The following is a 57,671-nucleotide window of genomic DNA, read 5'->3' as shown; positions in this document are numbered from 1 at the left end:
CGACTACTGGGAGCCGCTCTGGGCCGGCGGGCGCCGGTACCGGAGGGGCAGCAGCGCCGAGGCCGAGCTTCTGGCGGATCACCTCGGACCGGGCCGCGGACGGCCGGCTCTCGACATCGGCACCGGAGACGGTGCCCTCGCCCGCCGGCTTCACCGACTCGGTTACCGCACCACCGGCATCGACTTCGCGCCCAGCGCCGTCGCCGCAGCCCGCCGCGACCGCGCCGATGACGGCCCGCCCTGGCAGCTGATGGACTTCGCCGCCGATGACCTCGGTGGCCTGCGCGACCCGGCCTACGCTGTCGTCGCATGCCGTCTGGTCTACCGGTGGCTCGACGACAAGCCGGCCTTCCTCGACCGCGTCCGACGGATCCTGGCCCCCGGCGGGGTCTTCTGGGTCGTCACCGAGATCGCCGGCCGCCGGGACAGCGGCGACCCCTCGCGTCACCTCGGGATCACGGCCGCAGAGGCCGAGACGCTCACCGCGCGATGGTCCGTCGTCCGGACCGCTGATCTCGACGTGCTGCGCTGCTACGCACTCCACCCCTGACCTCGACGACGGGAGCCACCATGCGCGACATCGAACACCAGACACGGCGTGCCTGGAACGCCTACGGAACCCACCATCTGCGGCGTGGTACACCGCTGCCGGAAGTGGACCGGATCACCTGGGGTCCCGCGGTGGACGGACCGGGCGACGAGATCCTCGGGGAGCTGAAGGGCCTGCGGGTCCTGGACCTCGGGTGCGGGCCGGGCCGGCACGCCGCGCACCTGGTGCGGGCCCACGGCGCGCAGGTCGACGGGGTCGATGCTTCCCGCAGCCAGATCGAACGGGCCCGCGCCCACTGCTCCGACGTGCCGGGGCTGCGGCTGATCCACGCGGACGCCGTGGAACACCTGAGCGCGGCAGCCCCGTACGACGTCATCCTCTCCCTCAGCACGATCCACTTCATCGACCCCCATCGCCTCCTGCCGGCGCTGGCGGCCGCCCTCAAACCCGGGGGCCGGCTGTACTTCACCGTGCTGCACACCGACTCCGACGGCCACGGGCCCGCTTCCGGCGTCACACCGCGCCCGGAAACCCTGCGCCTGGCCGGCGGTGGTGACCTCACCGTCCACATGTGGGTGCTCACCGCGGAGTTGTGGGAGGACCTGCTCGTGCAGTACGGGCTCCGCGTGCGGAGCATCACCGTCCTCGATGCGCCAAAGGAGCACAACCACGCCTCCTACCGGCTCTTCCAGGCCCACCGGCCGGCCCGGATCACCGCCCGTCCCCGTACGGCGAAACCACCGGTCGCCCGGGCGGCGGTGGGCGTCGGCGCCGTGCTGCTCGGGCCGCGCGGCCTGCTCCTGGGCCGGCACCGACTGGGCACGCGCGAGCTGCCCGGCGGCACCGTGGAGCCGGGCGAGTCGCTGCGGGAGACAGTCGTGCGCGAACTCGCCGAGGAGACCGGCCTGCACGCCGACCCCGCTGACGTCCGGCTCCTGGGGATGCTCCACGACCAGGTCGGGGAGGTGGTCCGCATCACCTTCGGAGCGCTCGTCACCCGCTGGCGCGGCGAGCCGGCCGACCAGCCCGGCGAGAGCGTCGGCGACTGGCGCTGGTGGCCTCTGGACGCCCTGCCCCCGGACCTGTTCGAGTGCAGCGCCCAGATCCTCACCGCCTGGCGCCCCGACCTGCCGATCGACCACCCACCCGCCCGCTTCGTCCCCGTCGCCGAGCCGCGCACACCCGCGCAGGGGTGATCGACGTGTCTCGCTCAGCTTCGCGGCGTGGGTTTGGAGCGTCTCGTGCAAGCGGCGCAGGAAGAGGAACTGCGCGCCGTCCGGGTGGCATCAGCGGCCAGGAGGCGTGCCCCCGAGGCTGACCACGGTCGGCCATCGGCATTCGCCCTCCCCACTGCTTCCGACTGTCCGTGATCACCCGAAGTTCTCCTCGCTCAACGGCGTCGCTGGTCGGGTCGCAGCTCGAAGTCGCCGTAGCTGTTGTCGACCGGGTTGACCGTGACGCCGGGTGCGACGATCTCGTCGATGGCGTCGAGCACGTCGGCGGGGAGCGTGATGTCGGCGGCGGGCAGGAACGCCTCCAGCTGCTCCATGGTGCGCGGGCCGATGATCGCCGAGGTGACGCCCGGGTGGTTGATGACGAAGGCGACCGCCAGCTCGATCAGCGTGAGACCGGCCTTCTCCGCCAGGACGGCGAGCTGCTCGACGGCGTCGAGCTTGCGCCGGTTGGCAGGGGTGCTCATGTCGAAGCGGGCCTGGGGACGCGCCGCCGAGGCAGGCCCCTCGAAAGCGTTCTTGCGGTAGCGGCCGGAGAGCCAGCCGCCGGCGAGCGGGCTGTAGGTGAGCGTGCCCATTCCGTGGCGGCGCACGGTGGGCAGCACGTCCTCCTCGATGCCGCGGACCAGGATCGAGTACGGCGGCTGCTCGGTCACGAACCGCTCCAGGTGCCGCTCCCGGGAGACCCACTGGGCCTCGACGATCTGCGAGCCGGAGTAGGAGGAGGAGCCGATGTAGCGGACCTTGCCCTGGCGGACCAGGTCGGTCAGGGCCCCGAGGGTCTCCGCGACGTCAGTGTCGGGGCTGGGGCGGTGCACCTGGTAGAGGTCGATGTGGTCGGTGCCCAGGCGCCGCAGGGAGTTCTCGACCGCGCGCATGATCCAGTGGCGGGGGGCGCCGCGCTGGTTGGGGTCGTCCTGGTCCATCGGCATGAAGAACTTGGTGGCCAGGAACACGTCCTCGCGCCGGCCCTGGAGCGCCTTGCCGACGATCTCCTCCGAGACGCCGGCGGAGTAGACGTCCGCGGTGTCGACGAAGTTGATGCCGGCGTCGAGGGCGCGGTGGATGATCCGGACGGAGTCGGTCTCGTCTTCGTTGCCCCAGGGGCCGAACATCATCGCGCCCAGGCACAGCGGGCTGACCTGGACGCCGGTGCGGCCGAGCGATCGGTACTGCATGAAGCGGTTCTCCTCGTTGGTGTGTCAGTCGGTTGCGTGGGGGACGACCGTGCCGGTGCTCGCCCAGCTGGCGAGCAGGCCGAGGGCTTCCCGCTCCCTCGAGTCCGGCTCGGGGGTGTAGAAGTTGAGGCGCAGGCCGGGGTCGAACGGCAGGTCCAGCGCTTCGTAGGGCAGGGCGAGATCTCCGACCAGCGGGTGGTGGAGGTGCTTCACGCCGGAGCGGTGGAACTTCACGTCGTGGCGTGCCCATCGGCGGGCGAAGTCCTCGCTCCTGGTCGTCAGCTCTCCGATCAGGTCGGTCAGCGCCTTGTCGTGCGGTGCCCGGCCCGTCTCGGTGCGCAGGAAGGCGACCGCGTCGTCGGCGCCCTTGTCCCAGTCGACCCAGAAGTCCTTGCTCGCCGGGTCCAGGAACATGAACCGGGCGCTGTTGACCGGCCCGCGCTGGGCGAACAGCGGCGAGTCGAAGAGGGGTGCGTACAGCGCGCGTCCCAACGCGTTGGCGGCCACGATGTCGAAGCGGGCGTTGCGGACGTAGGCCGGCACACCGGTCATCGAGTCCAGCAGCCGTAGGATCGTGGGCCGCACCCGGGAGGAGGTCACCGTGGGCCGTCGGCCCGACGGTGTGGAGGCGCGGGCCAGGTCGTAGAGGTGGGTGCGTTCGGCCACGTCGAGCTGCAGGGCGTGTGCGAGGGATTCGAGTACCGAGTCCGAGGCGCCGGAGAGGTTTCCGCGCTCGAGGCGGACGTAGTAGTCCACGCTCATGCCCGCGAGCAGGGCGACCTCCTCGCGGCGCAGACCGGCGACGCGGCGGTTCCCGCCGTAGACCGGCAGCCCGGCCTGCTCCGGGGTGATGCGTGCCCGGCGGGTGCTCAGGAATTCGCGGACCTCGGCGGCCAGAGCCTTCCTGTCACTGCCGGCCATGCTCAGGCTCCCCAGCTTCTGCGGTGGCGGCGAGGAGGGACATGCGGTGACTCCTTGTGATCGTCGTGAATCCTGTGCCCACCTCCTCACCGTAGATCCGTCGGCGAGCGCCGAGCGAGGTACTGCCATTACCTGGAAGAGCGGTGACTCCCACATGCGGGCTGGGGCGCGGTTTTCTGGACAGAGCCGAGGTCCGAGCGGACCACGGCCGGACCCCGAACCAGAGACCGATCCGAAGGAGCACCGTGCGCACAGCGCCTTTGTCAGGAACCGGCGACGTCCGCGCCGGGCGTACAGCCGGCCCGAGCCCCCAGGGAGCCACCGGAGCGCCTGGCGACCTGACGACTGACGCACCACGCCCGACGGCGCAGCCGCACACGGCGCCGGTCCGCGCGAGGCTGATCCTTGTGATCATCTGCGTCAGCTATTTCATGGTCATCCTGGACAACTCGATCGTGTTCACCGGGCTGCCGCAGATCCGGTCCGACATGGGATTCTCCGAGACCGGCCTGTCCTGGATCACCAACGCCTACGTCCTGGTCTTCGGCGGACTGCTGCTCTTGGGCGCCCGGGCCGGTGACTTGTTCGGGCACCGCAGGGTTTTCCTGTTCTCCCTGGTCGTCTTCTCGCTGGCCTCCTTCCTGGTCGGAGCCGCGCCAAGCCAGTGGTGCCTGATCGGGGCCCGGGCGTTGCAGGGTGTGGGGGCCGCGGTTCTGGCGCCCTCCGCCCTGTCGCTGCTCACGCGTAGCTTCACCGAGGGCCGGGCCCGGAACCGGGCGATGGCCGCCTACGGCGCCGTCGCTGGTCTTGGCGCCGCTTTCGGCCTGGTCGTCGGAGGTCTGGTCGCGGATCTGATCTCCTGGCGGGCCGGGTTCTTCCTGAACGTCCCGGTCGGTATCGCGATGGTGGTGCTGGCCGTGCGGTTCCTGCCGGAGACCGAGCGCCAGGACGGCCGCTTCGACATCGCCGGGGCGCTTCTGGCAACGGCGGGCTCCACTGCCGTGGTGTTCGGCATCGTCAACGCGGCCGACCTCGGCTGGACCGCCCCGGCCACCCTGATGCCGCTGATGGCGGGTGCAGGGTTGCTGGGGGCGTTCGTGGCGGTGGAGCGGCGAGCCGTACAGCCGATCGTGCCGCTACGGCTGTTCGCCAGCCGGGAACGCAGCGGCGCATACCTCACCCGGATGCTCTACATGGGCGCGATGATCGGGTTCTTCTTCTTCACCGCGCAGTACGTGCAGAGCGTCTACCACTGGACACCGTCGCAGGCCGGTCTGGCCTTCCTGCCGATGACACTGGTCAACTTCGTCCTCGCTGTCCAGGTGCCGCGGCTGCTGGAGCGGGTGAGCAGGCCGAAAGTGCTGCTCACCGGGGTCTGCCTGACCACGGCCGGAATGGTCTGGCTCAGCCGTCTCGACCTGCACACCCCCTACCTGACGGGAGTGGCCCTGCCCATGGTGCTCATCGGTGCCGGCCAGGGACTGGCCCTGGCCCCGATGACCTCCAGCGGTGTCGACGGCGTTGCGCCGGCGGACGCGGGTGCCGGCTCGGGCCTTGTCAACACGGTGCACCAGATCGGCAGCGCGCTCAGCCTGAGCATCCTCACCGCGGCGGCCGCCACCGTCTCCACCGACGACGAGGCCGCCGATATCGCGGCCCGCTCGGGCGCCGCCCTGACCGGCTCCGCCGTCCTGCTCGCCCTGGCGGTCCTGGCCGTCGGGATCCTCATCGTGCCCTCACGGGCCACCCGTAACGAAAGGTCCCTATGATGCAGACCCTCACCCTCAACAACGGCGTCGAGATGCCCGCCATCGGACTCGGCGTCTTCCAGACCCCGCCCGACGAGACCCGGGCCGCTGTCACCGCGGCGCTGGAACTCGGCTACCGGCACATCGACACCGCCGCCGCCTACGGCAACGAACGCGAGGTCGGCCAGGCCATCCGCGACTCCGCCGTGCCCCGCGAGGAGATCTTCGTCGAGACGAAGATCTGGATCAGCGACTACGGCTACGACGAGACCCTGCACGGCTTCGACAAGAGCGCCGCCAAGCTCGGTGTGGACCGCATCGACCTGCTCATCCTGCACCAGGCCCTGCCGTCGGACTTCGGCAAGACCATCGCCGCCTACCGGGCGCTGGAGAAGCTCCTCGCGGACGGCAAGGTCAGGGCCATCGGCGTCAGCAACTTCATGGTCGACCACCTGACCGCACTGCTCGACGCCACCGCCGTCGTGCCGGCCGTCAACCAGCTGGAAATCCACCCCTACTTCCAGCAGCGCGCCGTCCTGGACTTCGACAACGAGCACGGCATCCTCAACCAGGCGTGGTCCCCCATCGGCGGCATCACCTTCTACCCGGGTTACGGGGAGGACCGCAGGAGCGTCCTCGAGGACCCGGCCGTCACCGCGATCGCCGAGGCCCACGGCAAGACCCCCGCCCAGGTGCTGCTGCGCTGGGGCCTCCAGCAGGGCCGTTCGGTCATCCCCAAGTCGACCAAGCGCCACCGCATCGCCGAGAACATCGACGTCTTCGACTTCGCCCTCACCCCCGACGAACTGAAGACCCTCGACGCCCTGGAGACCGGCCGGCGCGGCGGCCCCGAGCCCGAGGACGTCACCCTCGCGGCATACGGACGCGCCGTCCCGGAAGCCTGACATCACCTCGTACCTGCACACCTGACATCACCTCGTACCTGCACAAAGGAATCACCATGACCACCACCGTCAACGCGTTCGGTGCCCAGGAAGCGGGCAAGCCGCTCACCCCCGTCACCATCGAGCGCCGCGACGTCGGCCCGCACGACGTCAAGATCGACATCCTGTACTGCGGCATCTGCCACTCCGACATCAACTTCGTCGACGGCTCGTTCGGCCCCCTGCCGGTCAGCCCCCTCGTGCCGGGCCACGAGATCGTCGGCCGGATCACCGAGGCGGGCTCCGCAGTCACACGTCACCGGGTCGGCGACCTGGTCGGCATCGGCTGCATGGTCAACTCCTGCCGCGAGTGCGAGAACTGCCGAGCAGGCCAGGAGCAGTACTGCCTCAAGGGCCACACCCTCGTCTTCGGCAGCCCGGACCCGGTCGAGCCCGGCGCGCACACCCAGGGCGGCTACTCGGAGGCGATCGTCGCGCCGGAGGACTTCGTCGTCCGGGTGCCCGAGAACCTCGACCCGGCCGCCGCCGCGCCCCTGCTGTGCGCCGGCATCACCGTCTACGCCCCGCTCAAGCGGTTCGGCACCCGGACCGGGACCAGGGTCGCCGTCGTCGGCCTCGGCGGTCTGGGCCACCTCGGCGTGAAGATGGCCAAGGCCATGGGCGCCGAGGTGACCGTGCTGTCCCAGTCGGAGAGCAAGCGGGAAGCCGCCGCGGCCCTCGGCGCCGACCACTACGCCGTGACCGGTGACGGCTCGGCGTTCACCGAACTGGCCAACACCTTCGACCTCGTTCTCAACACCGTCAGCGCACCGGTGTCCCTGCCCGACTACCTCGGCATGCTGCGCCTGCACGGCACGATGGTGAACGTCGGAGTGACGACGGAGCCGATGCCCGTGGACGTCTTCACGCTCTGCCAGAACGGGCGGTCCTACGTCGGGTCGCTGTTCGGTGGCATCGCCGAGACCCAGGAGATGCTGGACTTCGCCGCCGAGCACCAGGTCACGGCCGATATCGAGCTGATCGGCGCGCAGGACATCAACACCGCCTACCAGCGGATCCACGCCTCCGACGTCCGGTACCGGTTCGTGGTCGACGGCTCGACCTTCGCGGACCTGAAGGCATGACACACCCCTACCGGTGGAGGTCGACGACACCGGCCGGCTGCCCGGACCTCATCCACCAGGCGACCACAGGATGCCTCCACACCGTGTACGAAAGGTGAGAACCATGACCAGCTGGAACAACTCCGACCTGAGAAGGATCGGTGCGGCGGAAGAACTGGACCTGGAGTCCGAACGCGGCGACGGCACCCTCCGCGCCCCCGTGACCATGTGGGTCGTACGGGCCGGTGACCGGCTCTACGTCCGCTCGGTCAAGGGCGTCGACGGCCCCTGGTTCCGGGGCACCCGCTCCCGCCTCCGGGGCCGGGTGGAGGCCGGAGGCGTCCGGGCCGACGTCACCTTCCACGACGCCGACCCGGACGAGTACGCCGATGTGGACGCGGCCTACCGGGAGAAGTACGGCCGGTACACCGGCATCGTCGAACACGTCCTGACCGAGCGGGCCCGCGCCTCCACCTTGCGCCTCGAACCCCGCTGACCGCCCCCTCACTGCCGACAGCCACTCCAAGGAGCACCACCCGTGCGAGCCACCCTGATGTACGCCGCCGACGACGTCCGCGTCGAGGACGTGACCGACCCCAAGATCCAGCAGCCCACCGACGCGGTCGTGCGGATCGTGCTGTCCTGCGTGTGCGGCAGCGACCTGTGGCCCTACAAGTCATTGGAGCCCACGGATGCTCCCCGGCACATGGGCCACGAGTTCCTCGGCATCGTCGAGGACATCGGCACCGAGGTGCACACCCTCAAGCCCGGGGACGTGGTCGTCGCCCCGTTCGTCTGGGCCGACAACACCTGCGCCTACTGCCGCGAGGGTCTGCAGACCTCCTGCCCGCAGGGCGGACGGTGGGGCGTCAACGGCGTGGACGGCGGACAGGGACAAGCCGCCCGCGTCCCGTTCGCCGACGGAACGCTCGTGAAGCTGCCCGTCGCAGAGGACTCCGAGCTGCTGCCGGACCTCCTGACCCTGTCGGACGTGCTGAGCACCGGCTATCACGCGGCCCGCACCGCCGGCGTCGGTCGTGGCGACACCGTCACCGTCATCGGGGACGGCGCGGTCGGCCTGTCCGGCGTGATCTCCGCCAAGCTGCTGGGCGCCGAGCGGATCATTCTCATGGGCCGCCATCGGGCCCGCACCGACCTGGGACGTGCATTCGGCGCCACCGACGTGGTCCCCGAACGCGGCGAACAGGGTATCGCCCGCGTAAAGGAGCTGACCGGTGGCGAGGGCACCAGCAAGGTCCTGGAGTGTGTCGGGCTGAAGGACGCGATCGTGCAGAGTTTCGGTGTGGTCCGGGACGGCGGCACGATCAGCCGGGTCGGCGCGCCGCAGTTCACCGACGTGCCGTTCGGCTTCGGCGACTTCATGCGCAACATCACGCTGACCGGCGGTGTCGCCCCCGCCCGCGCCTACATCGAGGAGCTGATGCCGCACATCCTCGACGGCTCGATCCGGCCCGGCCGCGTCTTCGACAGCACCGTCGGCCTGGAGGACATCGCGGACGGCTACAGGGCGATGAACGACCGTGAGGCCCTGAAGGTGCTGGTGCGCCCGTGACCGCCCGCCCGCCCTTCCGCCTGCCTGCCGCGACCCCGACCCCGCCCAGGTCGCAAATGAGCGTCATGTACCCGCGCGTATACCGAAGTGGAGCACCATGCTGACCGTCAACGCCTACGGAGCAACCTCCGCCACCGAGCCACTCGTCCCTATGACCATCGAGCGACGTGAGGTCGGCCCCCACGACGTCCTCATCGAGATCAAGTACACGGGCATCTGCCACTCCGACATCCACCACGCCCACAGTGACTGGAAGCAGGAGACCTACCCGCTCGTCCCGGGCCACGAGATCGCCGGCATCGTCGCGCAGGTCGGCTCGAAGGTCACCCGGCATGCCGTCGGCGACCGGGTCGGGGTCGGCTGCATGGTGGACTCCTGCCGCGAGTGCGCCAACTGCCGCAAGGGCAAGGAGCAGTACTGCCTCCGGGGCAACACCCTCACCTACGCCGATGTCGACTCCGGAGGCACCCCCACCCAGGGCGGTTATGCCACCCACATCGTCGTCAACGAGGACTTCGTCCTCAGCATCCCCGACGGCATCTCACTCGACGCCGCCGCACCGCTGCTGTGTGCGGGCATCACCACCTACGCGCCCCTGCGCCGCTGGGGCGCCGGACCCGGCAAGAAAGTGGCCGTCGTCGGCCTCGGCGGACTGGGCCATGTGGCAGTCAAGCTGGCACATGCGATGGGCGCAGAGGTGACCGTGCTCTCCCAGTCACTCAGGAAGAAGGACGACGGTCTGCGTCTGGGAGCCGACCATTACCACGCCACCAGCGACCCCGCCACCTTCGAGCAGCTCGCCGACTCGTTCGACATCATCGTCAACACGGTGAGCGCCAGGATCGACCTCGATGCCTACCTTTCGCTCCTGGCTACCGGCGGTGTCCTGGCCAACGTCGGCGCCCCCTCCGAACCGGTTTCGCTCAACGTCTTCTCCCTGCTGGGCGGAGAGCGGACCCTCGCCGGCTCCCTGATCGGAGGCATCCGCGAGACGCAGGAGATGCTCGACTTCTGCGCCGAGCACCGCATCGGATCCGAGATCGAGGTGATCCCGGCCGAGAAGATCAACGAGGCGTACGAGCGCGTCCTGGCCTCCGCCGTCCGCTATCGGTTCGTGATCGACATCGCGACTCTGCGCTGAACTGCGCTGGAAGGCCCACGCGTCACCGAGCACGGACCGGAGGGACTGCAGGCCCTGGACGACCGCCGTCGGCCCGGGCGGGCGCCGTGACTGACGTGGGGTCTCGGGCGTCGAGCCTGCACGATTCCGGTGCGGACAGCCGGCACACCGTCATGGGCGTCTCCTCGACGGGGCCGGGTTCGCAATGACGGCGGAGATCGCGCAGATGCTCAAAGCCGGCGGCGGATCGATCGTGAACATCGCGTCGGTCGAAGCGCACACCGTCCTCAGCCACTCCCCGGTGTACACCGCGCCCAAGCACGCCCTGATCGGCCTCACCAAGGGCACCGCAGCGGACTACGCGCCTGTCGGGATGGGCGTCAACAGCGTCTCTCCCGGCGTGATCCGCACCCCCTTGACGACGGCACCGGGGCAGAAGGACGTGACCGACCGTCTCGAAGGCGAGATCCCCTCGGGCCGCCTGGGAGAGTCGGAGTAAGTCGCGAGGACCGGTCCGCCTTCCTCCTCTCCGACCTGTCCGCCTGCATTACCGGCACGGTCGTCGACGGCGCCTTCCTGCTGCGTGAGTGACCGAACAGCAAGCTGAGCTCCTCGCGCGACCGCGCCACCCGGCCCGGAGCTTTCCCCACCCCGCCTGCCCGTTGGCACCATGGGCAGGCGGGGTGTGGTCTTTCCGCGTGCTTCAGGCGTCGCCGCTGCCGCCGGCCGGCACGTGTTCCGGTGCGGTCCAACTGGCGAGAACGCGCAGGGCGTCGTCGGACGGGGAATGGCGCTCGGCGGTGTGGGTGATGATCGTCTGTCCTGTGTCGGCCGAGAGTTCCAGGGCTTCGAAGTGGAGCAGGAGATCCCCGACGAGCGGGTGATGGAAGCGTTTGATGCCGTTGGGGTGGAACCGCACATCGTGAGCGGCCCAGCGCACCCGGAAGTCCTCCGAGCGGGTGCTGAGTTCGCCGATCAGCTCCGTGAGTCCCCGGTCGTAGGGGTCACGCCCGGCTTCGGCCCGCAGCAGGGCGACGGTGTCCTCGGCCACGGAATTCCAGTCGAGATAGAAATCGGCGGAGCGCGGGTCGAGGAAGATGAACCGGGCGTGATTCGCGGGGCGCACCGGGTCGACGTACACCTCGGAGTAGAGGGCGTAGCCGAGGCGGTTGGCGGAGAGGATGTCGAGTCGGCCGTTGCGGACGAAGGCCGGTGTCTCCGTCATGGAGTCCAGGAGTTGCTGAACGGCGGGGCGTACCCGCTGGGGGGCGGGGCGTCGGCGGGCCGGGTGCGCGGTGCCGGCGGTGCGGGCGAGGTGGAAGAGGTGGGTGCGCTCGGCGTCGTCGAGCCGCAGTGCCCTGGCGAGGGCTTCCAGGACGCTTTCGGAGACTCCGCCTACGTTCCCGCGTTCCAGGCGGGTGTAGTACTCGACGCTTACGCCGGCCAGAGTGGCGACCTCAGCGCGGCGAAGCCCCGCGACGCGGCGTCTGCCGCCGTGGTGGGGCAGCCCGGCCTGCTCGGGGGTGATCTTCGCCCTCCGCGAGGTCAGGAACTGTTTGATCTCCTCGCGGATGTCGTCCTTGCCGTTCATACCTCCGAGGGTACGAGCGCGGTGGTGGGCGGTGGGGGTCCCTGCTGGTGCCCCTGTGCCGGTACCCCCATCAACGCGGTCTCCCACTCGTCCTCGACGCGGTGGTTGCCTGGCTTCGTCGGCCCGTCCCCCCCTACGGGCCTCTACACGATTGTGGAGACAACCTCTGATGACACACCCCGACGCGCTGGCCACGGCCGGCGCCGAAGCGACGGACACCGCACGGCCGGGCACCCCGGCCGCACGCGACGGCCACCGCGAGGAGCGAGCGGCTTCCACCGGGAACGAGACCCGTTTCCCGCTGTTCGCCGTGCTGGTCTTCGCCTTCACCGGTTTCCTCAGCCTGACCACCGAGCTGCTGCCGTCAGGGCTGCTGACGCTGATAGCCCCCGACCTCCACGTGAGCGTCGCCATGGCCGGAGCCGTCACCACCGCCTACGCGGTCGGTGTCGTCGTCACCGTCCTGCCGCTGACCCGACTGGCACTGAAGCTGCCCCGGCGCACCGCGCTGGTGCTGACGGTGCTGCTGTTCGTGCTCAGCAACCTGGTCGTCCTGGTCGCACCGAACCTCGCCGTGTCCCTGGTCGGCCGCTTCCTCGGCGGAGCCGCCCACGGCCTCGTGTGGGCGCTGCTGCCCGCGGTCGTGGAACGGTTTGCCGGGCCCCGGCACGCTCCCCGGGCCATGACCATCGTGTTCACCGGCAACAGCCTGGGACTGGCCGCGGGCGCCCCCCTCAGCTCGTTGCTGGGCACCTCCCTGGGCTGGCGCATCGCGTTCGCCGTCATGGCCGCCGCCGCACTGGTCACCGCTCTGCTCCTCATCCGGATCGTGCCGCACATCCGCGTCCAGGAGGGCCCGCACATGCCCCTGCTCAAGGCGGCACGGCTGCCCGGAGCAATGCGGGTGATCGTCGGATGGGCGCTGGTCATGCTCGGCCACTTCGGTGTCCTCACCTACATCGCCCCCTACCTGGAGCGTCTGGGCGTCGGCTCCGGCGTGGTGAGCCTGTCGCTGGCCGTACTCGGCTGCGCCGGCATCGTCGGTGTCATGCTCATCGGCCGCCTCGGCGCCCGGTCCCTGCTGGCAGGTATGACCACCGCTCCGGTGCTCATCCTCGTCGCCCTCGCGCTGCTCCTCGTCGCTCCGCCCACGCTGCCCGTCGTCTTCGTCGTGCTCGTCGTGTGGGGCATGGGCTTCTCCGGCACCGTACTGCTCTACCAGCAGGCGGTCCTCGTCACCGGTCACCGCGCTCCGGAGACGGTGACCAGCATCTCCGTGCTGGTCAGCCAGCTCGGTATCGCTCTGGGCGCCTCCGCCGGCGGCCTCACTGTCAGCAGCTTCGGCCTCGGCGCCCTGCCGGTCATCGGCCTGGTCTTCGTCGCGGCCGCACTTCTGCTGCTGCCCGGTCTGCGCCCGGCACTGCGCCGGTCCCGTGAGGAAGCATGACCCCGAACCCCCCGACCCGCGCACCGCGGCCGCCACCCCGGACCAGCCCCAGGCCGTGTGCGTGGCCTGCCGCGCCGGCCGGGTGGACGGCGACGGCTACTGCGAGCACTGCGGGCACGCCCAGCCGCGGGAACGCGACCACATGGAGCAGGAGTCGGGCCCGCTCGCCGCGGTCAGCGACCGGGGCCTGCGCCACCACCGCAACGAGGACGCCTTCGCCGTCGGCCGCGCCACGCTGCCCGACGGCTCGCCGGCGGCCGTGGCGATCGTCTGCGACGGCGTCTCCTCGGCGACCCGCCCCGACGAGGCCTCCCTCGCCGCCTCCCGCACGGCCACCGAGCTCCTGCTCGCCGCCCTGCCCCGGGGCACGCACCCGCAGCAGGCCATGCACGAGGCGATCGTCGCCGCCGCGCAGGCGGTGGACGCGCTGGCCGAGGAGCCGGCCTCGGCCCGCGAGCACGCCCCGCACCACAACGCCCCGGCCTGCACCCTGGTCGGCGCGGTGGTCACCCCCGGTCTGCTGGTCGTCGGCTGGGTCGGCGACAGCCGCGCCTACTGGGTGCCCGCCGACCGCTCCGCGCCCCCGGCCCGGCTGACCGAGGACGACTCCTGGGCGGCGCAGATGGTCGCCGCGGGCCTGATGAGCGAGGCACAGGCCTACGCCGACGAACGCGCCCACGCCATCACCGGCTGGCTCGGCGCGGACGCCTACGAACTGGAGCCGCACACGGCCTCGTTCGAGCCGGACCGGCCGGGCGTGGTCGTGGTGTGCACCGACGGGCTGTGGAACTACGCCGAGACGGCCGAGGAGATGGCCGAGGTGCTCCCCCCGGACGCCGCCGCACGGCCGCTGCACGCGGCCCGCGTGCTGGTCGGCCACGCCCTGGACGGCGGGGGCCACGACAACGTAACAGTGGCCCTCGTGCCGTTCCCCGCCGTGCCGCACGGGGCAGGATCCGCCTGAGGACGCACGCCGGGGCGCGGCACGGGACGGGATGCGGCGCCCGGGCGGGACCTCCTCACGGGGAAGCTCCGGCGGACCGGAGGGGACCGGTCCGTCCACAGTCGCCGGCCCCGCCCACGCGGGCCCGAAGGGGGATCTGGGACAGCATGGCCAACTTCTCGAAGTCCAGCGTGCCGCGGTTCTCGGTCGAGGTGTACCAGAACGAGTACCTGCCCGAGGGCGGCCGGGAGATCAACGCGATCGTCACGGTCACCGCGACCGGCGGCGGCACCGCCGGCGGCGCGGTGACGGCCCCGGACCAGTACGCCGCGCCCGGCCAGGGCCCGTCGGCGGCCGTGGTGATCATGGTGGACTGCTCCGGTTCGATGGACTACCCGCCGACCAAGATGCGGGGCGCCCGGGACGCCACCGCGGCCGCGGTGGACACCCTGCGCGACGGCGTGCACTTCGCCGTGGTCGCCGGCACGCACCAGGCCGGCGAGATCTACCCGGGCGGCGGCCGGCTCGCGGTCGCCGACGCCACCACCCGCGCCCAGGCCAAGGCGGCGCTGCGCAGGCTCGGCGCGGGCGGCGGCACGGCCATCGGCACCTGGCTGCGCCTGGCCGACCGGCTGCTGTCCTCGGCGGACGTCGCCATCCGGCACGGCATCCTGCTCACCGACGGCCGCAACGAGCACGAGTCGCCCGAGGACCTGCGGGCGACCCTTCAGGCGTGCGCCGGCCGGTTCACCTGTGACGCCCGCGGCGTGGGCACCGACTGGGACGTGAAAGAAGTCACAGGGATCGCCTCCGCGTTGCTCGGCACCGCCGACATCGTCGCCGACCCGGCGGGCTTGGCCGCCGACTTCACGCGGATGATGGAGACGGCGATGGGCAAGGGGGTCGCGGACGTCGCCCTGCGGGTGTGGACACCTGTCGGCACGACCCTCACGTTCCTCAAGCAAGTCGCTCCCACCGTCGAGGACTTGACCGACCGCCGCATCGAGGCCGGGCCGCGCGCCGGGGACTACCCGACCGGCTCGTGGGGCGACGAGTCCCGCGACTACCACCTGTGCGTGCGGGTCCCCGTGGCGCACGTCGGGCAGGAGATGCTCGCCGCCCGGGTCTCGCTGGTGGTGCCCCGAACCGGAGGGGCCGTACAGAACCTGGGCGCCCAGGGCCTCGTACGGGCCGTGTGGACCGACGACATGGCCGCCTCCACCGCCATCAACCCGCAGGTCGCCCACTACACCGGCCAGGCCGAACTGGCCCGGGTCATCCAACAGGGGCTCGATCTTCGCAAAGCGGGCGATATCGATGGAGCAACGGCCAAACTGGGCCGGGCGGTTCAGCTCGCCGGCGCCTCCGGAAACGCGGATACTGCGAAACTGCTTGCGAAGGTGGTGGACGTGGTCGACGCCGCGACAGGTACTGTGCGACTGAAGGCGAAGGTCGCGGAGGCCGACGAGATGACTCTCGAGACACGGTCCACCAAGACGGTTCGTGTAAAGAAGTAGTGCCGCAAGACAACACAAGACGACAGCGAAGACAGCGAGCCTGGCCCCTCGGGGTTGGAGAAATCCGGTCGAACGGGCCGGAAAGGAGAGGGGGAAGCGCCGACATGCCGACCTGCCCGAACGGACACCAGTCGGGTTCCGACGACTGGTGCGAGGTCTGCGGTCACCGCATGGCCGGTGCCGTGCCGCCACCTCCCCCGCCGCCCCCGGTGGGCGGCTACGGCTTCCCGCCGGCCCCGGGACCGGGTGGCCCCGGCGGACCGAACGGACCCGGTGGTCCCGGTGGCCCCGGCCGCGGGGGCTTCGGCGGCGGTCCGGGCGGCCCCGGCGCCGAGCCGCAGCTGTGCCCGCAGTGCCGCACGCCCCGCGAGGGCGGTGCGCCGTTCTGCGAGGAGTGCCGGTGGAACTTCCTCACGAACACGGCCACCTCGTACACCCCGGCCGCACCGCGCCCGCCGGCGCCCGGCCCGGGTGGTCACGGCGGACCGAACGGACCTGGTGGTCCCGGCGGACCGAACGGGCCTGGTGGTCCGGGTCCGCGCTTCCCGCAGCCGCCCGGCCCGCCCTCGGGGCCGTCCTTCGGCGGTGACTCCTTCGACTACCAGGGTTCGCGTCCGTCCCAGGTGAACCGGCCCGCCGAGCCGATCCCCCCGGGCCCGCCCTTCGGCGCCGAGCCCTCCGGCCGCACGGGCGCGCCCGGCGGCCCTGGAGGCCCTGCGGGCTTCGGTAGCGGTCCCGGTGGGCCGGGCAGTCCCGGTGGTGGACCCGGTGGGTTCGGCCCGGACCCGTCGCGGCCCGTGCCGCCGCCGCCCGGACCCGCTGGCCCGGGTGGTCCCGGCGCGCCGGGCGGTCAGGGTGGTCCCGGCGGTCCGGGGGGCGCTCCGCAGTCCTTCCAGCCGGCCGGTGCGCCGCCCGCGCCGCCGTTCCCGCAGGAGCGGAGCCGGCCGCAGCCCGGCGGCCCGTCCTTCGGCGGTGACGACTGGGTGCTCTCCCCGCCGTCCTCCACGGGCCCGTCCGGCCCCGGCGGTCCCGGTGGCCCGGGCGGTTCCGGTGGTCCGGGTGCCGGCGGTGGCTACGGCTACCCGCAGCCCGGCGCCACCCAGGCCCCGCCCGGTCCACCGTTCCCGCAGCAGACCCAGCAGCCGCAGCAGCCGCACCAGCCCCAGCAGCCCCAGCAGCCGGCGACCTGGACGGCGACGATCGGCCCGGACCGCGAGTACTTCATGGCGATGATGCAGCGCTCGGGGCCGGAGGCCGCGGGCCTGAACCTGCCCGCGTACTCGCCGGAGCAGCAGCGCACGCTCACCGGCAACCAGGTCACCATCGGCCGCCGCCGGCACTCCACCGGCGACACCCCCGACATCGACCTGTCGGTGCCGCCGGAGGACCCGGGCGTCTCGCACCAGCACGCCGTGCTGGTCCAGCAGCCGGACGGCAGCTGGGCGGTGGTCGACCAGAACTCGACCAACGGCACGACGGTCAACGGCTCGGACGAGCCGATCCAGCCGTTCGTGCCGGTGCCGCTGCAGGACGGCGACCGGGTGCACGTCGGCGCGTGGACGACCATCACCATCCGGCGGGGCTGAGCACCGTCCGGCGCGCTCGGGCCTCGGGCGCGCCACGCGGTCCGGTCCCGCGCCGGTCCCGGCGGGTCAGTCCGGCGGGGGCCAGGTGTGCGGCCCCTGCGGGCTGTCCAGCCACGCCCAGGCCTGCGCGCCGCGCACGGTGATGCCGTAGCGCTCGCGCGGCGGGCGGCCCTCGCGCCACCACAGCTCGTAGGCCGCCCGCCCGTCGAGCCGGCCGCCGCTGACGGCCGGCAGGAAGCGGAACAGCTCGTCCTCGCGGGCATGGGCCGGCACACCCGCCAGCCGTGGCGCCGGCGGGGCGGGCCGGCCCCCGCCGCGCAACGGCACGAAGTAGGCGGGGGTGTCCAGGAAGCGCCCCTCGGCGTGTGCGGCGTCCTCCACGGTGAGCACCACCAGGCCGGTGGCGATGGGCGTGAGGATCCGGCCGCCCGGGGCGCACTGGGCGAGCCAGGCGCGCGGGATCGAGGGCAGCGCGCAGGTGGCGATGATCCGGTCGTAGGGGGCGCGTTCGGGGACCCCGCGCGCGCCGTCGCCCGTCACCACCGCCGGGTGGTGTCCGGCGGCGGCCAGGTGCCGGCGCGCCGACTCGGTGATCTCCGGGTCCAGATCGACGGTGGTGACCAGGTCGTCGTCGCCGAGGCGGTGGGCGAGCAGGGCGGCGTTGTAACCGGTGCCCGCGCCGATCTCCAGCACCCGGTGGCCGTCCTCGATCTCCAGCGCGGCGAGCATCTTCGCCATCAGCGAGGGCTGGCTGCTGGAGGAGATCAGTTCGCCGTCGCGCAGCCGCGTGGCCAGCGGGACGTCGGCGTACGCGCCGCGCAGCCAGCGTTCGCGCGCCCCGGGGTCGGGGCTCTCGCCCCAGCGGCGTTCGTAGCCGCCCGCCACGGCGACGTAGTAGTACGGCACGAACAGGTGGCGCGGCACCGCCGCGAACGCCTCCCGCCACACCGGGTCGCGTTCCCAGGCGCCGCTCGCGTCGATCGTCCGCACGAGCGCCGCCCGCGCCCGCGCGGCGAGTGCGGCGAACTTCTCGGCGTCCGCACCGCCCGGGTCGCCCGCCGTGCCCCGCGCGGCCGTTCCGCTCTCCTCACGCATGCCGTCACGGATGCCGTCACGCATGCCGTCACGGATGCCGTCACGGATGCCGTCACGGATGTCGCTCGTACCGCTCGTGTCGCCTGTGTCACCGACAGCCTGCGCGCCCATGGCTCCACTGTGCTGCGCGAGGCGGCCCGAGGCGAGCACCGGGCGCCCCTGCCGTCCCGCGCCGTGCACGGCGGCGCGGGACGGGACGGCCGGGGGTGGTCCTAAGTCGGGAGTCCTCCGTCCGGGTGTCTGAGACCATGGAGCACGTGAATGAGATTCGGCGCGGCACGCTTCAGGAGCAGACCTTCTACGAGCAGGTCGGCGGGGAGGAGACCTTCCGCCGGCTCGTCCACCGTTTCTACGAGGGGGTCGCGGACGACCCCGAGCTGCGGGCGATGTACCCCGAGGAGGACCTCGGCCCGGCGGAGGAGCGGCTACGGCTGTTCCTGATGCAGTACTGGGGCGGCCCGACCACCTACAGCGAGCGGCGCGGCCACCCCCGGCTGCGGATGCGCCACGCGCCCTTCCGGGTCGACCGGGCCGCGCACGACGCGTGGCTCCGGCACATGCGGGCCGCCGTCGACGAGCTGGGCCTGTCCGAGGAGCACGAGCGGACGCTGTGGAACTACCTGACGTACGCCGCCGCCTCGATGGTCAACACACCTGACTGAGCGGGAACGTGCGGCCGAGCCGGATCACACGACCGATCCGGAACACGCGGCCGAGCCGGATCACACGACCGATCCGGAATGCGCGGCCGAGCGGTCACATGACCGAGCCGGAACACGCGCGCGCCAGCCGGACCCACGCCACTGAGCCGGGGCACATGCCCCTGCCGCACATCCTGGTGTCCCTGCTCAGAGGAGTCCCGCATTCCGGTCGGTCCGCGCCGGATTCCGGTCACGATCCGATCAAGCTCGGTCTCCGCCCGCTTACCCCGCTCCGTCCGCTCTGACAGCATCGCGGGGAGGTCTGGACAACTTCCGGGGGGAGCCGGGTGGCGGGGTTCACGGGATTGGTGCTGCTGCGTGCCCGCGCGCACCGGCTGCTCCTGGCCGCCGCGCTGCTCACGGTCCTGCTGACCACGGCCGTCCTGGCGACGCTCACCGCGTACTCGTCGGCGATCGGCGACGCGGCGCTGCGCCACTGGCTGCGCGACGAGCGCAACGCGGCCGGCACGACCCTGGTCGTCAAGGCCGACGTCCCGCCCGCCGCCCGCGCGGACGCCGACGCCGCCGTACGCCGGCAGGCCCGCACCGCGTTCGACGGGCTGCCGGTGACCGTGCGCGCCCTGACCCGGTCCGGCCCCTACGCCCTCCCCCGGGTTTGCGGGCGGGGCTCGTCCGTCTTGTAGATCGCCAGGATCTCGTTCGTCGCCGTGTTGCGGATGGCGTTGAACCACTTGCGGCAGCCGGCCGTGTGGCTCCAGCGTTCGGCGAACGGGCCCTTGGGGTTGTCGCGGAAGAACAGGTACCGCGCCCACTCCTCGTCGGTGAGGGCCGCGGGGTCCTCCGGGTAGGGCAGGTGGGCCTGGCCGCCGTAGTGGAACTCGGCCTCGTCGCGGGGCCCGCACCACGGGCAGGAAATGAGCAGCATGGTTCGGCTCCCTAGTGGGCCACCGCGGCAGCGCCGTGCTCGTCGACGAGCGCGCCGGTGGTGAAACGGTCGAGCGAGAAGGGGGCGTTCAGGTGGTGGGGCGTGTCGTGGGCGATGGTGTGGGCGTACACCCAGCCGACACCGGGGGTCGCCTTGAAACCGCCCGTGCCCCAGCCGCAGTTGAGGTAGAGGTTGTCGACCGGGGAGAGGCCGACGATGGGCGAGGCGTCGGGGCTGACATCGACGATGCCGCCCCAGGTGCGCAGCACGTGGGCGCGGGCGAACACCGGGAACAGCTCCAGGGCGGCGGCCATCTGCTCCTCGATGATGTGGAACGCGCCGCGCTGGGTGTAGGAGTTGTACGCGTCGATGCCGGCGCCCATCACCAGCTCGCCCTTGTGGGCCTGGCTGACGTAGACGTGGACGGCGTTGGACATGACGACCGTCGGGTGCACCGGCTCCAGGAGTTCCGAGACCAGGGCCTGCAGGGGGTGGCTCTGGAGGGGCAGGTCGATGCCGGCCATCGCGGCGAGCACCGAGGTGTGTCCGGCCGAGCACAGGGCGACCTTGCCGGCGGCGATGGGGCCACGGGTCGTCCGGACGCCGACGACCCGGCCGCCGCTCACATCGAGGCCGGTGACCTCGCAGTTCTGGATGATGTCGATGCCGGCCGCGTCCGCGGAGCGCGCGAAGCCCCAGGCGACGTAGTCGTGCTTGGCGATGCCGGCGCGCGGCTGGTAGGTGCCGCCGAGCACCGGGGAGCGCACGTCGGGCGAGGTGTTGACGATCGGGCAGACGTCCTTGACCCCGTCGGCGTCCAGCCACTCGGCGTCGACGCCGTTGAGCCGGTTGGCCTCGACGCGGCGGACGCTGTCGCGGACGTCCTGGAGGCTGTGGGCGAGGTTCAGCACGCCGCGCTGGGAGAACAGGATCGGGTAGTCGAGCTCCTCCTCCAGGCCCTCCCAGAGCTTGAGGGCGTGCTCGTAGATGCCCGCGCTCTCGTCCCACAGGTAGTTGGAGCGGATGATCGTGGTGTTGCGGGCCATGTTGCCGCCCGCGAGCCAGCCCTTCTCCAGCACGGCGACGTCGGTGATGCCGTGGTTCTTCGCCAGGTAGTGCGCGGTGGCCAGGCCGTGTCCGCCGCCGCCCACGATGATCACGTCGTAGGACGGCTTCGGGTCGGGGTTGCGCCACAGGAAGTCGGGGTGGTCGGGGAGGTCGGCGCCGGGGGTGCGCGGGCTCATCGGGCGTCTCCGTCGTGGGTCAGGTGCGGGTAGAGCGGGTGCTTGGCCGCGAGCGCCTTGGTGCGGGCGCGCAGCGCCGGCACGTCCGGCTCCGGCTGGAGGGCCAGTGCGATCACGTCGGCGACCTCGGCGAAGTCCGCCTCGGTGAAGCCTCGGGTGGCCAGCGCCGGGGTGCCGATGCGCAGGCCGGAAGTGACCATGGGCGGGCGCGGGTCGAAGGGCACGGCGTTGCGGTTGACGGTGATGCCGATCCGGTGGAGGAGGTCCTCGGCCTGCTTGCCGTCCAGCGGCGAGTCCCGCAGGTCGACCAGGACGAGGTGGACGTCCGTGCCGCCGGTGAGGACCTTGACGCCGGCCGCGGCGGCGTCGGGGCGGCTCAGGCGCTCGGCGAGGAGGTGGGCGCCGGCCAGGGTGCGGGCCTGGCGTTCGGCGAACTCGGGCGTGGCCGCGACCTTGAAGGCGACCGCCTTCGCGGCGATGACGTGCTCCAGCGGGCCGCCCTGCATGCCGGGGAAGACCGCGGAGTTGATCTTCTTGGCGAGGTCGGCGTCGTCGGTGAGGATGACGCCGCCGCGCGGACCGCCGAGGGTCTTGTGCGTGGTCGTGGTGACGACGTGGGCGTGCGGGACGGGGCTCGGGTGCAGTCCGGCGGCGACCAGACCGGCGAAGTGCGCCATGTCCACCATGAGGAGGGCGCCGACCTCGTCGGCGATCCGGCGGAAGGCCGCGAAGTCCAGCTGCCTCGGGTACGCCGACCAGCCCGCGATGATCATCTTCGGCCGGTGCTCCTTGGCGAGGCGCTCCACCTCGTCCATGTCCACGAGGTTGTCCTGCTCGGAGACGTGGTAGGGCACGACGTCGAGCATCTTGCCGCTGTAGTTGAGGCGCATGCCGTGGGTGAGGTGACCGCCGTGCGCGAGGTCGAGGCCGAGGACGGTGTCGCCGGGCTGGAGCAGGGCGAAGAAGACGGCCGTGTTGGCCTGCGCACCCGAGTGCGGCTGGACGTTGGCGTAGCCCGCGCCGAACAGGGACTTCACGCGCTCGATGGCCAGGCGCTCGGTGACGTCGACGTGCTCGCAGCCGCCGTAGTAGCGGCGGCCGGGGTAGCCCTCGGCGTACTTGTTGGTCGCGACCGAGCCCTGCGCCTCCATGACCGCGGTGGGCGCGAAGTTCTCGGAGGCGATCATCTCCAGGGTCGACTGCTGGCGGTGCAGCTCGGCACGGAGGGCATCGTGGACCTCGGGGTCCAGCTCCGCGAGGCGGGTGTTCAAGGCGTTCATACGGTGGTGGCGTTCCTCTCGACGGCCTCGACGACGTTGGCGAGCAACATCGCCCGTGTCATGGCTCCCACTCCTCCCGGCATCGGCGCGAGCCGTCCGGCGACCTCGGCGGCGTCCGGGTGGACGTCACCGACGAGCCCCTGCTCGGTGCGGGTGATGCCGACGTCCAGGACGGCCGCGCCGGGGCGCAGCATGTCCTTGGTGATCAGTCCGGGCGAGCCGGCCGCGGCGACGACGACGTCCGCCTCGCGCACGGGCCGGGCCAGGCCCTGGGTGCCGGTGTGGCACAGGGTGACGGTGGCGTTCTCGGACCTGTGGGTCAGCAGCAGGCCGATGGGCCGTCCGACGGTGATGCCGCGGCCGACGACGCACACCCGCGCTCCGGCGAGCGGCACGTCGTGGCGGCGCGGCGGTTCGACGATGCCGCGCGGGGTGCACGGCAGCGGTGCGTCCACGCCGGTCCCGAGGCCCGGTGCGCGGCCGGTGGTGGCCGTCACCTCGGCCACGCGCTCGGCGAGTTCACGGCGGAGGGCGGCGGCGGTCGCCCTCGCGTCCAGGAGTAGTGCGGTCACCGGTGTTCCTTCTGCGCGGTCGGCCACGAAGGCGGGGTCCGGGCGGTCCGCCACGAGGGCGGGTGTGCGCGGTCAGCCACGAAGGCGGGACATGGACGGGTCGAACAGCGGTTCCTCGGCGACGACCGCCTCGATCCGCTGGTCGAAGTAGCCGATGTGCACGCGCGTGCCGGGCTCGGCGAGTTCAGCGGGCAACCAGGCGTAGGCGATGCCCTTGCCGATGGTGTAGCCGTGGGCGGCGCTGGTGACGTAGCCGACGGCGTGCTCGCCGTCGTACACGGGTTCCTTGCCCAGGACGACGGACCGCGGGTCGTCGATGGTCAGGCAGGTGAGCCTGCGCCGGACGTCGGCCTTGCGCCGCTGGAGTGCCGCCTTGCCGATGAAGTCGTCCTTGTCGAGTTTGACGGCGAAGCCGACGCCGGCCTCGTAGGGGTCGTGCTCGTAGGTCATGTCGGTGCCGAAGGAGCGGTAGCCCTTCTCCAGGCGGAGGCTGTTGAAGGCGCCCCGGCCGGCGATGATCCCGCCGAGCGGCTGGGCCGCCGCCCACAGCGTGTCCCACAGCTTCAGGCCCTGGTCGGCGGTGGTGTACAGCTCCCAGCCGAGTTCGCCGACGTAGCTCAGCCGCAGCGCGGTCGCCGGGACGCTGCCGATGTAGGCCTGCCGGGCGCGGAAGTACTTCAGCCCGTCGTTGGAGAAGTCCGCCTCGGTCAGCGGCTGCAGCACCTCGCGGGCGAGGGGTCCCCACAGGCCGATGCAGCAGGTGCCGGCGGTGATGTCGCGGACCTGGACGGTGCCGTCGGCGGACAGGTGCCGGGTGAGCCAGTCGAGGTCGAGGTTGCCGTTGGCGCCGATCTGGAAGCGGTCGCGGGCCAGGCGGGCGACGGTGACGTCGCTGCGGATGCCTCCGTCGTGGTCGAGGAGCAGGGTGTACGTCACCGAGCCGACGGACTTGTCGACCTTGCCGGTGCACAGCCGCTCCAGGAAGGCGGCCGCACCGGGGCCGGTGACTTCCAGGCGCTTGAGCGCCGTCATGTCGTACAGCGCGACGGTCTCGCGGGTGGCCTGGGCCTCGGCGCCGACGATCGGGGACCAGTAGCGGGCGGCCCAGTCGTTGGGCGTGGGGATGTTCCGTCCCTCGACGAGGGGCGCGTTGGCCTCGTACCACTGGGGGCGCTCCCAGCCGTTGGCCTCCAGGAAGAACGCTCCGTGCGCCTGCTGGCGGGCGTAGAAGGGGCTGGTGCGGATCGGCCGCGGGTCACCGGACGGCTGCAGGGGGTGGAGGATGTCGTAGACCTCGACGAAGTTCTGGCAGTCGCGGGCCAGGACGTACTCCGGGGACAGCTGGTGCGGCTCGAAGCGGTTGACGTCGCACTCGTGCAGGTCGAAGGAGGAGCAGTAGCCGTCGACCAGCCATTCGGCGACGGCCCGGCCGACGCCCGCGGAGTGGGTGACCCACACGGCCTCGGCGACCCAGAAGCCCTTGACGTCCGGGGACTCGCCGAGCAGCGGGTAGCCGTCGGTGGTGAAGGAGAACAGGCCGTTGATGCCCTCCTCGACCTTCGTCTCCCGCGTCGCCGGGAGCAGGGACTGCGTCTCGGTCCAGGCGGGCGCGAAGTCTTCCTCGGTGAACTTCAGCACCGAGGGCATCTCCTCGGCCTCGTCCACGGAGAGGATGTCGTCGGCGGCAACCGGCATGGGGCGGTGGCCGTAGTAGCCGATGCCGAGGCCGTCGTAGCGGTCGCGGTAGTACAGGTCGGCGTCCTGGTGGCGCAGGATCGGGCGGACGGCCTCCTCGGTCTGGCCGGCCAGCGCGGGCACCGGGCCGGTCCAGGCGAGCTGGTGGGCCAGCGGCGTCAGCGGCAGGTTCATGCCGACCATGCGGGCGATCTTCGGGCCCCAGATGCCGGCGCAGCACACGACGATGTCGGCGTCGATCTCGCCGTGGTCGGTCACGACCGCGGTGACGCGGCCGTCGCTCCGGCGGATGTCGAGCACTTCGTGCCGGGCGAGGAAACGCACGCCGCGTTCCGTGGCCCGGCGGATCTGCGCCTCGACGGCGAGGACCGCCTTGGCGATGCCGTCGGTGGGGACGAACAGGCCGCCGAGGATCTTGTCCCGGTCGACCAGCGGGTGCCGCTCCACGCACTCCTCGGGGCTCAGCAGGCGGGACTCGACACCCCAGGACGTCAGCCAGCCGTGCCGGCGCCGGATCTCCGCGAGCCGCTCGGGGCTCGTCGCCACCTCCAGGCCGCCCACCGGCAGGAAGCACGGCTTGCCGTCGACTTCGAGGGAGGAGAACTTCTCGACGGTGTAGCGCGCGAGTTCCGTCATCGTCTTCGAGGCGTTCGTCTGAAAGACCAGGCCCGGGGCGTGCGAGCTGGATCCCCCGGTGGCCGGGAGGGGGCCCTGGTCGACCACGGTCACCTCGGTCCAGCCGCGGGCGGAGAGCTCATCCGCCAGGGCCGCGCCCACGACACCTGCTCCGATGATCACCACTCGGGGTCCCGCCATCGCCCAACCTCCGCACTCAAGACCACTTAAGTTGCTTTGTGCGCAACTCGATTCAGGCTGCGCAACTCAATGTGCCTGTCGCCAGGAGGGGTGTCAAGGGGTGGCGTGACGTCGGAGAACGGGCCGCGGAACAGGCCGGAAACGGCGATGCCCGGCGGGCGGCGCGCAGGTGTGCGCACCGCCCCCGGGCATCGCGGACCGGCCTTCTGGCCGGGCGTGTCACTTCAGCCAGGCCTCCACCTTGTCGCGGTTGGCGTCCACCCATTTCTTCGCCGCCGCCTCGTCCGACATCTTGTTCACGGCGATGTACTTGGCGACGAGGTTCTGGTCCTCGTTGGTCCAGTGGAAGTTCTTCACCAGCTGGTACGCCGGGCTGCCGGACCGGGCGAACCGGGCGCTGACGATCTTGTCCAGGCCGTAGACCGGATAGTCGCAGGCGATCTTTGCCGCATCCGCGTCACAACCGGGTGTGTACGCCGGTAGGTCGACCTTGACCAGCGGCACCTCGGTCATGAACCACTGCGGCTCGTAGAAGTAGCCGATGAGCCACTGCTTGTTCTTCTCGGCGTTGCGGTACGCCTGGATCAGCGCGGTCTCGCTGCCCGCGTACACCACCTTGTAGTTCAGCTTCAGGTTGGTCACCAGCGCCGCGTCGTTGGTGACGTAGGACGGGTCGCCGTCGAGCAGCTGGCCCTTGCCGCCGGACTCCGAGGTGCGGAAGTTCGCGGCGTACTTGTTCAGGTTTCTCCAGTCGGTGATGTCCGGATGGGCCTTGGCCAGCCACGGCGGCACCCACCAGCCGATGACGCCCTTGTTGCCGGTCTGCCCCGCCGAGACGGCGGTCTTCTGGTCGGTGATGTACTTCTTCTTCAGGTCGTCGTGGCCCCAGTTCTCCAGGACGGCGTCGACCTCACCGGTGCCGAAGCCCTGCCAGGCGATCTCCTCCTTCAGGTTCTTCTTGGTGACCTTGCAGCCGAGGTCGTGCTGCGCCACGTACGCGACGACCGCCGCGTCGGCCTGATAGCCCACCCACGGGTTGACGGCCAGGTTGAACGTGCCGCACGAGCCGTCCGCGTTCTTCGCGCCGGCCGCGGTGTCGCCGACCTTCGCTCCCACGCACCCGGTGAGGGCCAGCCCGAGGACGGTCAGGCCGGCCGCACCGGCTCGCCAGTGTCGTGCCATGTGTGGTGCTCCTTATGCCCTGGTGCGTCGCGCCGCAGCCTGCGTGATCCGGTCGAACATGACGCCCAGCAGGACGATGGCGAGCCCTGCCGCCAGCCCCTTGCCGTACAGCTGTCCTTGTGAGAATCCGGCCACGACGTCGTAGCCGAGGGCGCCCGCGCCCACCAGGCCGCCCACCACGACCATCGACAGCACGTAGATCAGCCCCTGGTTGGTCGCCAGCGTCAGCGCGCCGCGGGCCACGGGCAACTGCACCTTGGTGATGATCTGCCAGGTGGTGCAGCCGACCGAGGTGGTCGCCTCCACGGTGGACTCGGGCACGTTGCGCACCCCGTCCGCGATGATCTTGATGGCGACGGGCGCCGCGTAGACGACGGCCGCGACGATCGCGGTGAACCGGGTGGCGCCGAACAGCGCCAGGAACGGCACCAGATAGACGAACGGCGGCATGACCTGTGCGGCGTCCAGGGTGGGCCGCACGAGCCGGTCGACCAGCGCGCTGCGCCCCATCCACACGCCGAACACCGCGCCGAGCAGCATCACCAGCACCGTGGCCACCGCCGTGGAGGCCAGCGTGGTCATGCCGTCCGACCACAGGCCCGTGCCGACGAGCAAGCCCACGCACACCGCGGCCGTCACCGCGGCGCGCCGGCCGCCGAGCACCGCGCCGAGCGCGACCAGGGTGAGGCCGACCAGCCACCACGGGGAGTCGGTGAGCAGTGTCTGGAAGGGGTTGAGCAGGCCGTAGGTGATGACGTCCCGCGCCGCGTTCGTCAGGCCCGACAGGTGGTCCTGGAGCCAGGTGGTCGCGGTGTCGGCCCAGCTCGCGATGTGCGTGCCGGCGGTGCCGTCGCCGGGGAACTCGGCGGCGTAGACGTAGGTGTGGGAGACGTAGACGAGGAACGCGGTGCCGATGCCGCCCGCCGCGAGCAGCGGCCGGCGCCAGCGGACGAGGGCGCCGCCGGTGCGTCGCGCGGTGTCGGCGCGGCCGGCCGCCGCGGTGGTGACCCGGTCGAGCACGATGGCCATGACGACGATGGCGAGGCCCGCGTTGAAGGCGGTGCCCACGTCCAGCGACTGCAGGGCCTGCACGACGGTCTTGCCGAGGCCGGGCGCGTCGATCAGCGCGGCGATGGTGACCATGGCGAGGGCGGCCATGATGGTCTGGTTGACGCCCATGACGACGGTGCGCTGGGACAGCGGCAGCAGCACCTTGAGCAGTTGCTGCCGGCGGGTGGTGCCGAGCGAGTCGGCGGCCTCGACGGTGGTGGCGGGCACGGAGCGGATGGCGTGCGCGGTGATGCGGATGGCGGGCGGAGCCGCGTAGATCACGGTGGTGATCACGGCGGAGGCGCCGCCGATGAGGAAGACCAGGGTGAGCGGGGCCAGGTAGACGAAGGTCGGCATCGTCTGCATGAAGTCCAGGAACGGCGTCATGATCTTGTTGCATCGGTCGGAGAGACCGGCCCACACACCCAGCGGGATGCCGATGAGCAGGGCCACCAGGACCGCCGACAGCGTCAGCGCGAGGGTGTCCATGGACTCCTGCCACAGGCCCTGCAGACCGAAGAAGGTGAAGCCGGCGACGGCCAGCAGGGCGACCCGCCAGTTGCCCACCGCCCAGGACAGGTAGCCCGCGATGCCGACCACGCCGAGCCAGCCGATCTGCGGGACCGGGCGGCCCGCGGTGGGCTGGGAGATCAGCGACTGGACGAAGGTGACGAGGTGGTCGATGGCCAGGCGGATCTCGTTGAAGAAGTACAGGAAGAGCGGGTTGGAGTCGCGGCCGGCCCCGACGGTGTCGTTGACGTCGTTGAGCCAGCGGTGCAGGGAGGTGAGGTCGGCGGCGGCGAGGGTGAGGGTCTGCCGGCCGCGCAGCACGGCGAAGAGCACCAGCCAGGCGACCAGGATCGCCCCCACCGCCATCGGACGGGTGACCTTCTGGCGCCAGGTCGCCACCGGCCCGCTCGTGTCGGCGACGGCGGCCATCACGCACCGCCCTGCTGTCCGGCGACGACGGCGAGGATCTCCTCGTCGCCGACGATGCCGAGCAGCTTGCCGTTCTCGACGACCTTGGCCGGCTTCTCGGCGGCGAGCACCGCGCGGGTCGCCTCGCGCACCACGACGTCCGGGCCGAGTTCGGGGCCGTCGAGGGCGTCGTCGTCCTGCGCGGGGCGCATGATCCAGCGCAGAGTGAGCACGTCGCCGCGGGGCACGTCCTGGACGAAGTCCCGTACGTAGTCGTCGGCGGGGGCGCCGACGAGTTCGTCACCGGTGCCGCACTGGACCATCTTGCCGTCCCGCATGATCAGGATGCGGTCGCCGAGCTTGAGCGCCTCGGAGAGGTCGTGGGTGATGAACACCATCGTCTTGCCGACCTCGTGGTGCAGCCGGATGACCTCGTTCTGCATGTCGCGGCGGATCAGCGGGTCGAGCGCGGAGAACGGCTCGTCGAAGAAGAGGACCTCCGGGTCGCCGGCCAGGGCGCGGGCGAGGCCCACGCGCTGCTGCATACCGCCGGAGAGCTGGTCGGGGTAGGAGTTCTCGTAGCCGGCGAGGCCGACGAGTTCGACGACCTCGCGGGCGCGCCGCATGCGCTCGCCGCGGCCCATGCCGCGGATCTCCAGGCCGAAGGCCACGTTCTCCACGACCTTGCGGTGCGGCAGCAGGCCGAAGTGCTGGAAGACCATGGAGAACTTGCGGCGCCGCAGTTCGCGCAGCCGCCTGGCGTCGGCGCCGCGGATGTCCTCGCCCTCGAAGACGACCTCGCCGGAGGTGGGTTCGATCAGCCGGGTCAGGCAGCGCACCAGGGTGGACTTGCCGGAGCCGGACAGGCCCATGACGACGAAGACCTCACCGGGCGACACCTCGAAGTCCACGTCGCGCACGGCGGCGGTGCACCCGGTGCGGTCCATGAGCTCGCGGCGGCTCAGCCCGCACAGTTCCTCGGACTGCGGCACCTGCTCGGCCTTGGGCCCGAACACCTTCCACAGCCGGCGCACGGAGATGACCGGGGTGCGGTCCTCGGGGTTCTGGGACGTGCGGCGCCAGTGCGGCACCTCGGTCTGTGCTGTGGTCATGTTCGACCTCTTTTCGGCGTTCAGCCGCTGAACCAGTGCTGCGGCCGGGGTTGGATGTTCTGCCAGACGTGCTTGGGTTCTCGGTACTCGGCGAGGCCGGTCGGACCCAGCTCGCGGCCCACGCCGGAGTGGCCGAAGCCGCCCCATTCGGCTTGCGGTACGTAGGGGTGGTAGTCGTTGATCCATACGGTGCCGTGGCGCAGTCGGCGCGCGACGCGCTGGCCCTTTCCGGCGCCCTGCGTCCAGACGGCTCCGGCGAGTCCGTACTCGGTGTCGTTGGCGATGCGGACCGCGTCGTCCTCGTCGTGGAAGCGCTCGACGGTGAGCACGGGGCCGAAGGACTCCTCGTGGACCACGCGCATGTCCTGCGTGCACGCGTCGAGGACGGTGGGCAGGTAGTAGAAGCCCCGCTGGAGGGCGGGGTCGTCGGGACGGGCCCCGCCGCAGCGCAGGACGGCGCCCTCGGCGAGGCCGGCGGCGACGTACGCCTCGACCTTCTCGCGGTGCTGTGCGGAGATCAGCGCGCCGGTCTCCGCCTCGGGGTCGAAGGGGCCGCCGAGGCGGATGCGCCGGGCGCGGCGGACGACCTCGTCGACGAAGGCGTCGTGGATCGTGTCCTCGACGACGAGGCGGGCGCCGGCCGAGCAGACCTGCCCGGGGTGCAGGAAGACGGCGGTGAGCGCGAAGTCCACGGCTGCCTCGAAGTCGGCGTCGGCGAAGACGACGTTGGGGTTCTTGCCGCCGAGCTCCAGCGCGACCTTCTTCACCGTCGCGGCGGCGGTGGCCATGATGCGCCGGCCGGTGTCCAGGCCGCCGGTGAAGGAGACCATGTCGACGCCCGGGTGCTCGGCCAGCGGGGCGCCCGCCTCGGCTCCGGCGCCGAGGACGAGGTTGGCGGCGCCGGCCGGCAGTCCCGCCTCCTGAAGGGCCTTCATCAGCAGGATGGCGGTGGAGGGGGTCAGCTCGCTGGGCTTGAGGACGATCGTGTTTCCGGCCAGCAGGGCCGGGGCGACCTTCCACGAGGCCTGGAGCAGCGGGTAGTTCCAGGGGGTGATCAGTGCGCAGACGCCGACCGGCTCGTAGGTGACCCGGCTGACGGCGTCGTCGCGGCCGGTGTCGACGACCCGGCCCGCGTCGGTGCCGGCGATGCCGCCGTAGTAGCGGAAGCAGGAGACGACGTCGGCGATGTCGTACTCGCTCTCCACCAGGCGCTTGCCGGTGTCGAGGGACTCGGCGCGGGCGAAGTCCTTCGCGTCGCCCTCCAGGATGTCGGCGGTGCGCAGCAGCAGGGCGCCGCGCTCGCGTTCGGGGGTGTGGGGCCAGGGGCCGGCGTCGAAGGCGTGCCGTGCCGCCGCGATCGCCGCCTCGGTGTCGGGGCGGGTGGCCTCCGAGACCGTCGCGACGAGCGTGCCGTCCGCCGGGCAGCGGATCTCCCGCTGCCCGCCGGCCACGGGGGCCCGCCATTCTCCGTCCACATACAGATCCGCCATGCGCCGACCCTTCAGGATTTCGTTGCGCATTGTGCATTCGATTGCTTGTGGTGGAACACCCTGACCGAATCGGCGGACACCCGTCAAGAGGTCTGCCAAGGCCGGTTTCCCGGGGCGGACCAGGGTGTGCGACCGTGCGTCACACCTGGACGGCGGCTGTGTGTCGCGCCGGTGACATGTGTCAGCCGAGGCGGTCGAGGAGCGCGCGGCGCCACCGCTCGGTCTCCGCGATCTGGTTGAAGGTGAACAGGTGCAGTCCGGCCACACCCGCCGACGGTGCGGTGAGCACCGGTGCGGCGCGGGAGAGGAGCGTGTGGGGCGTGTACCCGCCGGGCGCGGCGAACCGCGCGAACCACGCGGCGTGCCGGGTGAGGAAGCGCGTCGACTCCCCCACCCCGATCTTCGTCGCCATGGCGAGCAGCTTGGCCCGCTGCACGGGCCCGGCGACCCCGACGTACACCGGCAGGATGACGTCGCGGCGCCGTATACGGGCGATCCAGTCGCCGAGCACGCGGGGATCGAAGCACAGGTTGCTGACGATGTAGGTGGCGTGCGCCCGCTTGTCCCACATCGCCTGGACGGTGATGTCGTCGTGCAGGAACGGATGGCTCTCGGGGTAGCCGGTGATGCCCGTCCGCGCGAAGGGCGCGCCCAGCTCGCTCAGCCGGCGCAGTACCGGCAGGGCGCCGTGGTACGGCCCGGCCGGCGGGTCGGCGTCGCCGGCGGGCACGAAGACGTCGTCGACGCCGGCTTCACGCAGCCGCTCGGCCACGTCCTTCAGGTGCGTGTCGTCCCGCAGCAGCCGTGCGGGCACGTGCGGGACGACCCGGAAGCCGTGGGCGGCGAGCCGCTCGGTGAGCGCGAGCGTCGGCTCAAGGCCCTTGACCGGCGACGCCGTGACGGTGACCACGACGTCACGCGGGACGTGGGCGAGGACCTTCTCCTCGGTCGTCCTCGCCGGCAGCACCTCGTAGCGCACCCGGCCGAGCAGCGACCGCACGGCCTCGGCGGACACGGCTACCCTGCCTGCTTCTGGGCGTCGCGGTGGCGGTAGTAGACGGCCTTGGAGGGCTCCAGCGGCTCCTTGCCGAGGATGAGGTCGGCCGCCTTCTCGGCGACCATCATCACGGGGGCGTAGATGTTGCCGTTGGTGACGTACGGCATCACCGAGGCGTCGACCACGCGCAGGCCTTCCATGCCGTGCACCTTCATGCTGAGCGGGTCGACGACGGACATCTCGTCGGTGCCCATCTTGCAGGTGCACGAGGGGTGCAGGGCGGTCTCGCCCTCCTTGGCCACCCAGGCGAGGATCTCCTCGTCGGTCTGGACGGACGGGCCGGGCGAGATCTCGCCGCCGTTGAAGGGAGCGAGAGCGGGTTGGTCGAGGATCCGGCGGGCGACCCGGATGGCCTCGACCCACTCGCGGCGGTCCTGCTCGGTGGACAGGTAGTTGAAGCGCAGGGCGGGGTGCACGCGCGGGTCCCGGCTCTTGATCTTCACCGAGCCGACGGCGTCGGAGTACATGGGGCCCACGTGCACCTGGTAGCCGTGGCCACCGGCCGGGGAGGAGCCGTCGTAGCGGACCGCGACGGGCAGGAAGTGGAACATCAGGTTGGGGTACTCGACGTCGTCGTTGCTGCGGGCGAACCCGCCGGCCTCGAAGTGGTTGGTGGCCGCCGGTCCCTTGCGCATCAGCCACTGCAGCCCGATGAAGGGGGCGCGCCACTTCGCCAGGTACGGCTGCATGGACACCGGCTGCCGGCACGCGTACTGGACGTAGACCTCCAGGTGGTCCTGGAGGTTCTCGCCGACGCCCGGCAGGTCGTGGACGACGTCGATGCCGAGCGCGGACAGCTCGGCGGCGTTGCCGACGCCGGAGAGCTGCAGCAGCTGCGGGGAGTTGATCGCGCCGCCGCACAGGATCACCTCGCCGGCCCGGACCTGCTGCGGCGCCCCGCGTCCGCGCCGGTACTCGACGCCGACGGCGCGCTTGCCCTGGAACAGCACGCGGGTGACGAAGGCCCGCGTGGTCACGGTGAGGTTCGGCCGCTTCATGGCGGGTTTGAGGGATGCCTTGGAGGCCGAGAGCCGGCGCCCGCGGTGGACGTTGCGGTCGAACTTGGCGAACCCCTCCTGCCGGTAGCCGTTGACGTCGTCGGTGGGTGCGTAGCCGGCTTCCTGGGTGGCCTTGAGGAAGGCACCGAACAGCGGGTTGGTGGCCGGGCCGCGCTCCAGGACGAGGGGGCCGTCGTGGCCGCGGAACTCGTCGTCCGGGTCGGCGGCGAGACAGTTCTCCATCCGCTTGAAGTACGGCAGGCAGTGGGCGTAGTCCCAGGTCTCCATGCCGGGGCCGGAAGCCCAGCGCTCGTAGTCCATGGGGTTGCCGCGCTGGAAGATCATGCCGTTGATGCTGCTGGAGCCGCCGAGCACCTTGCCGCGGGCGTGGTAGATGCGGCGGCCGCCCATGTGCGGCTCGGGCTCCGACTCGTACTTCCAGTCGTAGAAGCGGTTGCCGATCGGGTAGGTCAGCGCCGCGGGCATGTGGATGAAGACGTCCCAGGGGTAGTCGGACCGGCCCGCTTCCAGGACGAGGACACGGTTCGCGGGATCCGCGGAGAGCCGGTTGGCCAGTGCGCTGCCGGCCGATCCACCGCCGACGATGACGAAGTCGTAGTGAAGGGGAGCCATGGTGCCTCGTCTCACTCGGTCGCGCCGTTCGGGACGCGACGGATGCTAGTACGGGTGTCGCCCTGCGCACTAGGTTGCGGACAACGCAACTTGCACGTTTTGGTGTCGGTCACATGTCGTTGCGGGCGCGTTGTTTACCGCGCGTATAGTTCCGCTATGAGCAACTACAGTCCGGATAACGGAACAAGCGGATCAGCGTCCGGGGGTGTGCAGTCCGTCGACCGCGCCATCAGCGTCCTGGAGATCCTGGCCCAGCGGGGCGAGGCGGGCGTCAGCGAGGTGGCCGCCGAACTGGATGTGCACAAGTCCACCGCGTTCCGCCTGCTCGGCGCCCTGGAGGCGCGGGGGCTGGTGGAGCAGGCGGGCGAGCGCGGCAAATACCGGCTCGGCTTCGGCATCGTGCGCCTGGCCGGCGCGGTCACGGGACGTATCGACATCACCCAGCAGAGCCGGCCGGTGTGCGAGCGCCTGGCCGAGGAGATCGGCGAGACGGTCAACATCGCCGTCATGCAGGAGCACTACGCGATCAACCTCTACCAGGTGCGCGGCACGGCCGCCGTCACCGCCCACAACTGGGTCGGCCAGCTCACCCCGCTGCACGCCACCTCCAGCGGCAAGATCATGCTGGCGTATCTGCCGGCCAAGGAGCGCTCCGCGCTGCTGACGGAGTCCGGGCTGAAGAAGATGACCCCGCACACCATCTCCTCCAAGGCCCGGCTGGAGAAGAACCTGGCCCAGGCCCGGGAGCGCGGGTACGCCTGGACCCTGGAGGAGCTGGAGATCGGCCTGCACGCGATGGCCGCCCCGATCCGCGACCGGGAGGGCCGGGTCATCGCCTCGATCAGCGCCTCCGGGCCCTCCTACCGCTTCACCGAGGACCGGATGCACGAGCTGGCTCCGGTGCTGGTCGCGGGTGCGGAGGAGATCAGCCACCGGATGGGCTACCTGGGCTGAACGCCCGGACCGCCGGCCGCACACCCTCCCGGGTCGCCCGTTCGGAAGATGACCTCCGCACATCGGTCCGGTCCGCCCGTCCGGAGTACGGCCGCCGCACATCCTCCCGGGTCTCCGCCCGGGGCACGACCGCCGCACGGCCCGCGTACGCCCCCCGCGCGGGCCACGGCCGGCCTTTCGCCGCTCCCCGCCCCTCGTCGGCCCCTCGCTCACTCCGGCTGCCGTGTACCGAGCCGCTCGTGCACCCATGCGTGGAAGGCGCCGATGTGGTGCTCGCTGGGCACGAGCACGCCGCCCTTGGCGTACAGCCGCGAGCTCATGCCGGGCTGGGTGCGCTCGCAGGCGTCGAAGTCCTGCTGGTTGACCCGGTGGAACAGCTCCACGGAGCGCTCCACGTCCTTGCCGCTCTCGACCACGCCGGGCAGGTAGAGCCAGTCGCACTCGACGACCGTGCGGTCCACGGCGACCGGGTACATCCGGTGGAAGATGACATGGTCGGGGACGAGATTGATGAACACCTGCGGCTTGACGGTGATCGCGTAGTAGCGGCGGTCCTGCTCCTCGGACACGCCCGGTATGCGGTCCAGGCCCTCGGAGCCGTCGACGGTGAACCCCTTGACCTCCTCACCGAACTCCGCGCCGTGCCCCACGTAGTACTGCGCCGCGTAGCCGTCCGCGAACTCCGGCAAGACCTCGGTCAGTTCGGGATGAATGGTGGCGCAGTGGTAGCACTCCATGAAGTTCTCGATGATGAGCTTCCAGTTCGCCTGCACGTCGTAGACGATCCGCTTGCCCACCGCGAGGTTGTCGATGCCGTAGGCCTCGATCGCCCGGACGTCGCCGAGGCGCTCCACGACGGCGCCGATCACGTCCTCCTCGAAGGACGGCGGGTTCTCCGCCAGGCACACCCAGACGTACCCGAGCCATTCCCGGACGTGGACGCCGACCAGGCCGTACTCGGTGCGGCCGACGTCGGGCATCTTGGTGAGGTTGGGCGCGGCGACGAGCTTGCCGTTCAGGTCGTAGGTCCAGGCGTGGTAGGGGCACTGGAAGGCGCGCTTGACCTCGCCGGTCTCCTCGGTGCACAGCTTGGCGCCGCGGTGCCGGCACACGTTGAAGTAGGCGCGGATCGAATGGTCGCGGGCCCGGGTGACGAGGAGGGACTCGCGGCCCACGTCGACCGTGCGGAAGGCACCGGGCCTGGGCAGGTCCGAGGCGCGCGCGACGCAGAACCACATGGCCTCGAAGATGCGCTCCTGTTCCTGGGCGAAGAGGTCCGGGTCCGTGTACGAGGAGCCGGGGAGGGTGGCGATCAGGCTGTCCGGCAGGCTGGTCGAGGTCACGGTGCACTCCTCGGGAGAACGTCGTGGGTCGGTGGGTCACGCGCCGGGAAGAGCGACTTCTGACGGCGTCGGGCGAGAAGCGTGGGGCGGGGACGCGCCGCACTGACGTTGTGCAGGAAGAAACACTGCGTGTGATGTGCAACGCAGCTTCGGTGGTCGCGCGAGCGGTGTCAAGAGGTCGCGGCGAGCTGCTTGCGCCAGCGGGTGAACAGCCGCGGCTGGTTCATCCCGAGTGCCGCGACCGGCGTGCCGGCCCTGCGGTAGACGGCCAGGAAGCTGCGCTCCGCCAGGGAGCCCTCCTCGACCGTGACGGTGTCCGCGCCGGCCGCGTGGCCGACGAACTGGATCTTCACGCCGTACTGGTCGGACCAGAAGTACGGCGGCCGGGGCACGCCCGGCTCGCACGCGCCGTGCGCCAGCAGGGTGGCCACGGCGGCGTCGGGCCGCTCCAGCGCGCCGGTCCAGTGCTCGATGCGGCGGTGGGTGCCGGTGCGCGGGTCGTACCAGTTGGCGCAGTCGCCGACGGCGACCACCCCGGCGAGTGTCGTGCGGCCGTCGGCGCCGCAGGTGACGCCGTTGTCGAGGGCGAGGCCGGAGCCGTGCAGCCAGTCGACGCACGGGGTGGCCCCGACGCCGACGACCACGATGTCGGCGGGGATCGTGCGCCCGTCCTCCAGCAGGACGGCGTCGACGCGGCGCTCGCCGCTCAGGCCCTTGACACCGACCCCGCACACCAGCCGTACGCCGTGGTCGGCGTGGAGCGCGGAGACGACCGCACCCATGTCCGCACCCAGGGGGCCGGCCAGGGGGGTGGGCGCCGCCTCGACGACGGTGACGTCGAGGCCGAGGGCGTTGGCCGTGGAGGCGACCTCGGCGCCGATGAATCCGCCGCCGATCACCACCAGCCGTCCGCCGCGGGCCAGTTCGTCCCGCAGGGCGCGGGCGTCGTCCAGGGTGCGCAGCGTGTGGACGCCGGCGAGGCCGTCCGTGCCGGGCAGGGTGCGGGCGGCGGCGCCGGTGGCGAGGACGACGCCGTCGGCGCGGACCGTGCGGCCGTCGGCGAGCCGGATCGCCCGCTCGGTCGGGTCCAGTGCGGTGGCGCGGGGGCCGAGCACCCACTCGGCCTGGAGATCCTCGTCGTCGCGCTCCAGGGCCAGGTCCGCCTCGCCGAGGGTTCCGGCCAGGAACTCCTTGCTCAACGGCGGCCGGTCGTAGGGGCGGTGGGGCTCGTCGCCGATGACGACCAGCCGGCCTTCGTACCCCCTCTTCCGCAGCGAGCGCGCGGCCGACAGACCGGCCAGGGACGCGCCCACCACGGCGACCGTCCTCACGCGGGGCCTCCGGCCAGGCGGGCGGCGACGCACGGCGGCAGGTTGGGCGCCTCGGTGGACAGCCGGACGAAGATCATGCCGTCCTCGACGAGGACCTCGTGGGTGCGGACCGGGAGCTTGGCCGGCGGGGCGTCCACGGCTCCGGTCCTCAGGTCGAACTTTGAGGCGTGCAAGGGGCATTCGACCTCGCAGCCCTCCAGCCAGCCGTCGGCGAGCGAGGCGTCCTGGTGGGTGCAGGTGTCGTCGATGGCGTAGAGCTCGCCGTCGTCGGTGTGGAACACCGAGACCGGCGGGTCGATGTCGAGCCGGTGGGCCTCGCCTCGCGGCAGATCCGCGAGACGGCACGCGGGAATCATCATGACACCTCGGTGCGTATAGCGAAACGGATTGCGGTTAGCGCAACGTCAGTCTGCGGGCCGCCGAGAAGCGTTGTCAAGGCATTCACCGCCCTGGTTGCGCGGGGTGGCACGACGTTTTCCGGACATGCCGAAACACCTGCGAAACCGCAGGTCAGAGGGGGTTGGGGAGACGAGGGCGGGCGCGCCGGCGGGGCGCCTTTCGCAGTGCGGCGACGGCCCTGCCGCCGGACGCCGGGGCAGGGCCGCTGTGATGCCGTGGAGCGGCTCAGAAGCCGCGGTCGATCCACTCCTGCAGATGCGGCGCCTCGGCGCCGACGGTGGTGGTGTCGCCGTGCCCGGTGTGCACGACGGTCTCGCCCGGCAGGGCGAGCAGACGCTCGCGGATGGAGGCGATGATGGTCGGGAAGTCGCTGTACGACCGCCCCGTCGCACCCGGACCGCCCGCGAACAGGGTGTCGCCGCTGAACAGCGCGGCGAGAGAGGGGGCGTACAGGCAGACGGCTCCGGGGGCGTGACCGGGGGTGTGCAGCACGGTCAGCTCGCCGCCCGCGACCGTGAGCCGCTGCCCGTCGGCGAGTTCACCGTCCGGTTTGCGGTCCGGGTGGGTCTGCTGCCACAGCGGCAGGTCGTCCGGATGCAGCAGGATAGGGGCGCCGGTGCGGTCGGCGAGCGCGGGCGCGGCATCGATGTGGTCGTTGTGCGCGTGGGTGCACACGATCGCGCGCAGCGTCCGCCCACCGAGGGCGCGCGCGATGGCGTCGGCGTCGTGGGCGGCGTCGATCACCACGGCCTCCTCGTCGTCGCCGACGATCCACACGTTGTTGTCGACGTCCCACGTCCCGCCGTCCAGGGAGAACGTCCCCGAGGTGACGAGGCGCTCGATGCGGGCGCCATCCATCAGAAGACCACCACCGAGCGCAGGACGTCACCGTGGTGCATGCGCTCGAAGGCCTTCTCGACTTCGTCCAGCGCGATGGTCTCGGTGACGAAGGCGTCCAGGTCGAGCCGGCCCTGGAGATAGAGGTCGACGAGCATCGGGAAGTCGCGCGAGGGCAGGCAGTCGCCGTACCAGGAGGACTTCAGCGCGCCGCCGCGCCCGAAGACGTCCAGCAGCGGCAGTTCCAGCTGCATCTCCGGGGTGGGGACGCCGACCAGCACCACGGTCCCGGCGAGATCGCGCGCGTAGAAGGCCTGCCGGTACGTCTCGGGGCGGCCGACCGCCTCGATGACGACATCGGCGCCGAAGCCGCCGGTCAGCTCGCGCACGGCCTCCACCGCGTCGGCCGACCGGGAGTTGACCGTGTGGGTCGCGCCCAGCTTCTCGGCGGTGGCCAGCTTGCGGTCGTCGATGTCCACGGCGATGACCTTGGACGCTCCCGCCAGCTTCGATCCGACGATCGCCGCGTCACCCACGCCGCCGCAGCCGATCACGGCGACGGTGTCGCCGCGGCCGACGTTGCCGGTGTTGATGGCGGCGCCGATGCCCGCCATCACCCCGCAGCCCAGCAGGCCCACGGCGGCTGCCGACGCGGCCGGGTCGACCTTGGTGCACTGACCGGCCGCGACCAGCGTCTTCTCGGCGAAGGCGCCGATGCCGAGGGCCGGCGAGAGCTCGGTGCCGTCGGTCAGGGTCATCTTCTGCTTGGCGTTGTGCGTGTCGAAGCAGTACCAGGGGCGGCCCCGCAGACACGCGCGGCACTGACCGCACACCGCGCGCCAGTTCAGGACGACGAAGTCCCCGACGGCCACGTCGGTGACGCCCTCCCCCACGGCCTCGACGGTGCCCGCCGCCTCGTGTCCGAGCAGGAAGGGGAAGTCGTCGCTGATGCCGCCCTCGCGATAGTGCAGGTCGGTGTGGCAGACGCCGCAGGCCTCGATCTTGACCAGGGCCTCGCCCGGGCCGGGGTCGGGCACGACGATCGTTTCCAGACTGACGGGGGCACCCTTGCTGCGCGCGACGACAGCACGGACCTGCTGAGCCATGACCACTCCTCGGCTGACAGAGGTTCGAGAACGTTGCCTATGGCGGTACGCATCTCGTATTTCGCAACACAGCATCGCGGAGAGGCGGGCGGGGGTCAAGGAGTCGGCGGGCGCCCCAAGATGCCCAGGGGCACACCTCCACAGAGGAGAGGCACGGCAAGGGGGACGAGCGGAGGCCTCCGCGTAGGGTTGCGCCGACGTGCCCGGAGCACCGGCCCTTCGACCATCTCGTTTGCCGGTTTCGCAAGCTCGATTGCCGCCCATGGACACGTGCGCGCAGGCTGCGTTCAGAGGGTCCCGGCTCACCGGACAGAGCCGGGACCCGAGCACACAGAGACTGGGTCCTGGCCCCTTGTTCGCCGCGTGCCCACTCCGGACGAAACGCGGCGTCAGGGGTCGCACTCCCCTTGCGCACAACGGAGGCGGCACATGGAAGATCGTCATGTCGTGATCATTCCGATCGAGATCGACACGGAGAAGGAAAGCTCCTATCTGGACGCCTGGCAGCACGCCGCGGACCTGATGGCAACTCAGCCGGGTTTCGTCCGGGCGCACATGTTCCGCACGACCGTTCCGGGGAGCAGGTTCTCCCTCGTCAACGTGGCGGAATGGGAGTCCGCCGCTCACTGGCAACAGGCGATGAACGTCTGCCCGATGCTGGAACAGCACCTGGCGGTCACCCATGCCTCCAACTACAGGGCGATCCGCACAGTCCTGCCCGCCACGCAGCAGCAGACGCGCTCCGACGGAACCGGGCGATGACCGTCGCGCGCACCCGCCGACAACCGTCTGGGCGGTCTTCACGATGAACCGACCCCCACGATGAGGTGACACGGCAAGCGCTCCCTGCCCGCCGGGCCGTCACGGCGTTCGGCGGGCGGCGTCCGGTGCTCGCGGCACGTCCGGCCCGGGAGCAGCAGAGGCTGGTTGGCAGCTCAACTCAGCGTGGACAAGGGGTTTTTCGGCCACGGATCGCGTTTGCGTATCCAGGGGGGTCGCCCGGAGATCACTCGCTCATGGCATCCTGTTGGCTCCCATGAACCACTGTCGGCGCCAGCCGATGTCGTGCCGAAGGCAGGTACTGATGCGGCCCGGAGACGAGCGAGCGGGGCCGAGCCCCGATCCGGCCCCGCTCACGGGTGCGTCCACGGACGTCCCCCGCACATCCGCACGCCCCTCTCCGGCGTCCACGACACCGCGAGCCGACGGCGCGGCCGGAGTGTCCGGCACCGCCCGGACGGCCTCCGCGGTGCCACCGCTCCACCTGCCCGGCGACCTGCCCGAGATCCCCGACTCCGTGCGCGAGGCGGCGCTCAGCGCTCCCGGTCACTGGCTGGGTGTGATCGACCCCGAGTGGCCGGGCGACCGGCCGCCTGCGAACTGGGCGGTCGTCGGCGAGTGGCGCGCGGACGAGAAAGGTGTGATACGGGAGTACCGCGCCAATCCCGCGTATCGCCCCTCCGCCCGGGTGCTGGGGTGGCCGGAGCCCACCGACCCGGTCGACGCGGCCGCGCAACGGGCCGCGACCGGTTACGGCTCGCCGGACGAGGCACTGGCCGCGCTCGCCGTGGCCGACGTGAGCGTGGTGCGCGGAACGGACGGCCGCCCGCTGACGGCGGCGGGGGCGGACGGGGCTCCGGTGGTCCTGGCGTTCACCTCCCCGACACACCAGTTCATGTCCCCGACACTGATCCATGACACCCTCCCCGCGGGCGAACTCGCCCGCCGCCTGCGCGGTTCGGGAGCGGTGCTGATGGTCAACGCCGCGGCGGCCGCCCCCCTGGTGGTGCCGGTGGACAGCCTGCCGGACCCCACCTCCGTGCCGGAGGCGGCGACGACAGGAGGGCAAGCGGCGGAGGGCGTGGCCGACAGGAGTGAGCAGACGGTCGACCGTGCGGCCGAGCCGGAGTCCGGTGGTCCCACGATGTCGTCCGGCGCAGCAGGCAGCCCAGGACAGGCCACTTGGCCGCAGACCGCAGGGAGGACCCCGTGACGCTTTCGCCCCAGCCGCCCGCCCGGCCGTCGGCGGCGGTGCGCAGGACGGGCGGCACTCCGGAGCCGGACGGCACCGGAGCGGACGCCGTGGAACCGGACGGCACGAAGCCGCACGGCACCGCACCGGACGCAGTGGAACCGGACGGCACGGAGCCGAACACCAAGGCCGGGGCGGCCGGCCCACGGGTCGTCGCCGGATCCGGGGAGCCGTCCGAAGAGACCGAGGCCAGGACGGTGCCGGACGGGCCCGAGGCCGAGCCGTCGCCCGACGGGCCGGGGACCGAGCCCGCGTACGACGAGGTGGAGGCCGGAGCACCCGGCACGGCACCGGGCGCTCGGGCTGTCGGCAGGGCGGCATCCGGGGCCGCGGGCGCCGCCGCCGCGACGGCCGCACTGGGCGGCGCGGCCGCCCCCGGGCAGGCAGCGACTTCGGAGCAGGCAGCCACTCCGGACGGGACAACCCCCTCGGCGCAGGCGGCGACTTCGCAGCAGACGGCCACCCCGGACCGGACAACCTCCTCCCAGGAACCGGCCACCCCGGACACGACAACTCCCTCGCAGGAGACGGCCACCGCGGAGAAGACCGCCGCGCCGAAGACTCAGAAGAAGGCGTCGGCGGTGACGAAGAGCCGTCTGCCGGCGCACCTGCGGACCATGACGGCGACCGCCGGCCGGCCCCCCGCCGAGGCGGCACCGCTCGCCCGGCCGGGCAGGGCGGCGCTCGTGGGTGCGGCGGTGGCGGGTGCGCTGCTGGTGTCGGTTCCGTTCCTGCTGCTCGGCGGGGGCGACGACCATCGTCCCGCGCGTTCCGAGAACGCTCCGGGTACGGTGCTCGGCGGCGAGGACGGGCGCAGCGAGCCGGGTGCGTACTCGGTGGCCTCCCCGGACACGGACAAGAGCCCGGAAGCGAAGACGGCAAGCCCGAACAGCGTCCACCGGTCGAGCTCCCCGAGCGCGCCCACCGCGCCGGCATCGGCCGAGGCCCGCGCCAAGGACGACGAACCGGCCGGCGCCAAGAAGGACAGCGGCACGTCGTCGGCCACCGGCACGAAGAAGAAGAGTTCCGGCGACTCCAGCGGTTCCAGCGGCTCCAAGACGAAGCAGCACAAACCCTCGACCGACAGCGGCACGACGACGACCGGCACGACCAAGCCGAGGCTGACGTTGAACGGGCCGGTGTCCTTCCGCGGTCACCAGTCGGGCCGCTGCCTGGACGTGCCGGCGAGTCAGTTCACCGACGGCAAGCCGCTGCAGCTGTGGGACTGCAACGGCGCCGACGCCCAGAAGTGGCGGCTGGCCTCGGACGGCACGATACGCAGCGGCGGAAACGCCAGCCTGTGCCTGGACGTGGCAGGCGCCAGCTTCAACAACGGCACCACGATCCAGCTGGCCTGGTGCAACGGCAACATCGCCCAGCAGTTCACGCTGAACGAGCGCAACGACCTGGTGAACACCGCGGTCGGCATGTGCGTGGGAGCCCAGGGCGGCGACCTGCACGCCAGGATCCAGCTGTTCACGTGCAACGGCCAGGACAACCAGAAGTGGAGCTTCGCCTGACGCCCCCGTTCGGCGAGCACGGTGCCGCCCCCGTCGAACAGCAGGACGGCGCCTGGCATGATCAGGTCCCCGGGGTTCCCCAGAGGCGGAGCCGCGGCTCAACGTGTCGCTCAGGCGAGGAGGTTCACACGTGTCCCGCCAGGTACTGACGGTCGGCTCCCGGCACTCCGACCGTTACCGGACGATCGGCGAGGCGTTGGCGGCGGCCCGCAACGGCGCCGTCATCAGTGTCGGCCCGGGCTCGTACGCCGAGAACCTGGTGGTGCACACCCGGGTCACCATCACGGCGGCGGACGGCCGGGGATCGGTGGAGATCCGGCCGCGTTCGGGCAGTGTGCTGTCCCTGCGCGCGGACGCCGTGATGCTCTCCGACATCACGCTGCGCGGCGCCGACCCCGAGGAGCCCGCCGTGGACGTGCGGCGCGGACAGGCCGCCCTGGACGGCTGCGAGATCGTCGGTTCGTCGTGGACCGCGCTGCTCGCCGCGGGGACGGGATCGCTGGCGCTGCGCGACTGCCGGGTGAGCAACCCGAGGGGCGCGGGAGTGGTGGTCACCTCGGCGGCGGGCAGCTCCGTGGAGTCCTGTTCCATCGAGCACCTGGGCACCAGCGGCGTGGTGCTGGCGGAGCAGGGTGACGCCACGGTGCGCGGCTGCACCGTCCGGGACGCGCGGGGCAACGGTGTCCTCGCCAACGGCGACGCGCGCGGCACTGTCGAGGACTGCGACATCTCCTCCACCGACAAACCGTCGATCGCCCTGGAGGAGCGCTGCACGACCCGGGTGATACGCACCGTGGTGCACGACACCAGTACCGGTGTGCACATCACCAGTGCCGGGCGCGCCACCCTGGAGGACGTGCGGGTGCGGCAGACGTCCGCCGGCGGCATCGTGCTGGCCGGTGGCACCGACCCGGTGCTGCGCCGCTGCCGCACCTCCCGCACGCGCGGCCACGGAATGCTCGTCACCGACCGGGCGCGCGGCGCGCTGGAGGACTGCTGGGTGGAGTTCGCCCACGCCGCGGCGGCGAAGGTGGACGGTGCCTCCTCGCCCGCCGTCACCGGTCTCACCGTGCGGGACTGCGAAGAGGCGGGGGTGCTGCTGGAGGAGGACTCGGCGGCCGAACTGGACCGCCTGGAGGTGATCGGCGGGGCGCCGGCGGTCGCCGTGCGGGGTGGCGCCACCCCGCTGCTGCGCCGCGCCCGGCTGGTGGACCCCGCCGGTGACGGACTGACCGCCGGCAAGGACGCCCGCGGCCGCGCGGAGGACTGCGAGGTCCTGAGCCCGAAGGGCGCGGGTGTGCGGGCCGGGGCCGGCTCGACGCTGTACGTGGCGGGCGGCGGGGTCACCGGCAGCGAGGGCTGCGGTGTCCTGGTGGAGGACGGCGGCAGTGTCACCCTGCGGGATTTCCGGGTGGAGACCTCCGGCGAGGACGGGGTGGCGGTGGCCGGCGGCGGCACGCTGACCGCGAACCGCACGACCGTGCACGCCGCGCGGGGCCACGGCTTCGTGGTGCGCGAGGGCGGGCAGGGCTCGCTCAGCGGCTGCGAGGCCGGCGCCGCCGAGAAGGACGGCTTCCGGGTGGAGTCCACCGAGCCGGTGTCGCTGGTGAACTGCACGGCGCGGGAGAACGCCGGCGGCGGTCTGGTGCAGTCCGTGCCCGGGGAGCGGCTCGCCGTGGAGGGTTTGACCAGCACCGGCAACGGCAAACGGGACGCCTGGGGCACGGGCACCGCGGAGAACACCGACCCCGCGGGCACGGGCACCGCTCAGGAGGCCCCGGTGACACGCGACGGCGGCCCGCTGAGCGCCCTGAACGACCTGATCGGGCTGGAGAACGTCAAGCAGCAGGTGCGCACGCTGGTGAACCTCACCCAGCTGGCGCAGCGCCGGGAACGGCTGGGCATGCCGGCGCCGCCGATGAGCCGGCACCTGGTCTTCGCCGGGCCGCCCGGCACCGGCAAGACCACGGTGGCCCGGCTCTACGGCGCCGTCCTGGCGGAGCTGGGATCGCTGCGCAGCGGCCACCTGGTGGAGGTCTCGCGCGCGGATCTGGTGGCGCAGATCGTCGGCGGGACGGCGATCAAGACCACCGAGACCTTCAACCGTGCGCTCGGCGGTGTGCTCTTCATCGACGAGGCGTACACCCTGACCGCGGACAGCGGCAACGGCGGCGCGGACTTCGGCAGGGAGGCCGTGGACACGCTGCTGAAGCTGATGGAGGACCACCGCGACGACGTGGTGGTGATCGTGGCGGGGTACTCGCGGGAGATGGAGTCGTTCCTGGGCTCCAACCCGGGGCTCGCCTCGCGGTTCTCCCGCACGATCGAGTTCGAGAACTACACGGTGCCCGAACTGGTCGCCATCACGGAGAACATGTGCGCCCAGCACCAGTACGAGCTGGGTGAGGGCACCGCCGCGGCGCTGGCCGCGCACTTCGAGCGGATGCCGCGCGACGCGGGGTTCGGCAACGGCCGTGCCGCGCGCGGTGTGTTCGAGGAGATGGTGGACCGGCAGGCGATGCGCCTGGCCTCGCTGGACCGGGTCGGCGAGCGCGACCTGCGGCTGCTGCTGCCCGAGGATGTCTCGGCGACGGCCGCCGCGGACGCCGCCGGCGGGCCCGCCGAGGACCCGCTGACCGCACTGGGTGACATGGTGGGCCTCGCGGAGGTGAAGCGGGACGTCACCGACCTGGTGAACCTGATCACCACCGCGCGCCGTCGGGCTGCCGCCGGACTGCCGGTGCCGTCCATCAGCCACCATCTGGTCTTCACCGGCCCGCCCGGCACCGGCAAGACCACGGTGGCTCGGCTCTACGGCCAGATCCTCGCCCAGCTCGGCATCCTCACCGGCGGGCAACTCGTGGAGGTGGCGCGCGCCGACCTGGTCGGCCGCTACATCGGGCACACCGCGCAGCTGACCAAGGAGGTCTTCGAGCGAGCGCTCGGCGGCGTGCTGTTCATCGACGAGGCGTACACCCTCACTCCGCCCGGCGGCGGCCAGGACTTCGGCCAGGAGGCCGTGGACACGCTGCTGAAGCTGATGGAGGACCACCGCGACCAGGTGGTGGTGATCGTCGCCGGCTACACCGACGAGATGGAACGCTTCCTCGCCTCCAACCCCGGGCTCTCCTCCCGCTTCTCACGCCGTATCGGCTTCTCCGACTACTCCTCCAAGGAACTGGTCACCATCGTGCGCGCTCAGGCGGCGTCGATGGGGTACGAGTGCGGACCGGGCACCGGCGCGGTGCTGGAGGAGTACTTCGACGCGCTGCCGCGGGACCGGACGTTCGGCAACGCGCGGCTGGCGCGCCAGGTGGTGGAGTCGATGATCACCCGGCAGGCGGGGCGGCTCAGCTCCCTGGCCTCCCCCACGCTGGACGATCTGCGGACGCTGCTCCCTCAGGACGTGGAGCCGGTGGGCAAGGCGGCCCGCCGGTGACGCCGGACCGGCGCCCGCGCCGCGCGGCGGCCACCGGGCGGGTCGTGGCCGTGTTCTCGGCGGCGTTGCTGCTCTCCTGCGCCGCCCCGGCGAGCGCGGCGGTACGGGCGCCGGGCTGGGCGGCGCCCCCGCGACCGGGCGGCGCGGTGCCCGTCGCGGCCGGGGAGCAGAGGCGGCCCGGGATGCCGCCGCTGCCCGCTCCGCAGGCCGGGCAGGCCGGCTGCGTTCCGGTCTCCGCCGTGCGGGCGAGGAAGCAGGACTGGGCACGCCGGCGCCTCGACCTGGACAAGATCCGCGCCTACGGCACCGGTGACGGAGTGACCGTCGCCGTGATCGACACGGGTGTGGCGACCCGCGCGGCCGGTCTGCGGGGCCGGGTGACCGCGGGAGACGGCGCGGACCGGGACTGCCCGGGCCACGGCACGTTCGTCGCCGGTCTGGTGGCCGGTGCGGCTGGCGGCAGCCCCGATCTGGGCGGTGTCGCACCGCATGCCGAGGTGCTGGGGCTGCGCGGCACCGACGATCTGGGCAGGCCCGACGCGGCCCGCATCGCGTCCGCGGTGCGGGCGGCGACCTCGGCGGGCGCCGACGTCATCACCGTCTCGCCGGCGCTGCCGCAGCGGGACGCGGACCTCTCCGCCGCGGTGGCCGCGGCCCGCCGGGCGGGTGCCGTCGTGGTGGCCGCGGCCGCCCCCGATCCGCCGGCCGGTGCCGCGGACCCGGCGCCGAGCAGGCGGTACTGGCCCGCCTCGGAGCCCGGTGTGCTGTCGGTCGTGGACATGCAGCCCTCCGGTGACCGCCCGGACGGGGCGCTGCCCACTCCGGACGCCGATCTCGCCGCGCCCGGCACCGGGGTCGTCTCCGGCGGCCCCTGCGGCCAGGGCAGCTACCTCGGCTCCGGCCCCTCGCTGGCGGCGGCCTTCGTCGCCGGGACCGCCGCCGTGGTGCGCGGCGCCCACCCCCGGGCGTCCGCCGACGAGGTGGTGCGCCGGTTGCTGTCCACGGCCTACCCCGCAAACGTCGCGCAGCTCGACGCGTACGCCGCCGTCACCGGGGTCCCCGACACCGCGGCGCACTCCCCGCGGCCCGAAGACCCTGGACCGGTGCGGCTGCGGGACACTGCCGTCGCCGACCGGGCCACCAGGCGCGCCACCTGGCTCGCCCTGGGCGGCGCGGCCGGAGTGGTGGCCGTGGCGTGGGCGGCGTTCGCACTCCCCCGGGCCCGGGCCCGCCGCTGGCGCCCGGCCGGCCAGGACTGACCGGACCGCGGAAGGCGCTGCCCGGGTGTGCCCGGTGCCCGCCTGCGACCGGCCGGTCCGGGAGATGTGCGGGCGGTCTCGGGGTGCGCAGGCCCGGAGGGACGGGCACGGTCGGTGACCGGGCACCGGCTTCGGCGCCCCGGAGGTGAACCCGGTCCCGGCGGCACGGCTCGCACGAGGACCGCACCCGCGCGCGTCCCCGCGCCCACGGCGGCGAGGCGGCGCCCCCGCGACGCGACCGGTCGACGCACCCCGCGGGGACCCGGGGTCCTCCCCGCTGCCCGCCCGGGCGGGCAGCGGGGGTCCCGGACCGCGGTGTCAGGCACCGGCCTCCTCCCCGACCAGCGCCGTCTGCATCAGCCGCGCCTTGCGGCGGGCGATGTGCAGGGCACGGCCCGGGGGCAGGTTGCGCGGCTTGACATTGCCGAACAGGTGCCCCTCGGTCGGCGGGCAGGACATCAGCAGGGCCGGGGCGTTGTTCTCGTCGAGACGGCGCATCAGGGCCTCGTTGAGTCCCCGTCCGGCACCCATGGCACTGCGTGCGACGACCATGTGCAGGCCCAGTTCGAACCCGAGGGCCAGATGGTCCAGCAGCGGTTCGAAGGGGCTCTGGAAGGAGTTGCCGGCCACCATGTCGTAGTCGTCGACGAGGACGAACAGCCTGGGGCCGCTCCACCAGTCGCACTGGCGCATCCGGGCGGGTGCGATGTCCGGGCCGGGCTGCCGGGTCCTCATGGCACGGGCGACGCCGTCCACGGTCTCGCGCAGGTTGTCCAGGGAGACCACATGGCCGATGCGGTACTCCTCGGGCACCGCGTCGACCAGTTCGCGGCGGTAGTCCACCACGATGACCTTTGCCTCGGCGGGTGTGTAGCGGGCGGTGATCGCGGCGGCGACGCGGCGCAGCAGGTTGGTCTTGCCGCTCTCGGTGTCGCCGACGGCGACGAGGTGCGGGGTGCGGCTGAAGTCGTGCCAGACCGGTTCCAGCGCCTCCTGGTCGAGTCCGAGCGCGAGCCGCATGCCGCCGCCCTCGGTGGGTGCGGGTTCGGGCAGCTCGGTCACCGCGAGCCGGTGCGGCAGCATCCGTACCTGCGGCGCCGGGGCGCCGCGCCACTGGTCGGCGATCCTCGTGACCAGATCGCCGACCCCGTCGGCGAGGTCGTCCAGGCGGCTGCTGCCGTCCAGCCGGGGAAGGCCGGCGAGGAAGTGCAGCTTGCTGTCCGAGGTGAGGCCGCGTCCGCCGGTGCGGGGCACCGAGCGGGCTTTGCGCACGTCCACCTCGGAGTCCATCGGGTCGCCCATCCGCAGTTCGAGCCGGGTGGCGGCCTGGTCCCTGACCTGGGCGGACAGCTCGACCCAGCGGGCGGTGGTGACGATCAGGTGGATGCCGTAGTTCAGGCCGCGGGTGGCGATCTCGCTGAACTTGGCGATCAGGTCGTCGTAGTCCTGCCGGACCGTGGACCAGCCGTCCACGACGAGGAAGACGTCCCCGTGCCGCTCGTCGGGGAACTCCCCGGCGGCGCGGCGGCGCCGGTAGGAGGCCATGGAGTCCAGGGTGTGCTCCACGAAGAACTGCTCACGGCGGGTCAGCAGCGCCATCACTTCGGCGACGGTGCGGTGCACGCGTTCGGGGTCGAGCCGTGCCGCGACCCCGCCGACGTGCGGCAGTCCGGCGAACTGGGACAGGCCGCCACCGCCGAAGTCCAGGCAGTAGAACTGCACCTCGTCGGGGGTGTGGGTGAGCGCGAGCGCGCCGATCAGCGTGCGCACGAGGGTCGACTTGCCGCTCTGCGACCCGCCCGCGATCGCCACATGGCCGCCGGCCCCCGACAGGTCCACCACCAGCGGGTCGCGGCGCTGCTCGAACGGCTTGTCCACCAGCCCGACCGGCACCCGCAAGGTGCCCTGGCCGCTCCAGCCGGCGGCGGTCAGACCCCGGTGCGGATCGGTGCGCAGCCCGGAGAGCAGCTCGTCCAGCGGGGAGGGCTCCGTCAGCGGCGGCAGCCACACCTGGTGGGCCGGAGGGCCGGCATCCCGCAGCCGGGAGACGGCCACCTCGATGAGCGTCTGCTCCTCGCCGTCCTCCGCCTCGGGTTCCGGCTCGATCTCCGGGGTGACGGTGCGCGGCACCACCCAGCCGCTGGTCCACGGCACCACCTGACTGGCCACCCTGGCCTGTACGACCGCGCCGGTGCGCCGCCGGTAGACCCCGGAGGAGTACGCGGCGCGGAACCGGACGAGCGCCTCCACACCGGACTTGAGGTAGCCGCTGCCCGGCTGCGCGGGAAGCTGGTAGGCGTCCGGCACGCCGAGCACCCCGCGCGACTCCATCGCCGAGAAGGTCCGCAGTCCCACCCGGTAGGACAGGTGGCTCTCCAGCTGGTGCATGCGGCCCTCGTCGAGCCGCTGCGAGGCGAGCAGCAGATGGACGCCCAGCGACCGGCCGAGCCGCCCGATCATCACGAACAGGTCCATGAACTCCCGGTGCGCGGCGAGCAGTTCGCTGAACTCGTCCACCACCACGAAGAGGGTGGGCAGCGGGTCGAGGGCGGCTCCCTGGGCGCGTGCCCGCTCGTACTCCAGCGCCGAGGTGAAGTTGCCGGCGGCGCGCAGCAGCTCCTGGCGGCGCAGCAGTTCGCCGTGCAGGGCGTCCTGCATGCGCTCGACGAGGGCGACCTCGTCGGCGAGGTTGGTGATGACCGCGGAGGTGTGCGGCAGGGCGTCCAGGCCGAGGAAGGTGGCGCCGCCCTTGAAGTCCACGAGGACGAAGTTGAGGGTCTCGGAGGAGTTGGTCAGCGCCAGGCCCAGCACCAAGGTGCGCAGCAGTTCGCTCTTGCCGGAGCCGGTGGCGCCGATGAGCATGCCGTGCGGGCCCATGCCGCCCTGCGCGGACTCCTTGATGTCCAGCTCGACCGGGCGCCCGTCGATCCCGACCGCGACCGGGACCCGCAGCCGTGCGGCGCCGGTGTGCTTCTCCCACAGGGTGCGCGGGTCGTGCCGGTGCAGGTCCTGGATGCCGAGCAGGGTGGTCAGTTCGACGTCGGTCTCCAGCGGCTGGGCGATGTCGGCGCCCAGGCTCATCCGGAAGCCGGAGAGCATCCGGGCCAGGGACTCGGCGGAGACGGCACCCATCCGGTCGGGCACACCCAGCGGCGTGGTGCGCTCCTTGCGACTGCGGTCGGTGCGCACCAGCCCCACGGCGTCGGGCTCCACGCTCAGGCGCAGGGTGGTGCGGCCGGGCCGCCAGCGCAGCGATCCGCCGAGGTCCAGGATCACCGCGTTGCGGTAGCCTTGGCCGTCCCAGCGGTGGCCCTCGGGCACGGTGACGCCGTCCAGGACCACCACCGTGTACGGCTCCTCGCGGCCGGGCACCGCGTCCGGGTCGAAGGAGGGGCGTTCGGCGAACTCCGCGCCGAGCAGGTCCTCCAGCTCGGTGATGTCGGAGGTGATGCGGCGCACCGGTCCGGCGCCGTCCTCCTCGTGCGGGTGCAGCGCGTGCGGCAGCCACTTGACCCACTCCCATGCGGGGCGCCGTTCGTCGGTGGCGCAGACGGCGATCCACAGCTCCTCGGGGGCGTGGAAGACGGCGAGTTGACCGAGCGCCGCACGCACCAGACCCCGTACGGCCTCGTCCCCGCCCCGCAGCAGCACCCGCGCGGCGGAGCGCAGGTACAGTCCGATGGGCTGGTCGGGCACGGTGGAGTAGGCGCGCAGGAAACGGCGCAGCGCGTGTGCGCACAACGGCTCCAGGTCCTCCACCGGCCGGGTGGAGACGGGTGTGAGGGCGAGGGCCAGCTGCTGCTCGCCGACGGCGATCCGCACCTCGCCGAAGTCCTCGTCGGCCGGACGCCGCTCCCACAGCCGGGTGGTGCGCACCAGCGAGCGCAGCGAGGAGGGTTCGGGATGGCGCCAGGCGAGGGCACGCTGCTGCTCGACGATGGTCTGCCGGACCCGCTTGCGGGTGTGCGCGAGGTAGCGCAGGTAGTCGCGGCGCTCGCCCTTCAGGCGCTGTTTGCGTTCGCCGGAGCGGCGCATGAACTGGCCGAGGAGCATCGCGGCGGCGGCGAGCATCATCCCGCCCATCGCGATGTAGGTGAAGACGCCGGGCGAACTCCCCTGGCGGAGGAACATCAGCATCATCGACACCGACATCATCGCCATCGGCAGGTAGGTCCAGACGGCCGAGGAGTCGGGGACGGTCTCCGCGAGAACCGGTGGCTCCTGGAGCGTCAATTGCCCCTCCGGCATTTCCGGCCCGCGCCGGCGTGCGGGCCTGCGAAACAGAACCACGCTCAACGGACAGCTCCTCCTGGCTCGTTGGAATCGCTCCGGCAGTCCCGCGCCGCTTCTCGGAACACCCGATGCACCGTCAATGCAGCGCACTCTGCCACGGTTTCGACCGGGCCCGCGAAAAACCCGGTGAGCACTTCGGGAGAAAGGGACGAGACGGTCGACGGTGCGCCCGTTGCGGGCGAAGCCCGGCGGCGTTCGCGTCCGCAGCAGCAGTAGTCTGCACTCGGACCCCGCGCATGTCCATGTGGGGACCATCCACCCGTCAGGCATTTCCGTGGCAGCGACCATGACCGAGTACGACCCGCCCAGAGCACCCCGCACGCTCGCGTACCGGCCGGCACGACGGCGCGAACCGGCGCCCCACCCCTGGCCGGGGAACGCAGGGCCGTCGCGCCCTGCCCGGTGGCGGCCCGGGTCCACCGGGGCGCCGCCCCGGACAGTGGTCCGCACGGCGCCGCCCACCGGCGGCCCGGCGGACTCCGGGCGGGAGACCGACGCCGCGGTCCGCCGTGGCTGCTTCGCACCCGACCGCACGAGCGGGCACCGCCCGCCACCGAGCACCCGCGGGCCCGGCAGGACGCCCGCGGTATCCGACCGCACCCGCACCGGGAGACGAGAGTTCCGAACATGACCGACAGCGCGGTGGCCGACCTGTGCCGCCTGACCGTACGTGCGCCTGCCGTTTCGATCGATCTGGCCGTCCCTTCGGACGTGCCCGTCGCCGACCTGCTGCCGACGCTGCTGCGTTACGTGGGCGAGAACGCGGAGGAGGCGGGCCTGGAGCACGCGGGCTGGGTCCTGCAGCGGCTCGGTGACGCGCCGCTCGACGAGGACGCCACCCTCGCCCAGGCGGGCCTGACCGACGGCTCGGTGCTCCATCTGCGCCCGCACACCGAGGCGTTGCCCGAGGCGCGGCTGGACGACCTGGTGGACGGCATCGCGGACACCGCGCGCCGGCGGCTGCACAACTGGACCCCGGACGCGGCCCGCGCGTCCCTGGTGAGCGCCGCCGCCGCGGTGGTGCTCGGTGCCCTGGTGATGCTCTTCTGGCCGGGCACGCCAGGGATGTCCCGCCCGGTCTGCGCGGGTGTCGCGGGCATGTTGCTGCTGGTGGGCGCCGGCTCGGCGAGCCGGGCCATGGGCGACCGGATCTCCGCGCAGGGGCTGGGGCTCTTGGTGGCACCGTGCCTGGCGCTGGCCGCCTGGGTGCTGCCCGGCGGTGAGGTGACCGGACCGGATGCCACCCGGGTGGTGGGCGCCCGGCTGCTCGCCGCGGGCGCGGCCGGCGCGGGTGGTGCGGTGCTGGCCCTGGCGGCCACCGGGTTGGGTGCGCCGTCGCTGCTGGCGACGGCGGTGGTGTCGGTGGCGGCGGCGCTGGCCGGGGCGCTGATGGCGTACTCGGGGCTGGACGCGCAGGGTGCCGCCGCGGTCGTCGGTGCGGCGGTGGCGCTGAGCGCCGGTTTCGTGCCCGCGCTGGCCTTCAAGCTCGCCGGGATGCGGATGCCCGCCCTGCCCTCGGACGCCCGTCAGCTCCAGGAGGACATCGAGCCGTACCACAGCGAGGAGGGCGCCGCGCGCACGGAGCTGGCGGGGCGCTGGATCACGGCGCTCTTCGCCGCGACCGCGGTGAGCGTCGCCGCGGCGCTGGTGCCGCTGACCCACCGGCCCGGTACGGCCCAGGCGCTCACCGCCGGCGCGCTGACGGCGCTGTTGCTGCTGCACGCCCGCGGTCTGGTGCACGTGGGCCAGCGGCTGGCGCTGGCGTCGGCCGCCGTGTGGGGCCTGTTGCTGCTGGCCCGGGCCTGGGCGGTGGGCAGCGCACCGGGCACGCGGCCCGTGGTGTTCGGCGCGCTGCTGGCCCTCGCCGCGGTACTGACGCTGGCGGCCTGGGTGGTGCCGGGCCGCCGGATGCTGCCGTACTGGGGCCGGGCGGCGGAGATCCTGCACACCGCGGTGGCGGTGGCGGTGCTGCCGCTGACGCTGTGGGTGGCCGGGCTCTTCGGCTGGCTGCGCGGCCTGTTCGGCTGACCGCGCGGCGCCGGGCACGCGACCGAGAACGCTGAGGGACGAGAGGGACGAGGCACAGGCAGTGCAGTCGAAACGGGATCAGGTCCAGGCCCACGGGTTCATGATGGGAAGGCTCAGTTCGGGGTTGCTGCTCGCCGATCCGGACGCGCCCGACAGCCCTCTGGGGCGCACCACACGCGGGATCCTGTTCGGCCTGCTGGCCACGGTGCTGGTCGCGGCGGGCGCCACGGTGTACGGGCTGCTGAGGCCGGGCGGCAACGACTCCTGGCGCGCGGGCGGGAGCCTGGTGATCAACCGTGACACCGGGGCGCGCTTCGTGTACGCCCAGGGCGCCCTGCACCCGGTGCGCAACTACGCCTCCGCGCGGCTGCTGGGCGGCCCGTCGATGACCTCCGTCGACGTCGGCAGCGCCTCGCTGCGCGGTACCCCGGTCGGCGAGCCGGTCGGCATTCCAGGAGCGCCCGACACCGTCCCGGGCAGCGGCGAACTGGACAACGGCGCCTGGCACGTGTGCGTCACCGGTCCCCAGGGCGCGCTGCCGAGCACGGGCGGTGCCGCGCGGTCGCCCGTGACCGCGCCCGCTGCCACCACCGTGGTCGCGGGTGCTCCCGTGAGGACCGACGCGGTGGCCGGTGACCGGGGGCTGCTGGTACGCGGCCCGGACGGGCAGGAGTACCTGGTGTGGCGCGGCAGCAGGCTCCCGCTGGACGCCGGGTCCGACGCGCGGGACGCCCTCGGGTACGGCTCCGCCTCCCCGGTCGCGGTCTCCGCCGCGTTCCTGAACGCGCTGGCCCCCGGTCCCACGCTGGCCCCGCCCCGGGTGCCCGGCCGCGGCCAGGCCGGTCCGGAACTGGGCGGCGAGCCGTCCACGGTGGGGCAGGTGTTCCAGGTGGCGGTGCCCGGTGGCAGCAGCGACTACTACGTCCTGCGCGCGGACGGACTGGCACCGCTCACCCCGGTCGGTGCCGCGCTGCTCCTGGGCGACCCGGCGACGCAGAAGGACGCGTACGGCGGCTCCTCGCCCCGGGCCCGCACGCTGGGCACGGACGTACTGCGCCGGCATCGCTCGGCGGTGCGCACGGCACTGCCGGACACCGCGGGCGCGCCCGCCACGCCGCCCCGGCCGCAGCAGGTGCCTCGCGGCACCGCCCTCTGCGCGAAGGTGCGCGGCGGCTCCCAGGGCGCGCAGATCACCACCGTGCTGGCGCCGCTGGCGGCGCTGGCCCCGGTGGCGGTCTCCACGGGAACGCAGGGACTGCAGGCGCCCTGCGTCAAGCCCGACGCCATCGTGGTACGGCCCGGGCACGGTGCGCTGGTACGGGCGCTCGGGGCGAGCGGTGCCGCGCACGCCGACACGACCTACCTGGTGGCGGAGAACGGGGTCAAGTACCGGGTGCCGTCGACGGAGTCGCTGCGCGCGCTCGGCTACGACACCGGTGACATCGCGTCGGTCCCCGCTCCGCTGCTGGCCTCCCTTCCCACGGGCGCGGACCTCGACCGGGCGGCGGCGGCCGGGGCCGCGCCGCCGCGGACGACCGCGGCGGCGTGCGGCGGCACGCAGCGGGGGACGGCACAGGTCGCCGGCAGCGGCAGCGCGGACGGCCTCGGGCAGAACACCGCGGCGCTACACACGCGTTGAATCCGCCCGGCACCGGCACCCGCACCCGCACCCGCACCCGCACACGAGCCGAGGCGATGCGGGCACCGCCTCCGGGGCGGATGACGGATATTCGTGCGGTGCCCGGAATTACGGAACAGCGAAACCTCAGATATTGCTCAAGAACTCGCGTCGCGTCGGCGTGCGTTCGTTCCGCCGGAGTGCGGATCGGGCAGCAAACGGGCAGCAGGCGGCGGAATGCCGCCCGCTTGTCCCGGCATCGCGCCTGTTTGCTGCCCGTTTCACCAGCGCATTCCCCTGCACCCTGGAGCCGCCGCCCCGGCCGGCCCGACCGGTCGCCTTCGACCCGCGGACCATCTTTGGAAACCCCGGCGTAACTCCCCTTCGCTCAGCGGTATTTACTCGGCCACAAAGACGACCGAATCAGTCCGTCTCCGTTGCACGGGACACTCGGTGCTCCCTAGCATCGGTAAAACACGATCGGCACACGAAACCCAACCGAAGGGAGCACACCATGTCCGACAACCGGTTGGTGAACGACAGCTCGGTGAGGAGCGGCGTACAGGCGCTGGGCACGGCCAGAGAGGGTGTGAACCGCATCCGCGGCAACGTCGCGGCGCTGTCGCTCGGCGTCAACGGGGATGAGGGCCGTGCCTTCCAGTCCCTCTTCCGTGCCTGGGACGAGCAGGCCAACAGGATCATCCAGCAGATCGACAAGATGACGAACGCGCTGGAGGACAACCGAGAGAGCGCACGAAGGACGTCGCTGCGGCACCAGGAGAGCATCCAGCAGCAGACGAGCCAGGTCTCGGCCGGTGTGTTCGAAGCCCTGACCTGACCACGGCCCGCGTGTGAGGCCCGGGGCCGCGTCACCGGTACCGGCTCATCACCTCCCGTCCCCCACCTCCCCCGGATCCCGGTCCGACGAACAGAGAGGCACCAGGCATGCCCGACTACACGGACGGCGTCATCGACGTCCACTACAGCACGGTGGCGAACGCGATCGAGGAAATGCAGCAGCAGACCCAGGCCATCAGCCAGACCCTCGCCACGCTGGAGGAGGACCTGGCGCCGCTGAAGGCCGGCTGGAGCGGTGACGACAAGAAGGAGTACCTGAACGTCCAGCAGCAGTGGAACAACGCCGTCGAGCAGATGCGCCTCCTCCTCGCCCAGAACCGTGACCTGGTGCACGACGTCGCCGACGGCCACCGGCGCGACGAGCGCGGCAGCGCGGAGATGTGGAGCGGGGTCCGCGCCGGCTGACGGTCCCGCACGCCGGCCGCGTCCCGCGCGGCCGGCGTGCGGGGGCGCGTCCGCCACGCGGCCCCCGCAGCCGCGCGCCGCTGTGCGGGCCGCGGCGCGCTTGCGC

Annotated in this window: 43 protein-coding genes and 3 pseudogenes (1 of these 46 running past the window's edge); 25 read left to right on the top strand and 21 right to left on the bottom strand. The window is 72.2% G+C overall.

The features are described 5' to 3' along the window. Both GV126_RS27325 and GV126_RS27320 read left to right on the top strand, forming a co-directional pair. On the top strand, nucleotides 1-550 hold the 3' portion of the coding sequence (locus GV126_RS27325) for a class I SAM-dependent methyltransferase (RefSeq protein ID WP_159671776.1). The gene continues 23 nt to the left of window position 1, outside the view; 550 of the gene's 573 nt are visible here — the last part of the coding sequence; its start codon lies beyond the left edge, outside the window; the stop codon is at nucleotides 548-550. Between the two features lie 20 nt (nucleotides 551-570). Further along, nucleotides 571-1,746 carry a bifunctional class I SAM-dependent methyltransferase/NUDIX hydrolase gene (locus GV126_RS27320; RefSeq protein ID WP_159671774.1) on the top strand — a complete coding sequence of 392 codons (1,176 nt, stop codon included), beginning with the start codon at nucleotides 571-573 and terminating at the stop codon, nucleotides 1,744-1,746. Nucleotides 1,747-1,940: 194 nt separating this feature from the next. Here GV126_RS27320 and GV126_RS27315 read toward each other — a convergent pair whose 3' ends face one another. Both GV126_RS27315 and GV126_RS27310 read right to left on the bottom strand, forming a co-directional pair. Continuing rightward, nucleotides 1,941-2,960 carry an aldo/keto reductase gene (locus GV126_RS27315; protein WP_159671772.1) on the bottom strand — a complete coding sequence of 340 codons (1,020 nt, stop codon included), beginning with the start codon at nucleotides 2,958-2,960 and terminating at the stop codon, nucleotides 1,941-1,943. 24 nt (nucleotides 2,961-2,984) lie between these two features. Further along, nucleotides 2,985-3,881: a helix-turn-helix domain-containing protein gene (locus GV126_RS27310; protein ID WP_159671770.1), complete on the bottom strand. Its 897-nt coding sequence runs from the start codon at nucleotides 3,879-3,881 to the stop codon at nucleotides 2,985-2,987. Nucleotides 3,882-4,288: 407 nt separating this feature from the next. On the opposite strand from GV126_RS27310, the gene GV126_RS27305 reads away from it, so the two are divergent. From GV126_RS27305 to GV126_RS27275, 7 genes are all read left to right on the top strand, one after another. Beyond that, nucleotides 4,289-5,650, top strand: coding sequence for an MFS transporter (locus tag GV126_RS27305; RefSeq protein ID WP_236570125.1), 1,362 nt, complete (start codon nucleotides 4,289-4,291; stop codon nucleotides 5,648-5,650). Further along, entirely contained in the window at nucleotides 5,650-6,534 is an 885-nt protein-coding gene (locus tag GV126_RS27300) for an aldo/keto reductase (RefSeq protein ID WP_159671768.1), read from the top strand. Before GV126_RS27305 ends, GV126_RS27300 begins: the two co-directional genes overlap by 1 nt. A 56-nt stretch (nucleotides 6,535-6,590) precedes the next feature. Then, nucleotides 6,591-7,658: an NAD(P)-dependent alcohol dehydrogenase gene (locus GV126_RS27295; RefSeq protein ID WP_159671766.1), complete on the top strand. Its 1,068-nt coding sequence runs from the start codon at nucleotides 6,591-6,593 to the stop codon at nucleotides 7,656-7,658. A gap of 103 nt (nucleotides 7,659-7,761) precedes the next feature. Further along, complete coding sequence (locus GV126_RS27290; protein ID WP_159671764.1) at nucleotides 7,762-8,133, top strand: DUF2255 family protein; 372 nt, start codon at nucleotides 7,762-7,764, stop codon at nucleotides 8,131-8,133. Between the two features lie 42 nt (nucleotides 8,134-8,175). Beyond that, nucleotides 8,176-9,210 carry a zinc-dependent alcohol dehydrogenase family protein gene (locus tag GV126_RS27285; RefSeq protein ID WP_159671762.1) on the top strand — a complete coding sequence of 345 codons (1,035 nt, stop codon included), beginning with the start codon at nucleotides 8,176-8,178 and terminating at the stop codon, nucleotides 9,208-9,210. Nucleotides 9,211-9,307: 97 nt separating this feature from the next. Then, entirely contained in the window at nucleotides 9,308-10,351 is a 1,044-nt protein-coding gene (locus tag GV126_RS27280) for an NAD(P)-dependent alcohol dehydrogenase (protein ID WP_159671760.1), read from the top strand. Between the two features lie 184 nt (nucleotides 10,352-10,535). After that, nucleotides 10,536-10,829 carry an SDR family NAD(P)-dependent oxidoreductase gene (locus GV126_RS27275; RefSeq protein ID WP_159671758.1) on the top strand — a complete coding sequence of 98 codons (294 nt, stop codon included), beginning with the start codon at nucleotides 10,536-10,538 and terminating at the stop codon, nucleotides 10,827-10,829. A 204-nt stretch (nucleotides 10,830-11,033) separates the two neighbouring features. Here the strand turns inward: GV126_RS27275 and GV126_RS27270 are convergent, their stop codons facing one another. Continuing rightward, nucleotides 11,034-11,921 (bottom strand): helix-turn-helix transcriptional regulator, encoded by an 888-nt coding sequence (locus GV126_RS27270; protein WP_159671756.1) that lies wholly within the window; start codon nucleotides 11,919-11,921, stop codon nucleotides 11,034-11,036. Between the two features lie 169 nt (nucleotides 11,922-12,090). On the opposite strand from GV126_RS27270, the gene GV126_RS27265 reads away from it, so the two are divergent. The 4 genes and pseudogenes from GV126_RS27265 to GV126_RS27250 all read left to right on the top strand — a co-directional run bounded on the left by GV126_RS27265 (nucleotide 12,091) and on the right by GV126_RS27250 (nucleotide 17,414). After that, nucleotides 12,091-13,368 carry an MFS transporter gene (locus GV126_RS27265; RefSeq protein WP_159671754.1) on the top strand — a complete coding sequence of 426 codons (1,278 nt, stop codon included), beginning with the start codon at nucleotides 12,091-12,093 and terminating at the stop codon, nucleotides 13,366-13,368. Between the two features lie 4 nt (nucleotides 13,369-13,372). After that, nucleotides 13,373-14,332: pseudogene (locus tag GV126_RS27260) on the top strand (PP2C family protein-serine/threonine phosphatase); the annotation flags it as partial. 146 nt (nucleotides 14,333-14,478) lie between these two features. Then, nucleotides 14,479-15,828: a vWA domain-containing protein gene (locus GV126_RS27255; RefSeq protein WP_159671750.1), complete on the top strand. Its 1,350-nt coding sequence runs from the start codon at nucleotides 14,479-14,481 to the stop codon at nucleotides 15,826-15,828. A gap of 104 nt (nucleotides 15,829-15,932) precedes the next feature. Beyond that, nucleotides 15,933-17,414 (top strand): FHA domain-containing protein, encoded by a 1,482-nt coding sequence (locus GV126_RS27250; RefSeq protein ID WP_159671748.1) that lies wholly within the window; start codon nucleotides 15,933-15,935, stop codon nucleotides 17,412-17,414. Nucleotides 17,415-17,480: 66 nt separating this feature from the next. Here GV126_RS27250 and GV126_RS27245 read toward each other — a convergent pair whose 3' ends face one another. Then, entirely contained in the window at nucleotides 17,481-18,620 is a 1,140-nt protein-coding gene (locus GV126_RS27245; protein WP_236570124.1) for a methyltransferase domain-containing protein, read from the bottom strand. 137 nt (nucleotides 18,621-18,757) lie between these two features. Here GV126_RS27245 and GV126_RS27240 point away from each other — a divergent pair, with 137 nt between their 5' ends. Together GV126_RS27240 and GV126_RS27235 are read left to right on the top strand one after the other, a co-directional pair. Further along, a complete protein-coding gene (locus tag GV126_RS27240; RefSeq protein WP_159671746.1) occupies nucleotides 18,758-19,171 on the top strand; it encodes a globin in 414 nt (137 codons plus the stop codon). A gap of 326 nt (nucleotides 19,172-19,497) precedes the next feature. Then, nucleotides 19,498-19,824: pseudogene (locus GV126_RS27235) on the top strand (ABC transporter permease); the annotation flags it as partial. Here GV126_RS27235 and GV126_RS27230 read toward each other — a convergent pair. The 11 genes and pseudogenes from GV126_RS27230 to betA form a co-directional block, all read right to left on the bottom strand. Then, a pseudogene (locus tag GV126_RS27230) lies at nucleotides 19,824-20,096 on the bottom strand (sarcosine oxidase subunit delta); the annotation flags it as partial. The pseudogenes GV126_RS27235 and GV126_RS27230 sit on opposite strands and share 1 nt — an antisense overlap. Before the next feature lie 11 nt (nucleotides 20,097-20,107). Continuing rightward, entirely contained in the window at nucleotides 20,108-21,340 is a 1,233-nt protein-coding gene (locus GV126_RS27225; protein WP_159671745.1) for a sarcosine oxidase subunit beta family protein, read from the bottom strand. Further along, nucleotides 21,337-22,620 (bottom strand): serine hydroxymethyltransferase, encoded by a 1,284-nt coding sequence (glyA, locus tag GV126_RS27220; protein WP_159671743.1) that lies wholly within the window; start codon nucleotides 22,618-22,620, stop codon nucleotides 21,337-21,339. The genes GV126_RS27225 and glyA overlap by 4 nt, the downstream gene beginning before the upstream one ends. Continuing rightward, the gene (locus GV126_RS27215) at nucleotides 22,617-23,192 is read right to left on the bottom strand and encodes a hypothetical protein (RefSeq protein ID WP_159671741.1); all 576 of its coding nucleotides are present in this window, start codon (nucleotides 23,190-23,192) and stop codon (nucleotides 22,617-22,619) included. Before GV126_RS27215 ends, glyA begins: the two co-directional genes overlap by 4 nt. A 72-nt stretch (nucleotides 23,193-23,264) precedes the next feature. Further along, nucleotides 23,265-25,703 carry a GcvT family protein gene (locus GV126_RS27210; RefSeq protein ID WP_159671739.1) on the bottom strand — a complete coding sequence of 813 codons (2,439 nt, stop codon included), beginning with the start codon at nucleotides 25,701-25,703 and terminating at the stop codon, nucleotides 23,265-23,267. A gap of 219 nt (nucleotides 25,704-25,922) precedes the next feature. Beyond that, nucleotides 25,923-26,885, bottom strand: coding sequence for an ABC transporter substrate-binding protein (locus GV126_RS27205; RefSeq protein ID WP_159671737.1), 963 nt, complete (start codon nucleotides 26,883-26,885; stop codon nucleotides 25,923-25,925). Nucleotides 26,886-26,897: 12 nt separating this feature from the next. After that, entirely contained in the window at nucleotides 26,898-28,874 is a 1,977-nt protein-coding gene (locus tag GV126_RS27200; protein WP_159671735.1) for an ABC transporter permease, read from the bottom strand. After that, nucleotides 28,874-29,965 carry a quaternary amine ABC transporter ATP-binding protein gene (locus GV126_RS27195; protein WP_159671733.1) on the bottom strand — a complete coding sequence of 364 codons (1,092 nt, stop codon included), beginning with the start codon at nucleotides 29,963-29,965 and terminating at the stop codon, nucleotides 28,874-28,876. The genes GV126_RS27200 and GV126_RS27195 overlap by 1 nt, the downstream gene beginning before the upstream one ends. A 20-nt stretch (nucleotides 29,966-29,985) precedes the next feature. Continuing rightward, a complete protein-coding gene (locus GV126_RS27190; RefSeq protein ID WP_159671731.1) occupies nucleotides 29,986-31,455 on the bottom strand; it encodes an aldehyde dehydrogenase family protein in 1,470 nt (489 codons plus the stop codon). Between the two features lie 181 nt (nucleotides 31,456-31,636). Then, nucleotides 31,637-32,470 carry a methylenetetrahydrofolate reductase gene (locus GV126_RS27185; RefSeq protein WP_159671729.1) on the bottom strand — a complete coding sequence of 278 codons (834 nt, stop codon included), beginning with the start codon at nucleotides 32,468-32,470 and terminating at the stop codon, nucleotides 31,637-31,639. Nucleotides 32,471-32,472: 2 nt separating this feature from the next. Further along, nucleotides 32,473-34,143, bottom strand: coding sequence for a choline dehydrogenase (gene betA / locus GV126_RS27180; RefSeq protein WP_159671726.1), 1,671 nt, complete (start codon nucleotides 34,141-34,143; stop codon nucleotides 32,473-32,475). A 156-nt stretch (nucleotides 34,144-34,299) separates the two neighbouring features. Between betA and GV126_RS27175 the strand changes: the two genes are divergently transcribed. After that, entirely contained in the window at nucleotides 34,300-35,097 is a 798-nt protein-coding gene (locus GV126_RS27175) for an IclR family transcriptional regulator (protein ID WP_159671724.1), read from the top strand. A 209-nt stretch (nucleotides 35,098-35,306) separates the two neighbouring features. On the opposite strand, the gene GV126_RS27170 is transcribed toward GV126_RS27175, so the two are convergent. The 5 genes from GV126_RS27170 to GV126_RS27150 all read right to left on the bottom strand — a co-directional run bounded on the left by GV126_RS27170 (nucleotide 35,307) and on the right by GV126_RS27150 (nucleotide 40,113). After that, a complete protein-coding gene (locus tag GV126_RS27170; protein WP_159671722.1) occupies nucleotides 35,307-36,440 on the bottom strand; it encodes an aromatic ring-hydroxylating oxygenase subunit alpha in 1,134 nt (377 codons plus the stop codon). A gap of 170 nt (nucleotides 36,441-36,610) precedes the next feature. Beyond that, the gene (locus GV126_RS27165) at nucleotides 36,611-37,771 is read right to left on the bottom strand and encodes an NAD(P)/FAD-dependent oxidoreductase (protein ID WP_159671720.1); all 1,161 of its coding nucleotides are present in this window, start codon (nucleotides 37,769-37,771) and stop codon (nucleotides 36,611-36,613) included. After that, nucleotides 37,768-38,130, bottom strand: a complete 363-nt coding sequence (locus tag GV126_RS27160; RefSeq protein ID WP_159671718.1) for a bifunctional 3-phenylpropionate/cinnamic acid dioxygenase ferredoxin subunit — start codon at nucleotides 38,128-38,130, stop codon at nucleotides 37,768-37,770. Before GV126_RS27160 ends, GV126_RS27165 begins: the two co-directional genes overlap by 4 nt. A gap of 265 nt (nucleotides 38,131-38,395) precedes the next feature. Further along, nucleotides 38,396-39,028: an MBL fold metallo-hydrolase gene (locus GV126_RS27155; protein ID WP_159671716.1), complete on the bottom strand. Its 633-nt coding sequence runs from the start codon at nucleotides 39,026-39,028 to the stop codon at nucleotides 38,396-38,398. Beyond that, nucleotides 39,028-40,113 (bottom strand): S-(hydroxymethyl)mycothiol dehydrogenase, encoded by a 1,086-nt coding sequence (locus GV126_RS27150; protein WP_159671714.1) that lies wholly within the window; start codon nucleotides 40,111-40,113, stop codon nucleotides 39,028-39,030. Before GV126_RS27150 ends, GV126_RS27155 begins: the two co-directional genes overlap by 1 nt. A gap of 429 nt (nucleotides 40,114-40,542) precedes the next feature. Here GV126_RS27150 and GV126_RS27145 point away from each other — a divergent pair, with 429 nt between their 5' ends. From GV126_RS27145 to GV126_RS27125, 5 genes are all read left to right on the top strand, one after another. After that, nucleotides 40,543-40,875 carry an antibiotic biosynthesis monooxygenase family protein gene (locus GV126_RS27145; RefSeq protein ID WP_236570123.1) on the top strand — a complete coding sequence of 111 codons (333 nt, stop codon included), beginning with the start codon at nucleotides 40,543-40,545 and terminating at the stop codon, nucleotides 40,873-40,875. A gap of 487 nt (nucleotides 40,876-41,362) precedes the next feature. Further along, entirely contained in the window at nucleotides 41,363-42,106 is a 744-nt protein-coding gene (locus GV126_RS27140) for a type VII secretion system-associated protein (protein ID WP_236570122.1), read from the top strand. Further along, on the top strand, nucleotides 42,103-43,665 hold the full coding sequence (locus GV126_RS27135; protein ID WP_159671710.1) for an RICIN domain-containing protein: 1,563 nt from the start codon (nucleotides 42,103-42,105) through the stop codon (nucleotides 43,663-43,665). Before GV126_RS27140 ends, GV126_RS27135 begins: the two co-directional genes overlap by 4 nt. Before the next feature lie 130 nt (nucleotides 43,666-43,795). Next, nucleotides 43,796-47,104, top strand: a complete 3,309-nt coding sequence (locus GV126_RS27130; RefSeq protein ID WP_159671708.1) for a right-handed parallel beta-helix repeat-containing protein — start codon at nucleotides 43,796-43,798, stop codon at nucleotides 47,102-47,104. Further along, nucleotides 47,101-48,363, top strand: coding sequence for a S8 family serine peptidase (locus GV126_RS27125; RefSeq protein WP_236570121.1), 1,263 nt, complete (start codon nucleotides 47,101-47,103; stop codon nucleotides 48,361-48,363). Before GV126_RS27130 ends, GV126_RS27125 begins: the two co-directional genes overlap by 4 nt. 318 nt (nucleotides 48,364-48,681) lie before the next feature. On the opposite strand, the gene eccCa is transcribed toward GV126_RS27125, so the two are convergent. Then, nucleotides 48,682-52,611, bottom strand: a complete 3,930-nt coding sequence (gene eccCa, locus GV126_RS27120; protein WP_159674145.1) for a type VII secretion protein EccCa — start codon at nucleotides 52,609-52,611, stop codon at nucleotides 48,682-48,684. 672 nt (nucleotides 52,612-53,283) lie between these two features. Here eccCa and eccD point away from each other — a divergent pair. The 4 genes from eccD (at nucleotide 53,284) to GV126_RS27100 (ending at nucleotide 57,565) form a co-directional block, all read left to right on the top strand. Further along, the gene (gene eccD / locus GV126_RS27115; RefSeq protein WP_159671705.1) at nucleotides 53,284-54,684 is read left to right on the top strand and encodes a type VII secretion integral membrane protein EccD; all 1,401 of its coding nucleotides are present in this window, start codon (nucleotides 53,284-53,286) and stop codon (nucleotides 54,682-54,684) included. A gap of 61 nt (nucleotides 54,685-54,745) precedes the next feature. Next, on the top strand, nucleotides 54,746-56,323 hold the full coding sequence (eccB, locus tag GV126_RS27110; protein WP_159671703.1) for a type VII secretion protein EccB: 1,578 nt from the start codon (nucleotides 54,746-54,748) through the stop codon (nucleotides 56,321-56,323). A gap of 493 nt (nucleotides 56,324-56,816) precedes the next feature. Next, nucleotides 56,817-57,140 carry a WXG100 family type VII secretion target gene (locus GV126_RS27105; protein WP_202035672.1) on the top strand — a complete coding sequence of 108 codons (324 nt, stop codon included), beginning with the start codon at nucleotides 56,817-56,819 and terminating at the stop codon, nucleotides 57,138-57,140. Between the two features lie 107 nt (nucleotides 57,141-57,247). After that, a complete protein-coding gene (locus GV126_RS27100) occupies nucleotides 57,248-57,565 on the top strand; it encodes a WXG100 family type VII secretion target (protein ID WP_159671701.1) in 318 nt (105 codons plus the stop codon). Nucleotides 57,566-57,671 lie beyond the last annotated feature (106 nt).

Origin of the sequence: Streptomyces mexicanus (genome assembly GCF_902506575.1) — a bacterium.
GTDB lineage: Bacteria > Actinomycetota > Actinomycetes > Streptomycetales > Streptomycetaceae > Streptomyces > Streptomyces mexicanus.
Note: the sequence above shows the minus strand (reverse complement) of the source record. Positions and strands in the feature narration are given on the sequence as shown.

Bases quoted from the DNA above. Each gene is read 5' to 3' on its own strand.
- GV126_RS27320 (WP_159671774.1), top strand. From the start codon at position 571: ATGCGCGACATCGAACACCAGACACGGCGTGCCTGGAACGCCTACGGA.
- GV126_RS27315 (WP_159671772.1), bottom strand. From the start codon at position 2,960: ATGCAGTACCGATCGCTCGGCCGCACCGGCGTCCAGGTCAGCCCGCTG.
- GV126_RS27310 (WP_159671770.1), bottom strand. From the start codon at position 3,881: ATGGCCGGCAGTGACAGGAAGGCTCTGGCCGCCGAGGTCCGCGAATTC.
- GV126_RS27300 (WP_159671768.1), top strand. From the start codon at position 5,650: ATGCAGACCCTCACCCTCAACAACGGCGTCGAGATGCCCGCCATCGGA.
- GV126_RS27295 (WP_159671766.1), top strand. From the start codon at position 6,591: ATGACCACCACCGTCAACGCGTTCGGTGCCCAGGAAGCGGGCAAGCCG.
- GV126_RS27290 (WP_159671764.1), top strand. From the start codon at position 7,762: ATGACCAGCTGGAACAACTCCGACCTGAGAAGGATCGGTGCGGCGGAA.
- GV126_RS27280 (WP_159671760.1), top strand. From the start codon at position 9,308: ATGCTGACCGTCAACGCCTACGGAGCAACCTCCGCCACCGAGCCACTC.
- GV126_RS27275 (WP_159671758.1), top strand. From the start codon at position 10,536: ATGACGGCGGAGATCGCGCAGATGCTCAAAGCCGGCGGCGGATCGATC.
- GV126_RS27270 (WP_159671756.1), bottom strand. From the start codon at position 11,921: ATGAACGGCAAGGACGACATCCGCGAGGAGATCAAACAGTTCCTGACC.
- GV126_RS27265 (WP_159671754.1), top strand. From the start codon at position 12,091: ATGACACACCCCGACGCGCTGGCCACGGCCGGCGCCGAAGCGACGGAC.
- GV126_RS27255 (WP_159671750.1), top strand. From the start codon at position 14,479: ATGGCCAACTTCTCGAAGTCCAGCGTGCCGCGGTTCTCGGTCGAGGTG.
- GV126_RS27250 (WP_159671748.1), top strand. From the start codon at position 15,933: ATGCCGACCTGCCCGAACGGACACCAGTCGGGTTCCGACGACTGGTGC.
- GV126_RS27245 (WP_236570124.1), bottom strand. From the start codon at position 18,620: ATGGGCGCGCAGGCTGTCGGTGACACAGGCGACACGAGCGGTACGAGC.
- GV126_RS27240 (WP_159671746.1), top strand. From the start codon at position 18,758: ATGGAGCACGTGAATGAGATTCGGCGCGGCACGCTTCAGGAGCAGACC.
- GV126_RS27225 (WP_159671745.1), bottom strand. From the start codon at position 21,340: ATGAGCCCGCGCACCCCCGGCGCCGACCTCCCCGACCACCCCGACTTC.
- glyA (WP_159671743.1), bottom strand. From the start codon at position 22,620: ATGAACGCCTTGAACACCCGCCTCGCGGAGCTGGACCCCGAGGTCCAC.
- GV126_RS27210 (WP_159671739.1), bottom strand. From the start codon at position 25,703: ATGGCGGGACCCCGAGTGGTGATCATCGGAGCAGGTGTCGTGGGCGCG.
- GV126_RS27205 (WP_159671737.1), bottom strand. From the start codon at position 26,885: ATGGCACGACACTGGCGAGCCGGTGCGGCCGGCCTGACCGTCCTCGGG.
- GV126_RS27200 (WP_159671735.1), bottom strand. From the start codon at position 28,874: ATGGCCGCCGTCGCCGACACGAGCGGGCCGGTGGCGACCTGGCGCCAG.
- GV126_RS27195 (WP_159671733.1), bottom strand. From the start codon at position 29,965: ATGACCACAGCACAGACCGAGGTGCCGCACTGGCGCCGCACGTCCCAG.
- GV126_RS27190 (WP_159671731.1), bottom strand. From the start codon at position 31,455: ATGGCGGATCTGTATGTGGACGGAGAATGGCGGGCCCCCGTGGCCGGC.
- betA (WP_159671726.1), bottom strand. From the start codon at position 34,143: ATGGCTCCCCTTCACTACGACTTCGTCATCGTCGGCGGTGGATCGGCC.
- GV126_RS27175 (WP_159671724.1), top strand. From the start codon at position 34,300: ATGAGCAACTACAGTCCGGATAACGGAACAAGCGGATCAGCGTCCGGG.
- GV126_RS27160 (WP_159671718.1), bottom strand. From the start codon at position 38,130: ATGATGATTCCCGCGTGCCGTCTCGCGGATCTGCCGCGAGGCGAGGCC.
- GV126_RS27155 (WP_159671716.1), bottom strand. From the start codon at position 39,028: ATGGATGGCGCCCGCATCGAGCGCCTCGTCACCTCGGGGACGTTCTCC.
- GV126_RS27150 (WP_159671714.1), bottom strand. From the start codon at position 40,113: ATGGCTCAGCAGGTCCGTGCTGTCGTCGCGCGCAGCAAGGGTGCCCCC.
- GV126_RS27145 (WP_236570123.1), top strand. From the start codon at position 40,543: ATGGAAGATCGTCATGTCGTGATCATTCCGATCGAGATCGACACGGAG.
- eccCa (WP_159674145.1), bottom strand. From the start codon at position 52,611: ATGCCGGAGGGGCAATTGACGCTCCAGGAGCCACCGGTTCTCGCGGAG.
- eccD (WP_159671705.1), top strand. From the start codon at position 53,284: ATGACCGACAGCGCGGTGGCCGACCTGTGCCGCCTGACCGTACGTGCG.
- GV126_RS27105 (WP_202035672.1), top strand. From the start codon at position 56,817: ATGTCCGACAACCGGTTGGTGAACGACAGCTCGGTGAGGAGCGGCGTA.
- GV126_RS27100 (WP_159671701.1), top strand. From the start codon at position 57,248: ATGCCCGACTACACGGACGGCGTCATCGACGTCCACTACAGCACGGTG.